This window comes from Burkholderia sp. MR1-5-21 (assembly GCF_053427715.1).
This window is the reverse complement of the sequence record NZ_JBSAXD010000035.1, coordinates 1-57671: the sequence shown is the minus strand read 5'-3', so window position 1 is coordinate 57671 and position 57671 is coordinate 1. Positions and strand designations below refer to the sequence as shown.

Below are 57671 nucleotides of genomic sequence, written 5' to 3'. Positions count from 1 at the left end.
AAAGAGGCCGTGGAGAGCGAAAACCAGGCGTTCATGGTGCACGTGAGCTCGGCGGACGCCAAGGAAGCACTCTCTGCCTTCCTTGAGAAGCGTCCGCCCAACTTTGCGAAGAGCTCGACGCACGAGGAGGCCGAATAGTCCGTACTCGACCTGCACACGTCCCAGACAGGCAAGGAATCCGACGGCGTCATTGTTGATGTTGGACGTGACGCCTGTCGAATCGACCACACGTCCGAACGAGATTCATATGTTGACCGACATTCAACGCGACATCATCAAGACCACTGTTCCGCTGCTGGAAACTGGTGGCGAAGCACTGACCAGACACTTCTACAAGCTGATGCTCGACGGGTATCCGCAGGTGCGCCCGCTATTCAACCAGACTCACCAGGCCAGTGGCTCCCAGCAACGCGCGCTTGCCAACGCCGTGCTCACGTACGCGCGCAACATCGACCACCTCGAGGCGCTCGGTCCGCTTGCCACACGGATCGTGAGCAAGCACGTTGCACTGCAGATCCAGCCCGAGCACTACCCGATCGTGGGTGCCTGTCTGCTGCGTGCGATCCGTGAGGTGCTGGGCCCGGACGTCGCGACCGACGCAGTCATCGAGGCATGGGGTGTGGCCTACCAGCAGCTTGCCGATATGCTGATGAGCGCCGAGCGTCAAGCTTACGACGCGCTGGCCAGCGCGCCGGGAGGATGGCGAGGTGAACGAGCGTTCCGCGTGGTCCGCAAAGTCCCCGAGAGCGCCGAAATCTCCTCGTTTTACCTGGAGCCAGTCGATGGCGGTCCGATACTCGACTTCATCCCTGGCCAGTACATCGGGCTTCGCCTGAACGTGAACGGCTCGGAAATCCGCCGAAACTATTCGCTGTCGGCCGCGCCCAACGGACGTAGCTACCGGATCAGCGTCAAGCGCGAGCCCGAAGGCGTCGCGTCCAACTTCCTTCACGACGAGGTGGCGATTGGAAGCACGCTGGCGCTCTTCCCACCTGCTGGCGAATTCACCCTCCGTGATAGTGACAAGCCCCTTGTACTCATCAGTGGTGGCGTGGGAATCACGCCAACGCTGGCCATGGCCGAAGCGGCTTTGCACCACAGCGAACGAGGTGTCATTTTCATCCACTACGCGCGCAATGCGCTGGTGCACGCTTTCGTCGATGTAGTCAACGCATGGCATGCTCGTTTTCCACGGTTTCAATCCTACGTCGTATATGAAGATACCCAAACACGGGAAGCGCGCATTCCGGACGCGGTAGGCCGGCCAACCCTGGAGCAGCTGCGGCACTGGCTTCCGGCCGACGGCGACTTCGACGCCTATTTCCTCGGGCCGAAGCCGTTCATGGCGTTCATCAAGCGGACGCTGCGCGAACTGGGCGTACCCGAGGACAGAAGCCGATACGAGTTCTTCGGCCCCGCCGAAGAACTGAACTGAGATGCGAATCGGCCTGCCCCAACAAGGGCGGCCAAGCCGCCATTGACAGCGGCAAGCCGTTGCCCGACGTAGAGCGGGTGATGCTCGCCATAACGCACGCAGGCTCTGCGCCGCTACGCGGTGACGCCGGAGCGCGCTTCAAGCGGGCGGCGCTCGATTCCGTATGCGCGGTTGGTTCATCGATCAATCGGGGCACGAAGGTCTGGTATTTGAGTCGAGCAGCCGCTTGAATGACCCTCTAAACGCAAAGATGAATGGCCGTAGATGGCCGAACGCCGACGGTCTGCCCCGCGTTCCCGGCTGAACCTCGATGAACCTTATTCTTGGACGCCATGCTCACGAGGACAAAGCACGTAGGCGCGGCGATGGCTTACGCTGAATCGCATAGGAACGGCAAAATCGCAGGTGTGAATCTCGCCAGATTGCCCACGACGTACCTTGCCTAGCGGTGTCGTTTCCGGACCCGGGAAATCGTCGTGGCGGAAGGCAGCAGGAGTCGAACCTACCCGGGAGTGTCTGACACCCCCAACCGGATTTGAAGTCCGGCCGCACCACCGGATGCGAATGCCTTCCTCGGGGAAAAAACGAGCGCCTACACCGTGACATCGAGCCAACCGCTATCGGGGCGCAGGAGGTGGAGATCGCGGTGGAAGCGAGTATACCCAACGCGATCGAAGAACTCGAGAATCTGGATCGCGCGCTTGCGGCCGAGCCCCGTCGCATCGCGAAACGTCGCCGCATCGACGCCGCCCGCACGCGCGTGCGCGAGTTGCGCGACGAGTCCCGCCAGTTCCCGCACCACGTCCGCGTGATAGAACAGGTCGCGCACGACCTGATGCACGTCGCCGCGCCGTGCCAGCTTGCGCAACAGCGCGCGGACGGCATCTTCGGCCGCACCGGTCGTGCCGGCGAGATCGCGCACCCACGGCGGATCGAAACGTCCGGCGCTGACGAGCGGCAGCAGTCTTTGCGCGAGCGCTTCCTCGCGCGCATCGAGACGCACCGCATGCGACGGCAGATGCAGCCACGGACCGCTTCGCACGATATCGCCGCCGTCGACCAGCGCATCGACGAGCGCGCGCCACAGCACGTTGTCGACGAGCGGCGCAGCCATCCGCCGCAAACGCGCAGCATCGAGCCCCTGCTCGTCCGGCATCCGCTCGTGGTGTGCGCACAGCGTCTCGATCGCCTTTTCCTGCAGCGCCCGCCAGTGCGTCCGCGCGATCACCCAGCCGTCGTTCGACGCGGCACCGTGCCGGCCGATCGCCAGTGCGTCGCCGGGTAGCGTCAGCGCATCCGGCGCGAAACCGGTCAGGTGCGTGAGCGTCGCACGCGGGATGCCGAGCGGCGCCTCGCCGAGCAGCGCATCGAGCCGCCGCTCGTCGACCCATGTCGCGAGCGCGTCGAGCCATGCACGGCGCGCCGGCGTGCGGCGCTTGCGCGCGGGCCCGAACGGATCGAGCACGCGACCGCCGCCGACCGTGTGCGTCGCCTGCGGATTGCGCACGATGAAGCGGTCGCCCGGCAGCGCGAACACCGGCTCGTCGAACACCAGTTGCACGCGCATCCGTTGCCCCGCCGCCATCGCGTCGCCGTCGAGCAGCGCGATGTGTGCGACGCGATGCAGCGTGCCGAGGTGAACGTGCAGCGGCGCCCAGTGCGTGAGCGTGAGCGCTGCGTCCGCGAGCAGCGTCAGCTCGACGTCGAGCCGCGGTGACGTCGCGACGAGCCGCGCATCCGCCACCGTGTCGCCGCGCGCGACGTCGGCCTTGTCGACACCGGCCAGGTTCAGCGCGCAGCGCTCGCCCGCGCGACCGGCGTCGACCGCGCGATTCTGCGCATGAATGCTGCGCACGCGCGCCGCGTCGCCGGTGCGCACGACCGCAAGCGTGTCGCCGGTCTTCACCTGGCCCGCAAACGCGGTGCCGGTCACGACCGTGCCCTGCCCCGCCAGCGTGAACACGCGATCGACCGCAAGCCGGAACAGCCCGTCGTCGCGGCGCGCGCGCCAGTGACACGCCGCGTCGAACAGGTGGCGCTTGAGCGCCGCGACACCCGAATCGTCCGCGACGGTCGCGCACGTGTCGAAGATCGGCGCGTCGGCCAACGTGGAATCGTGCAGCCATGCGGCGATCTCGTCGCGCACCTGCGCGCGGCGCGCGGCGTCGACGCGATCGCATTTCGTCAGCGCGACCGCGCCGTGCGTGACGCCGAGCAGCTGCAGGATCGCGAGATGCTCGCGCGTCTGCGGCATCACGCCGTCGTCGACGGCGATCACGAGCAGCGCGAAGTCGATTCCGCACGCGCCGGCCGCCATCGTATGAATCAGCTTCTCGTGCCCGGGCACGTCGATCAGGCCGAGCACGTCGCCATTGTCGAGCGGCGCATACGCATAGCCGAGCTCGATCGAGATGCCGCGCGCCTTCTCTTCCTTCAGGCGGTCGGTATCGACGCCCGTCAGTGCGCGCACCAGCGTCGTCTTGCCGTGGTCGATGTGTCCCGCAGTGCCGACGATCATGCAGCCGGCTCCGCGACGCGCGTGCATTGCGCGACGAATGCCGCTTCGTCGGCGGCCTCGAGGCAACGCAGGTCGAGCCGCAGCGCGCCGTCCGCGACGCGCCCGAGCACCGGCCGCGGCCACGCGCGCAGCCGCTTCTCGAGCTGCGCGAGCGCGCGGCCGCCGCGCTTGCCGTCCGGCGTGCGCACGACGAGCCCGGCGCTCGGCAATTGATCGACCGGCAGCGCGCCGCTGCCGATCTGGCTGAACATCGGCTCGACGCTGACCATGTAGCCGCTGCCGACCGCGGCCTGCAGCGCCGGGGCCACGCGCGCGGCAGCGTCGGCGATGTCCTGCCGCGGCCGCGTCAGCAGGCGCAGCGTCGTCAGCCGCTCGCGCAGGAACTCCGGCGCCTGGTACAGGCGCAGCACGGGTTCGAGCGCGGCGAGCGTCAGCTTGCCGACGCGCAGCGCGCGTTTCAGCGGATGCCGGTTGATTTTCGCGATCAGCGCGCGGTCGCCGACGATCAGGCCGGCCTGCGGCCCGCCGAGCAGCTTGTCGCCGCTGAACGTGACAACGTTTGCGCCGCCGGCCACAGTTTCGCGCACGGTGGTCTCGTGCGGCAGGCCCCATTGCGTGAGGTCGGCGAGCACGCCGCTGCCGAGATCGACGGCAACCGGAAGCCCGTGCTCGCGCGCGAGCGGCGCAAGCTCCGGCAGCGTCACTTCCTTCGTGAAGCCGCTGATCGCGTAGTTGCTGCAGTGCACCTTCATCAGCAGCGCGGTACGCGGGCCGATCGCGTCCGCGTAGTCGTGCAGGTGCGTGCGGTTGGTCGTGCCGACTTCGCGCAGCCGCGCGCCTGCGCGGCTCATGATGTCGGGAATCCGGAACGCGCCGCCGATCTCGACGAGCTCGCCGCGCGACACGATCACCTCGTGCCGCGCCGCGAGCGCCGACAGCGTCAGCAGCACCGCGGCCGCGTTGTTGTTGACGACGGTCGCGGCCTCGGCGCCCGTCAGTTCGCACAACAGCGCGTCGACGAGGCTGTCGCGGTCGCCGCGGCGGCCCGTCGCCAGGTCGAATTCGAGACTCACCGGCTGCGTGAGCGCCACGACCACCGCGCGCACGGCGTCGTCGGGCAGCAGCGCGCGCCCGAGGTTGGTGTGCAGCACCGTGCCCGTCAGGTTGAACACCGCACGCATCGCGCTCGCGCTTTGCGCGGCGAGCGTGCGGGCGACGGCGGCGGCAATGCGCGCTTCGTCGAGCGGCTCGGCCGCCGACGGATCATGCTGTGCGGCGGTTCGCCAGCGTTCCAGTTCCGCGCGCACCGCGTTCAGCACGCGCGTGCGGCCGTATTCGTCGAGCACCGGCTGAAGTGGCGCAGACGACAGCACGCGCTCGACGGACGGCACGCGCGCGAGTACGGCATTCAATTCGTTCAGGCCTGGTTCGGTCACTGGTTTTGGTCTCCCGTCCCCCGCAAAGGCATCATTCTTCCCGCGACACGTCCGGCCACAGCAGCGGGTTCGGCGAACTGCGCTGGTAGCCGGCCTCGTTCATCAGCAGGTCGAGCGTGAGGCTCGCGAGATCGTCCGCGAGCGGCTCGAAATCGTAGTCCTTTTCCTGGTAGCCGATCTTGCGGTATGTCTTGCATTCGTCGCACGATTCGGCCTTGACGGCTTCGCTGCCGCCCTCGATGCCGTGATACGCGATGCCCTTCGTCGAATCGCAGTGCGAACACTTGGTGCGCACCATGTGCCATTCGGTCGCACACAGCCCGCACTGCAGGAAGCGGTAGCCCTCGAACGGGCCGCCGATGCGCACGACGCTCGCGACCGGGTGCGTGCCGCACACCGGGCACAGCCCCGGCTGGTCGAGGAACGGCACGTCGGCCGGCAGGGTGCGGCTCGCGAGGTCGGTCCAGACGATCTGCAGCGCCGCCGTCAGGAACGGCGCGGTGGCCGGGTCGACCTCCGCGAAGCGCAGCGCGAGGATCGCATCGGCCTGCGCATCGAGTTCGGCGGGCGCCATCAGGCGCATCCGGTCCAGCAGCTTCGCGAGCGACGGATTCACGAGCCCCGCGCGCTCGACGCGGTCGACCAGGTCGTGCAGCACGTCGCGCCATTGCGGGTCGCGTTCGCCGGACAGCGCCGGTACGAGCGGCATCGAATGCTGCTGCGCACGCGCGATCGCCTCCGTCGACGGCATCTGCGTCGCGCATTCCTGCAGCAGCGCGTGCTGCGCGTCGGCGACGACGGCCATCAGCCGCAGGTAGCCGCCGATCGGGTTCAGATCGGCGAGCTGGCGCAGGCGCGCGGCGCGCGCCGAAAAAATCGTTGCGCGCTCCGGCAGGCGGAAGCGCGGGATCGCCGAACGATCGAGCGCCGCGATATCGTTCGGTTCGAGAATGCGTTGTGTCACGATTGTGTCTTCCAAAAAAACAAGCGCCGACATTTCGGCGCTTTCGGCGATTCCGACGACTGGACGGGGCGGCACGCCGCCCCGTTCTGGTGCGCTACTTCACGCTTTCACGGAACCATTTCGGGTGGTGCTTGCGCGCCCAGCCGAGGGTCACCGTGCCGCGCACCATCGCCCGGATCGAGCCCTTGATCCACAGCGCCGCATAGATATGCGTGACGATGCCGACAATCAGCACGAACGCCGCGACGGCATGGACCACTGCCGCGACCCGGATCACCCCGATCGGGAAGTAGAACGAGAAATACCGTCGCCAGATGACGATGCCCGACAGCAGCAACAGCGCGAGGCACGCCATCATCGCGAAGAATAGCAGTTTCTGTCCGGCGTTATAGCGTCCGACCTCCGGCAGCCTGTCCTCGCGGTTCGCGAGCACGTCGCCGATCTGGCGCAGCCACTGGCGGTCGTCCTTGTCGAGCAGGTTGTGGTGCCAGTAGCGTACCGCCATCACCGCGAACGACACGAACATCACCAGGCCGACGAACGGATGCAGGATCCGGGTCCACTGGCCGCCGCCGAACAGCACGGACAGCCAGAACATCGACGGATGAAACATCGCGAGCCCGGACAGCGCGAGCAGCACGAACGAGATCGCGGTGATCCAGTGGTTCGTGCGCTCGTTCGCCGTGTAGCGGACGATCAGGTTGGGGTCGTCGTGCTTCATTTCGCGTCCTCCTTGATGCGTCGCGCTTCATCCCGGGCGGCGACTTCGTCCTCGTCGCTCACTTCGTTCGGGCCGACCCGTATGTAGTGGAAGAAGCCCGCGAGCGCCGTCAGCGCGATGCCCGCAACCGCGAGCGGCTTCGCGAAACCCTTCCACAGGCTCACCATCGGGCTGATCGTCGGGTTGTCCGGCAGCCCGTGGTACAGCGACGGCTTGTCCGCGTGGTGCAGCACGTACATCACGTGCGTGCCGCCGACGCCCTGCGGATCGTACAGCCCCGCATGCTCGAAGCCGCGCTCCTTCAGGTCCTCGATCCGCTCGGCCGCGTGCCGCTTCATGTCCTCCTTGGTGCCGAACACGATCGCGCCCGTCGGGCAGGTCTTCACGCAGGCCGGTTCCTGGCCGACCGCGACGCGGTCGGAACAGAGCGTGCATTTGTACGCGCGATGATCCTGCTTCGAGATCCGCGGAATGTTGAACGGGCAGCCGGTCACGCAGTAGCCGCAGCCGATGCAGTTCTCCTCGTGGAAATCGACGATCCCGTTGTTGTACTGCACGATCGCACCCGGCGCCGGGCACGCCTTCAGGCAGCCCGGATCCTCGCAGTGCATGCAGCCGTCCTTGCGGATCAGCCATTCGAGGTGGCCGTCCGGGTTCTCGTACTCGGCGAACCGCATCACCGTCCACGAATGCTCGGACAGATCGGCCGGGTTGTCGTACACGCCGACGTTCGTGCCGATCTCGTCGCGCAGGTCGTTCCACTCCATGCACGCGGTCTGGCACGCCTTGCAGCCGATGCACTTCGACACGTCGATCAGCTTCGCGACGCTGCCCGTCACCGGCTCGCGCGCGGTGGGCGGCGGCGTGGTGGCGGCCGAGACGCGCTTGATATCCAGCGATTGCAATGCCATCTCCGCCCCCTTACGCCTTTTCGACCTTCACCAGGAACGACTTGAATTCCGGCGTGTACGAGTTGCCGTCGCCCACGGACGGAGTCAGGGTGTTCGCGAGATAGCCGGGTTTCGTCAACCCCTTGAAGCCCCAATGCAACGGGATGCCGACCGTCTGCACCTTCTTGCCGTCGACCGTCAGCGGCTTGATCCGCTTCGTGACGAGCGCGACCGCGACGATGTGCCCGCGGTTCGACGACACCTTCACGCGCTCGCCGTGCGCGACGCCGACCTCCTTCGCGAGCTCCTCGCCGATCTCGACGAATTGCTGCGGCTGGATGATCGAGTTCAGCCGCGCGTGCTTCGTCCAGTAGTGGAAGTGCTCGGTCAGCCGGTAGGTCGTCGCGACGTGCGGGAACTGGTCGACCTTGCCGAACGCCGCCCGGTCGTCCGGGAACACGCGCGCGGCCGGGTTGTTCAGCGCCTGCGGATTGTTCGGATGGAACGGGTTCGCGGCGAGCGGCGTTTCAAACGGTTCGTAGTGCTCGGGGAACGGGCCTTCGTTCATCCCGGCGCGCGCGAAGAAGCGGGCGACGCCCTCCGGGTTCATGATGAACGGGCCCATCCCGTTCTCGGGCGGCTCGTCCACCTTGAAGTCCGGCACGTCGGGGCCAGTCCATGCGCTGCCGTTCCACCCGATCAGCTTGCGGGTCGGGTCGAACGGCTTGCCGGACGGATCGCACGATGCGCGGTTGTACAGGATCCGCCGGTTCGCGGGCCACGCCCACGCCCAGCCGAGCGTCTGGCCGATGCCGGTCGGATCCGCGTTGTCGCGCCGCCCCATCTGGTTGCCGGCCTGCGTCCACGCGCCGCAGAAGATCCAGCAGCCGCTCGAGGTCGATCCGTCGTCCTTCAGCTGCGCGAAGCCCGCGAGCTGCTCGCCGTTCTTCACGAGCGTCTTCGACGGATCCTTCGGATCGGGCAGATCGGCGAGCGCGCGGCCGTTGTACTCCATCGCGAGCTCTTCGGGGGTCGGGCTTGCCGGGTTCGCGTACGGCCAGGTCAGGTTGACGATCGGATCGGGATACTTGCCGCCGTCCTTCCGGTACGCGTCGCGCATCCGCAGGAACAGCCCCGACATGATCTCGAGGTCGCTCTTCGCCTCCCCCGGCGGCTCCGCGCCCTGCCAGTGCCACTGCAGCACGCGGCCGGAGTTCACGAGCGAGCCGCGCTCCTCCGCGAAGCACGACGTCGGCAGCCGGAACACCTCGGTCTGGATCTTCGACGCATCGACGTCGTTGAACTCGCCGTGGTTCTTCCAGAACTCGGAGGTCTCGGTCGCGAGCGGATCCATGATCACGAGCCACTTCAGCTTCGCGAGCGCCGCGGCCGTCTTCACCTTCGACGGCGCCGCCGCGAGCGGGTTGAAGCCCTGGCAGATGTAGCCGTTCATCTTGCCGGCGTACATCAGCTCGATCGTCTGCAGCAGGTCGTACTGCTTGTCGAGCTTCGGCAGGTAGTCATAGCCCCAGTTGTTCCCGGCGTTCGCCGCGTCGCCCCACCACGACTTCATGAAGCTGACGTGGAACGCCTTGTAGTTCCTCCAGTAGCTCAACTGGTTCGGCCGCAGCGGTTGCTGCGTGCGCGTCTTGATGTAGCCGTCGAAATCCTGCTCGGCCTGCGTCGGCAGCGTCATGTAGCCGGGCAGCAGGTTCGACATCAGCCCGAGGTCGGTGAGCCCCTGGATGTTCGAATGGCCGCGCAGCGCGTTCATCCCGCCGCCCGCGATGCCGATGTTGCCGAGCAGCAGCTGCACCATCGCGCCGGTGCGGATCATCTGCGCGCCGATCGAGTGGTGGGTCCAGCCGAGCGCGTACAGGATCGTGCCGGCGCGGCCGGGCACGGCCGTCGTCGCGAGCATCTCGCAGACCTTCAGGAACGTGTCCTTCGGCGTGCCGCACACCTGCTCGACCATCTCGGGCGTGTAGCGCGCGTAGTGCGTCTTCAACAGGTTGTACACGCAGCGCGGATGCGAGAGCGTCGGGTCGACCTTCACGAAGCCGTCGTCGCCGCGCGCGTAGTCCCAGCTCGACTTGTCGGGATACGCGTACTTGTCCGCGTCGTAGCCGGAATAGATGCCGTCGTCGAACGCGAAATCGTCGCGCACGATGAACGTGAAGTCCGTGTAGTTCTTCACGTACTCATGCTGGATCTTGTCGTTCGTCAGCAGGTAGTTGATCACGCCGCCGAGGAACGCGATGTCCGTGCCGGTGCGAATCGGCGCATAGTAGTCCGCCACGGAGGCGGTGCGCGTGAAGCGCGGATCGACGACGATAAGCCGCGCCTTGCGGTGCGCCTTCGCTTCGGTCACCCACTTGAAGCCGCACGGATGGGCCTCGGCTGCATTGCCGCCCATCACGAGAATCACGTCCGCGTTCTTGATGTCGACCCAGTGGTTCGTCATCGCTCCACGGCCAAACGTCGGGGCAAGACCTGCCACCGTCGGGCCATGTCAGACACGCGCCTGGTTGTCGAATGCGAGCATCCCCATGCTGCGGACGGTCTTGTGGGTCAGGTAGCCGACCTCGTTGCTGCCCGCCGACGCGGCCAGCATGCCGGTCGTGAGCCAGCGGTTGACCTTCGAACCGTCCTCGGCCGTCTCGACGAAGTTCGCGTCGCGGTCGGCCTTCATCAGCTTCGCGATCCGGTCGAGCGCGTCGCTCCACGAGATGCGCGCCCACTTGTCCGAACCCGGCGCACGGTATTCCGGATGCGTCAGGCGGCTCGGGCTGTGGATGAAGTCGATCAGGCTCGCGCCCTTCGGGCACAGCGTGCCGCGGTTGACCGGGTGGTCGGGATCGCCTTCGATATGGATGATGCTCGCTTGCGCGTTCTTCGCGCCGTCGCCGAGGCTGTACATCAGGATGCCGCAGCCGACGGAGCAGTATGGACAGGTGTTGCGCGTTTCGACGGTGCGCGCCAGCTTGTATTGACGGACCTCGGCGAGCGCTTCGGTCGGCGAGAAGCCCATCAGGGCCAGACTCGATCCGGCGAGCGACGTGGCCGTCACTTTCAGGAACTGGCGCCGGGACATTTGTAGCATGATGGTCTCGGCTTTATCGTGGGGGGTAATTGAAAGGAATTATAGACAGTTCGCGCAACTATGATTAGTTCTTCACATCAATTCTGATTTGTCCGATTCGCAGCGATTGCCGGCATTCCGCGGCGTCGCGCCCCGACATTCGATGAAACCACCGATCCTCCCCGTTCAGGAAGCAACACGTGTTGCAAAACGACAGGCCAACTGGGCGCTGATCGCGTTCAGGCGCTTTTCATCCGACCGCTGCTCGGCGATGGCCGCGAGCATCGCGTTCTTTTCCGCGTTCTCGCTCGCGCCGATGCTCGTGATGGTGATCGCGGTGGCCGGCTGGTTCTATGGCGACGACGCCGCGCGCGGCCAGGTGTTCGAGCAGGCGCACCAGCTGATCGGCAACGATGCCGCGACGAGCGTGCAGACCATCGTACAGAACGCGCACCGCAGCGCCGGGCGCGGCGGCGTCGCCACGCTGATCTCGTTCGCCGCGCTGGCGATCGGCGCGTCTGCGACGTTCGCGTCGCTGAACACCGCGCTCAGCGTGATCTGGCCGGCGACCGAAAGCCGCTGGTCGAGCGTCCTCGGCCTCGTGCGGGTGCGCCTGGTCTCGTTCGGGCTCGTGCTCGGCGTCGCGTTCCTGCTGATCGTGTCGCTCGTGCTCGACACCGCGATCACGTTCGTCGGTACGTGGCTGTGGGGCGATTCGCCCTACATCGCGATCACCAACGTGCTGCAGTTCGTCGTCGGCATCGCCGTGCTCGCCGGCGCGTTCGCCGCGCTGATGAAGTTCCTGCCGGACGCGCGCGTCGCGTGGCGCGACGCCGCGATCGGTGGCAGCGTGTCCGCGGTCCTGTTCTCCGGCGGCAAGAAGTTGTTCGCGCTGTATCTCGCGCACGCGGGCACCGCGAGCGCGTTCGGCGCGGCCGGGTCGTTCGCAGTGCTGCTGATGTGGCTGTACTTCTCGGCCGCGGTGCTGCTGCTCGGCGCGGAATTCGCGGCGGCCCGCGGCGCCGTGCATGCGCGCACCGACGCGGCCGCCGGCGACCGGCCGCCCGGAACCTGATCCGCCTCAATCCGCCGGCTGACGCAGGGCACGGTTGCCGACTTACGCGAGCGGCGCGGTTTCCGCAATCCCGTTTTTCACGCCCTGAGCCGCAGGCTCGCGCACGCTTCCGTACGCGTTTACACCCACTGAGCCCGAGCACGCGATCGCAAACGTTTGCGCGCCCCCGATTCTTGCCGCGAAAGCACGAAATCCTGCTGCGTCGCGCGCGGCTCGCCAGCCGCCACAACAATCGCAACGCAACATTTGTCAACTATTCCAAAAAAAGCAATATTCGTTGATGTCCTTGATATATATGGATTTTTCTACGCTGTGATATTTTCGAGACACTTTATTTTTTGACCTTTCTTGCCCGGTTGGCACTGCGCTATTCTCCAATCCGCAACAAATAACGAAACATGAATCACTGCGTGGAGAAACTCAACGATGAAGAAACTCGCACTGTCTACCCTCTCGCTCGCCCTGCTGGGCGCCGCCGGCGCTGCTCACGCTCAATCCAGCGTGACGCTGTACGGCGTGATCGACACGTCGATCGCATGGGTTCATGGCAATGACGGCCAGGCCAACAACTCGTGGCAAATGCTGTCGGGCAACCTGCAGGGCAGCCGCTGGGGCCTGAAGGGCGCCGAAGATCTGGGCGGTGGCCTGAAGGCAATCTTCCAGTTGGAAAACGGCTTTGATCCGGGCACGGGCCACCTGAACCAGGGCGGCCGCATGTTCGGCCGTCAGGCATACGTCGGCCTGGAAAGCGCGCAGTACGGTACGCTGACGCTCGGCCGCCAGTACGACCCGGTCGTCGACCTGGTCCAGGCTGTCACGGCTGACAACTACTTCGGCAGCACGTTCGCAACGCCGGGCGACGTCGACAACAACGACAACAGCCTGCGCGTCAGCAACGCGATCAAGTACACGTCGCCGGTGTTCGCCGGCTTCCAGGCCGAAGCGATGTACGCCCTCGGCGGTGTTGCAGGCAAGACGGGTGCAGGCCAGACCTGGTCGGTCGCAGCCGCATACAACAACGGCCCGGTCGGCGTTGCTGCAGGCTACTTCTATGCGAACAACCCGTCGCCGACGACCGCTGGCCTCCGCACGGGCTGGGGTTCGACGACGTCCGACAATATCATCGACGGCCCGATCAACTCGGGTTACGTGACGGCGAAGTCGATCGCGATCGCTCAGGTTGCTGGCCAGTACGTGATCGGCCCGGTGACGGTCGGCCTCGGCTACAGCAACGCGCAGTACAAGCCGGACGCGTCCTCGGGCTTCGGCTCGACCGAGAAGTACAACACGGGCCGCGCGTTCGCGACGTACCAGGTCACGCCGCCGCTGCTGCTGGGCCTCGGCTACTCGTACACGAAGTCGAGCGGCGACACGGACGCCAAGTACCACCAAGTGTCGCTCGGCGCGGACTACTCGCTGTCGAAGCGCACGGACGTGTACCTGGTCGGCGCATACCAGCACGCGAGCGGCACGCAGCTCGTCAACGGCGTGCAGCAAAGCGCGCAAGCGTCGATCGGCTCGTACGGCTTCGCCGGCAAGAGCTCGGCCGAACTGGTCGCGCTGGGCATGCGCCACAAGTTCTAAAAACGACGTACCCGGCGTGCATGGCGTCTCGCGACGCCATCGCGCCGACCTGGAAAGCCAGTCATCGGTTTCGGCCGTGGCTGGCTTTTTTTTTGGTTCATCGCGGGATCCCGGGGAACGTGGCGCGGACCGTCGGCGATCGGTCCGAAGCGGTCTGCCGAAGCCCGGTCCGACATTGCCGACGATCATTACCTTGGGAATTCTTCCAGTCCGGCGATTTCCGCGCGCGGCCGCGTATTGCCGATCGGCAAGGCGTGACACAATCGGGCCACCGCCAATCCCGACCGCTCTCCATGTTCCGTCACGCGCTGCGGCTCGCCGCCCTGCTTTTGTCCTGGATGACCGCCACCACGGCGCTGGCCGACCCTCAGTACTTCCACAAGATCTTCGCCGGCCGCATCGGCGATCGCTATGCGTTCACGATGGATCTCAAGAATGTCGACGGCAGGCTGACGGGAAGCTATCGCTACGCCGGCAAGCGCAACGACATCTATCTGAGCGGCAAGATCGACCCATCAGGCAGCTTTACGATGGACGAGATCGGAGACGCGGGCAAACACACCGGCACCTTCACCGGCAAGGTGGCCGGCGACACGCTCGGCGGCACCTGGGCATCGGCCCGTGGCGACCGGCAATTGCCCGTTGACGCGCATCAGACCTCGGAAATCATCATCGGCTCGAAGCGCGAGATTCTCACGCAGGCGATCGGCACTTATGTGCTCGATGGCGTCAGCGGCTCGGGGGGTGCCAACGGCATGTGGGATTCATGGCGGGACAAAGGCCGATGGAAATCGAACGTATCGTCCATCGAGATGGCGCGCCGCGAGTTCTCGGACGTGAGCCTGACGAACGAGGACCTGCACCGGCTCGACAGCATGACGGTCACCGTGGACGCCTCGCTCGCCGCGCGCCTGAGCGTCGACGGCAAGGTGCTGCTGTCGATCCCGTATCGCGACTCGGGCATGCAGTACGAGATCAGCCAGCCCCACAACAGCGTAGTCGAGGATGACCTGAAGACGCTGTCGCCCGCCACCACCGTCCATGACGAGCATCTCTACCTGCTCGCCCGCGACGCGATCGATTTCGTGCCGGCGATGTCGGGCAACTACCTGCCCGACGACGGCGTGGACGTCGTGACGGTCAGCTATGCCGTCGTCGACAAGACCTTCGACGTCTACCTGCGAGACGGCAACTGCTGCGGCGGCACCGTGTTCACCTTCAGGCGCAAGGGCCGATGACGGCACCGCATCATGCGCCTCCAGTCGAGGCCAGGGGCAGCGGCGGCGTCAGAGCTCACCTGAATGGCCGCTGATGAGAAATGTTTACGACCGTTGAGTGGCGGTAAGCGACATCCACGGAATTCCACGAAGTGCATTTTTTGGATGGTGCCGGCGTGGTGGCTCGGAGCCCTCTCCCCCGAATCGCCCGCATTCCGGCGAGACCACCGCCCGCCACGTGAACCGCGGCACGACGCGCTGCATCGGTCCGACAGCCCCCGCCACGCAACGACCGCACACGCCCTGCGTCCCGGACACGACAGGACGCACATCAAGCGAAGTTTCTGCCGCCGTCGATTTCTACTATACTGGACATAAATTTCATTATGATGGAGCAGACAGTGTCCACGGATAACGATGCCGACACCGACGTCAACGAGCGCATCGCACGCCGCGTGCGCGAATTGCGGGCCATGCGCGGCCATACGCTCGACGCGCTGGCCGCGCGCTGCGGCGTCAGCCGGTCGATGATCTCGCTGATCGAGCGCGGCGCCGCGAGCCCGACGGCGGTCGTGCTGGACAAGCTCGCCGTCGGCCTTGGCGTATCGCTTGCCAGCCTGTTCGACGGCGAACCCGAAGGCGTGCCGGCCCAGCCGCTCGCGCGGCGCGCGCAGCAATCGCACTGGCGCGATCCGGCGTCCGGCTACGTGCGGCGCAATCTGTCGCCGCCCGGCTGGCCCTCGCCGATCCAGCTCGTCGAGGTGAATTTCCCGCCTGGCGCGCGCGTCGCGTACGAGACGGGCGGGCGCGACGCCACCGTGCACCAGCAGGTCTGGGTACTCGACGGGCGCATCGACGTCACGCTCGGCGATCAGTGCCACGAGCTTCGCGAAGGCGACTGCCTGGCGATGCGGCTCGATCAGCCGATCGTCTTCAGCAACCCCGCGTCCCGTTCGGCGCGCTACGTCGTGGTTCTTTGCGACGGGCTTGCTGCGGCCGGCGCGAAGGGCGCCTGACGGACGCGCATGCGACCGGCGTGAGCGAACGCACGATCGGGCTTGCCGCGACGAACCCGCCACCGCTCATCCGGCATTTCCTCCAGCCAACAGGAGCTTCAATGAACCCCACCAAAACGCACGACGACGTGCGCCTGATCGATTGCAGCGAGGCCGAGCATGCGGCGGCCATCCTCGAGATCCTGAACGACGCCATCGTCAATTCGACGGCCCTTTACGACTACGTGCCCCGCCCGCCGGAGGCAATGGCCGCGTGGTTCGCGGCGAAGCGCGCGGGCGGCTTTCCGGTCGTCGGCGCGGTCGACGCGTCGGGTACATTGCTGGGCTTCGCGAGCTGGGGAACCTTCCGCGCGTTTCCCGCCTACAAGTACACGGTGGAGCACAGCGTGTACGTGCATCACGCACAGCGCGGCCGCGGGCTCGGCGAGCGCCTGCTGCGCGAGCTGATTCGCCGTGCGCGCGACGCGCAGGTGCACGTGCTGGTCGGCTGCATCGATGCGACCAATGCCGGCAGCATCGCGTTGCACACGCGGCTCGGGTTCACGCATGCCGGCACGCTCACGCAGGTCGGTTTCAAATTCGGCCGCTGGCTCGATGCGGCGTTCTACCAGCTCAACCTCGAGACGCCCGCGCAACCGCACGACGGTTGACGCGATTGCATCGCAGCAATTCGGATCACCAACAATGGCGGCGCAAAGAAAAAATCCCCATGCGCTTTCGCGCACGGGGATCGTCGGACACCGCCACAGCCGCCGGCGTATGACTGGCATACGGCCGGCGCCTGTCGCGCCGCACTTGCTTAGGCAGCCGCGTCCTTCAGCTTCTTCAGCGCACGTGCCTTCACGCGCACGCTCGCCGGCTTCGCCGGGAACCAGCGCTCTTCGCCCGTGAACGGATCCTTGCCGAAGCGCTTCTTCTTCGCCGGCACAGCTTGTGCCGTGATCTTCAGCAGACCCGGCAGCGTGAATTCGCCTGCGCCCTTCTTGTGGACCGAGCCCAGCACGACGTTCTCGAGTGCGGCGAGCACTGCCTTGACCGCCTTCACCTCGACAGCTGCGCGCTCAGCGATGTGCACTGCGAGCGATGCCTTGGTGAACTTGTCCTTCAGCGGCGTCGGAGCGGCAGGCGCCTTAGCGACGGCCTTCTTGGCCACTACTTTCTTCGCGGGCGCGGCTTTTTTTGCAGCCACTTTCTTGGCCGGTGCGGCAGCCTTCTTGGCCACCTTTTTTGCGGAAGTCGCCATGTTTCTCCTACCAGGTGTGGTCGTTGGATACATGAAACGCGCAACACGCGCGCTTCAACGCCGGATTCTACAAGCGCCGTGACGCTTCGTGCAGTACTTTTATGCGTTTTCCCGGGGTTTTCCGCAGGTTTTGTTGCGCTTCGCAGACTGCGACGCGGCCCGGCATGCAAAAAACGCCTTCACGTATGCGTCGACTCGCGAATTACGTTCGATATTTGCGCGCCTATACTGGCCTCGCTCAATGCCCGGACGCCCCCATGCGCGAAGCCAGATACGTCAAAGGACTCGACGGCCTGCGAGCCATCGCGGTCATCCTCGTCTTCCTGTCCCACAAAGGCCACGTCCTCGCGATCGACGTGGGCAAGCTCGGCGTGTGGACGTTTTTCTTCATCAGCGGATTCCTGATCGTCGGCGAGCTGCACCGCAACCGGCAGGCGATCGAACACGGAACGCTGACGCGCCGCCATGCGCTCTGTCTGTTTCTCGTCAAGCGCGCGCTGCGGATCTTCCCCGTGTATTACCTGCTGCTCGCGGCGCTCGCGATCGCGCATGCGCTGTTCTACCAGCGCGGCGTGAACCTCGGCCTCGCATGGCATGCAATCTTCCTGTCGAATCTGTGGATCGGCGTCGTCAAGGACGGCTGGCCCGGCTCCACGTCGCACTTCTGGAGCCTCGCCGTCGAGCAGCAGTTCTACCTGGTCGCGCCGCTCACGCTGCTCGCGATGCCCGCGTCACGGCACGTCGCGCTCGGCATTGCAGCAGTCGCGCTCTGCGCGGTCGCGCATCTCGGGCTCTATCTCGCCGATGCGTCGCCGGTGCTGATCTACGCGTTCTCGCCGTGGAATTTCGCGCTGATCGCGCTGGGCGGCATCGGCGCGATGGCCCTCGCCGACCACGGACCGCACGTATTGCGCCGCATTCCGCCGGGCTGGCTCGGCGCCGTGGGCGTCGTGTTCTTCCTCGTGCTGCCCGCGTGCGTCACATTGCCGGATGCGGTCGAGGGGCTCGCCGATCTCGGCCTGTCCGCGTCGCTCGGCTCGCTGCTGCTGTGGATCGTCACCGAGCCCGACCACCCTGCCGTCGCGATGCTCGACTGGGCGCCGCTCATGTATCTCGGCACGATCAGCTACGGCTTCTACCTGTTCCACAACCTGATCCCCGCACACTTCGGCGTGATGCCCGGGCTCTACGATCGTGCGCGGCTGCCGCCGTTCGTGCGGGACGTGCTGCCCGAAATGCTGCAGTTCGCGCTCGCGGTGCTGCTCGCGCATCTGTCCTGGCGTTATCTCGAAAAACGGCTGCTCGACTACAAGAAGCCGGCCGCCGCGCTGCTCGACCGGCATTTCGCGGCACCGCAGCGTTCGTCGGCGCGCTGACGACGGCCGGCCGCGCGCAGGCGCGAATGGACGTGATGCCGTTCGAGTCGTTGACGATGATCGACGAGGCATTCGTCACCGGCCATGAAAGCGGCTGGCGCGTGATCCTGCCGCACGGCTCCGGCGGCAGTGGCGGCTACGTAATCGACCGGGAACGCGAATTCGTCGCGCTGGGCGTGCATTCAATCCGCCGGTGATGCTGTCGAAAGCGCGGCGCGCGCGACTGCCGGATCATCGAGAACGCATACGGACAGCCTATCAATGCCGACGCGAAGCAGCCGTTCTCGTACGCGGACGCGTGCGTCGAACGCGGCGGGACCCTCGGCTACGACGAAAAGGCCGCGGCCGGCGCGCGGAATGCGGTCACGGCGTTCGCCACTGACACGCTCAAGCCGGCCGGCGGCACGCCGGAAACAATCCGCCACGCGCTACCCCGAACCACCCCGAGCGCAGTCCTGCGCCGCCGTCGCCCGCACATGCAAAAATGCCCCGGCGCACGAAGCGGACCGGGGCCAACGGAACAACCACCACCTGAAACGTGACGCGAAGAAACCTTATGCGACGGCAGCCAGCGCGGGCAGACAGGTGCGCAGATACGCCTCGAATTCGCGGCTGACTTCCGGGTGCTGCAGTGCAAGCTCGACGGTCGCCTTGAGGTAGCCGATCTTGCTGCCGCAATCGAAACGCGTGCCGAAGTAGCGGTACGCGAGCACCTGCTCGTGCGCGAGCAGCGACTGGACCGCGTCGGTCAGCTGCAGTTCGCCGCCCGCGCCCGGCTTGATCTTGCGCAGGTGATCGAACAGCGTCGGCATGAACACGTAGCGGCCGACCACGCCGAGATTCGACGGCGCATCCTCGGGCGCGGGCTTCTCGATGATGCCCGACAGCTTGATGATGTCCTCTTCCCACTCGCGGCCTTCGATGACGCCGTACGAACGGCTGTCATCGCGCGCGATCGTTTCGACGCCGATCACCGAGCTGTGATAGTGGTTGAACACGTCGACGAGTTGCTTGAGCACCGGCTGTTCGCCATGCAGCAGGTCGTCGGCGAGAATCACCGCGAACGGCTCGCCGTGCACGAGCTTTTCCGCGCACAGCACCGCATGGCCGAGGCCGAGTGCTTCCGGCTGGCGCACGTAGAAGCAGTTGACGTGGCTCGGCTTGATGCCGCGCACCAGCTCGAGCAGCTTTTCCTTGCCGCGTGCTTCAAGTTCGGCCTCGATCTCGTACGACTTGTCGAAGTGATCCTCGATCGCGCGCTTGCTGCGGCCGGTCACGAAGATCATCTCGGTAATGCCGGCGTCGATCGCTTCCTCGACCGCATACTGGATCAGCGGCTTGTCGACGACGGGCAGCATTTCCTTCGGGCTCGCTTTCGTCGCCGGGAGGAACCGTGTGCCGAGACCGGCAACGGGGAACACGGCCTTGGTAACTTTCAACATGATCGCTTCCTGATTGCGTTGAGTGCGCCGCGCCGATTCACGACGCGGCACGATAATTTTCCGGACAGCGCCGGGTCATCCGGTGACGTGCCGAAAATGCGCTCGACGCCGCTTGCCGATATGACCCCATCGCCTGTCATTCCGGATTTACCGATAATTGCGCCAGCCGGTCGATATTGCCGGTGCGATTCACCGACCAGCGACAATTTACCGAGTTTCCGGATACAAATTCTTACGATTCGAACTCCTCGATATAGGGCACGCCGCCCCGTTCGAAGCCCGGTCGAATCGGTTCGTTCTTCAACGCGTCGCGGTACGCCGACAGTACGGCCATTACCAGCAATACCGCTGCGCTCGCGATCCAGTGCATGTCCATCTTGCCGCTCCTTGCTTCAATCAACTGGAGCTTCAAACTATCAGAAAAAAATCGACAAATAATTGGCCGCACCGTGAAACCGATATCTCGCCGGAATAAAACCATCACGTGAAATACCGGTATTTCGCTGCGGGACTTTTTTTATTCATTGACCGAATTCTTGCGGATTACGATTGGATCATCCGTCCATACGTCGCAAGGAACCGAATCGCATGCAAGCTTTCAGCGGATCGACTTTGAATGCGCCGCCCGCCGCCGATCACAAGGAGCATGTGATCGACGCGATGCGCGGCTTCGCGGCGCTGCTCGTCGCCTACTTCCACTGCCGGCAGGTGGTCTGGGTCGGGATGCAGGGCTTTCATCGCGCCTACGGCCATGCGCTCGACCCGAGCGTGCTCGTCGGCTACCTGACCTTTCCGTTCGGCTGGGGTTCGGCCGGCGTGCCGATCTTCTTCGTGATCAGCGGTTACTGCATCCACCGCAACACGGCGCTCAAGCTCGCCGCCGATCCCGCATACCGGCTCAACACGCCGAACTTCTGGGCGCGCCGTTTCGCGCGCATCTATCCGGTGCTGCTCGCCGCGCTGCTGTTCACGCTCGCGCTCGACTCGATCAGCCTGCAGATCGAGCCCGTCAGCCACAAGATCCGCGATATCGGCCTGGCGTCGTTTCTCGTGAACCTGTTCTCGCTGCAGGGTGTCGCCGGCTATACGTACGGATCGAACGGCGCGCTGTGGACGCTGTCGCTCGAAGTGCAGTTCTACGCGATCTATCCGCTGCTGTTCGCCGTGCGCCGGCGCATCGGCATGCCGGCCGTGCTGGCGATCGTTGCGCTCGTCAACGTCGCGTCGGCATGGCTGCTCGAGCGGCACGACCTGCAGTTCTTCACGTCGTACTGGCTGTCGTGGACGATCGGCGCGTGGATCGCGGACGTGCGCGCGCAGCAGGCGCGCACGACGCAGGCGGCCGCCGCGCCGTCGCGCGCGTGGTACGCCGCGGCCGCCGTGCTGCTCGCCGCCGGCTGCGGCGCGTTCCATTTCGGCCAGTACGGCGCGTTCCAGCTTTGGGCGGCCGGCTTCGCCTGCTTCCTGTACCGCGCGCTCGCCCGTCCGCCGCGCCCGACGCCGCCGCTGCGCGTGCTCGGCTGGTTCGGCGACTTCAGCTACTCGCTGTACCTGATCCACCTGCCGCTGTTCGTCTGCCTCGGCTCGGTGCTGTTCCACTCCGAGCTGCAACTGTCGATCTGGCCGTCGCTCGCGTTCATCGCGCTTGCGATTCCGGTCGCCTACCTGTTCTACCGGCTGATCGAGCGACCCGCGATGCTGTGGTCGGCAAGCCTCAAGCCGTCGCGCGGCGCGCGGGTCGTCGCGCCGGCGCCTGAACGGGCGATCTGACCGTCTCGTCCGAAATCGGGCCCCCGCGCGGTGGTTGCTGCGCGGGGGTTTTTGTTTGCCCGGCCGCCGTCGCGCTCCGGGGCGCCGCAAACATGAGAAAAGCCCCCGCGCCGCAGATCGCCGCACGGGGGCCTTCATCATGCCGCTCGCGGCCGGGGCAGTCCCTCCGCCCCGTGCATGCGACGCGCTAGCGCTTCTTCGCCGCGCGCGCGGTATCCGCGAGAATCTTCTCGACCTGCTCCACGTAGGTCTTCGTGCCGAACCGCCGCAGCGCGGTCACGTGGCCGCTCGCCACCAGCCGCTCGCGCAGCACACGATCCGTCTGCAGCGCGGTCAGCGCGTCGCCGAGCGCATGCGCGTCGCCCGGTTCGCACAGCAGCCCGTTGTCGTCGTGCTCGATGATCTCGACGACGCCGCCCGCGCGCGCCGCCACGACCGGCCGCCGCGCGAGCATCCCTTCGACGATCACGCGCCCGAACGGCTCGGGCGTGATCGACGTATGCGCGACGACGTCGACGGCCTTCATGCACGCGGCCACGTCGCGCTGGAACCCGAGGAAGTGCACGCGATCGTCCATCCCGTGCCGCGCGACGTATTCGTGCAGCTGCGCCGCATATTCATCCTCGCCGAACAGCGGCGCGCCGACCAGCACGACGTGCATGTCGGGGCGGGACGCCGCCGCCTCCAGCAGCACGTGCTGGCCCTTCCAGCGCGCGAGCCGGCTGAACGAGCCGACGAGCCACGCCTGCTCGGGCAGGCCGAAGCGCGCGCGCAGCGCGGCCTGGCTGACGCCGGCCAGCGCGTCGAACGGCTCGGCCGAGATGCCGTTGAACACGACATCGACATGCTGCGGCGTGAACCCGGTCAGCGCACGGAACGCTTGCGCGGACGCGTCGGAGTTCGCGATCACCCGCGTCACGCCGAGCCGCGCGCAATACTTGATCGCAAGCAGCTGCTTGCGGCCGAAGTGCGCTTCGCTGACGATGTCGCGCAGATGCCAGACCACCGGCTTGCGCGCAAGACGCCCGGCCAGCGCGGCCACCACCATCGCGCGCTGCGTGTTCGCGTAGATCACCTCGGCGCGGCGCGCGCGGCGCGCGACGTCGCGCACGAGCCGGATCAGCTCTTTCAGCGCACCCGCCGACACGCCGCCCTGCTTGCGCACGCCCGCGAGCGCACCCTGGTCGACGACGTCGACGCGCGCGCCGATCTCGTCGAGCGCCGCGCGAAACGGCCCGTCGTCGAACAGCAGCACGTCGGCATTCGCGCGCATGTGCTTCATGATCTCGAGCAGCGACAGTTCGGCGCCGCCCAGCACGCCGCTCTGGTCGAGCACGAGCGTCGCGGGGCCGCGCGGCACGGGCATCGCCGCGGCACCGGCACCGGCGCCCTGCCGTGCGGTCGCGCCGGGCAGCGCGGCCTCGACGCAGTCGAGAAAGCGCCGCCGGAACTTGTCCGCCGAGAACCGCTCCGCATTCTGGCGGCACGCTTGCGGCGTGAAGCGCTGCGGCGCGCGCTCGAAATCGTCGACGGCCGACACGATCGCGTGCGCGGTCTGCTCGTCGAAGAACAGCCCGGTCGGCTGCGCGGCCGATTGCGGATCGAGCACGGTCTCGAGCGCCCCCCCCTTGCCGTACGCGATGACCGGCGTGCCGCACGCCTGCGCCTCGACGACCGAGATGCCGAAATCCTCTTCGGCCGCGAACACGAACGCCTTCGCGCGGCGCATCCGGTCGTGCAGCACCGCGAACGGCTGGTAGCCCATGATCTCGACGTTCGGGCCGGCCTTCGCGCGGACCTTCTGCATTTCCGGGCCGTCGCCGATCACGACCAGCTTGCGCTCGGGCGTCCGCGAGAAGGCCTCGACGATCAGGTCGATCTTCTTGTACGGCACCATCCGCGACGCGGTCAGGTAGAAATCCTCCTTGACCGTGTTCAGCGAGAACCCGTCGACGTCGACCGGCGGGAAGATCACCGCGGCGTCGCGCTGGTAGACCTTCTTGATGCGCCGCGCGATGAACGCGGAGTTCGCGACGAAGCCGTCGACCGCGTTCGCGGTGCGCGTGTCCCAGTTGCGGATGTAATGCAGGATCATCCGCGCGAGCAGCGACTTCGGCCCGTGCATGAGGTTCGACTGCTCGAGATACTGGTGCTGCAGGTCCCACGCGTAGCGGATCGGCGAGTGCACGTAGCTGATGTGCACCTGGTCGGGCCCGGTCAGCACGCCCTTCGCGACCGCATGGCTGCTCGAGATCACCAGGTCGTAGTCCGACACGTCGAGCTGCTCGATCGCGAGCGGCATCAGCGGCAGGTAGCTGCGGTACTTGGTGCGCGCGAACGGCAGCTTCTGGATGAACGATGTCGTCACCGGCTTGCCGCGCACGAACGCGCGGTCGTCGAGGAAGTCGACGAGGCTGAACAGGTCCGCGTCCGGGAAGCACGCGACGATCTGCTCGAGCACCCGCTCGGCGCCCGCATACGTGACGAGCCAGTCGTGGATGATCGCCACGCGCAGCGGGCGGGACGCAAGGCGCGCGGGCGCCGGTTCGGCCGGCGCGACGCGGCGCAGCGCCGCGGCGTCACGGGACTCGGCAACGGCGGCGGCATCGGCCGCGGCCACATTCAAAACGGCGTGTTCCGCCAGATCGCGATTCATGCGGTTCTCCTCGCATTGAGACGGACAAACAGGTCGCGCACGAGCGCGCGCAGCCCCGGCGTCATCGTGAGCGACCACGCGACGTTCAGCACCAGCACGACCGCGCACATGCCGATCGACTCGACGAGCCCCGGCCATGCCTGCGCGAGCAACAGGCTCGCGAGCAGGAACACGAGGTGCGCGGCCATGTCGAGCACGATCGCGCGCATCCGGATCGCCGACAGGTACAGCAGCACGCCGTAGTCCACGAGCGCGCGCACCGCGACGACGACCGCCGCGCCGATCAGCCCGAAATGATGGATGCCGAACCACAGGCCGCCGACGAAGAACGGCATCTCGACGAGCCCGGCGAATGCCGCGCGGGCCGGATTGACCTGCGACTGGATCAGGATCCGCGTGACGCTCGCCTGCCCGACGAGCCATACGCTGATCACGAGCACGCGGCCGACCGGCGCCGAATGCGCGGCGAGATCGGGGCCGACCCACAGCGTCAGGAACGGCGCGAGCGCAAAGATTGCAACGATGCCGACCGGCGTGAACACGCCGTTCAGGAATTCGAGCGACTGGCGCGCGAGCGTATCGGCATGGTCGCGGCCGACCGCCGACAGGCGCGGGAACAGCGTGCGCACGAGCGCGTTCGGCAGCATGTTGAGCCGCGTGACGAGGTTCTGCGGCACCGTGTAGTAGGTGACGAACTTCGCGCCCATGCCGGCGCCGAGCATCACGCGGTCGAGCGTGTCGGCGATCATGCTCGACATGCTTGCGATCAGCATCCAGCCGCCGAAGTTGAACAGCCCCTTCGCGGTGCCCCACTGCGGCGGATCGATGCGGCGGATGTCGAGCACCTTGATGCTCGCGTGGCCGAGCATCACCGCAGCGATCAGGCGCGCGACGACCGCCGCGGCGAGCACCGTCTGCAGGTTCGGCGCGATCCACCATGCGGCGCCGAGCGGCAGCAGCTGGAACAGGAACGTGCCGATCGTCTGGTTCGTGTTGAACACGCCGAACCGCTCGGCGCCGTTGATCGCGCCGGCGAACACCCACGACACGTTCGCAAGCGGAATCGCGATCGCGAGCCACGGCAGCGCGAGATACACCTCGTGCTGCATCGCGGCCGACACCTTCGTGAAATACGCGGTGTAGACGAACGCGCCGAAGTAGATCAGCAGCCCGCCCGCGATGCCGGTGCCGAGGTTCAGCCAGAATGCGCTCCAGAATACGCGCGCGCTTTCGGCCGCATCGCCGCTCGCGAGCGCCTTCGAGATGTGGTTCTGCGCGGCCATGCTCATCCCGAGATCGAGAATCCCGAAATAGCCGATCAGCGTCCACACGAGACTGACAACACCATAGCGCTCGACGCCGAGCGCGTGAATGTACGCGGGCACCGTCACCAGCGACACGAAGGTCGGCAGGATCAGCCCGATGAAATTGATCGAAACGTTCTTGAGTATGCCTTTGTCCATGCTTCCGCCTTGTGCCGGGTGACTGCGGTGCGCGCCGCCCGTCACGGTTTCCAGCGATACATCATCACCTTGCCGCGCGCGTCTTCCTCGACGAACACGAGGTACTCGCCGTTCTCGCGCCGGAACGCGCTGATGCCGAACGGCACGTCGACCCAGCCCGACGCCTTGCCGACCTCCGGCCCCGGGCTCATCACGCCGACTTCCTTGCCGGTTTCCTTGTCGTACACGTGGATCTTGCCGACCGGCTCCACCGTGAAGATGTAGCGGCCCTCGACCGTGATCCCGATCAGGTCCAGGATCGGCTTCGCGTCGAGCTGCCACGGCAGCGCGACCGTGTAGCGCACGACCGGCGAGCCCGTCGACCACTTGTCGAAGCGCACCAGCACGCGGCCGACCTCCTTGTTGATGCCCGGCTGCGGCGGCGCGTCGGCCGTGTAGCCCGTCACGTACAGCGTGTCGGTCTGCGGCTCGTAGATCGCGCGGCGCAACTGCGTGAACGGCTGCGGCATTGGATAGGTCGTGACCTTGTCGTACGAGTAGATCGGGTTGCCGGCCTTGTCGACGCCGCCGTACTGGAAGCGGTGGATCCCGCGCACGTCGCTCGTGCGCCAGATGTCGCCCTTCGTGTCGACCCACCAGCCCCAGCCGCCGGCCTTCGCCTTGCCGGTCGTGTTGATCTCGAACTCGTCGGCGTCGAGGCGGCCGTTGCCGTTCGCGTCACGCCAGATCCAGTCGCCGCCCGGCGGCTTGTTCGGCACCGTGTCCACCGGCCGCGCACGGCCCGCGAGCAGGCCCGACGGGATCGCGACCTCGCCGTCGCGCTTCGCGTCGAAGCGGTAGATCTTCAGGTGGTCCGCGTACATGTCCGTCAGGTACAGGAACGTGCGGCCGTCGAGGCGGCGCGCCATCGGCATGCCCGGCCACTGGTCGGTGTGGAACACCGGGTCGTCCGGATACTTGAAGCGGTTCGACAGGAACCCGGCGTACTTCCACTCCTGGCCCGCCGGCTTCGACAGGTCGAGCTCGAAGCGCTTGTTGCCCGTGTAGACGCTGTTCGGCCGCGCGGGGTCCATCCACGCGCCGTCGACGAACAGCAGGCCCTGCACCTGCCAGCGCAGCTTGCCGTCCGGCGTGTAGCTCTCGAGCACCGCGCCGAGGCCCGCGCCGATCGTGTCGTGACGCGGCCCGATGCCGTTCGTCGCCACATAGATGTTGCCGGCGCGATCGACGCCGACGCCGGTCAGCCCGTTGAAGCGCTGCGGGCCCGGCCGGCCGGGCACCGGGCCGGCGAAAATGCCGCCGCGCTCGCCGAGCGTGCTGGCGAGCGTATAGCCGTTGCCGCCGCCTTTTGCGAAGATCAGGATCTGCTGGCGCGGCCCGTTGTCGGCGACGAGCACGCGGCCCTTCGCATCGACCGCCACGTCGACCGCCTCGGTGTTCTCCGGCAGCGCGGGCGCGTCGTCGATCTTGCGGCCGTCCGCGCGCATGTGCACGAGATGCGCGGGCCCGTTGAGCGTATCCGTCAGCAGCCATACCGTGCCGTCGGCGGCGAGCGCGATGCGGCCCGGCTCGTGCGCGCTCCACGTGCCCTTCTTCTGCATCGTCTCGGCGTCGTAGACGTCGACTTCGTCATGCGTCGGATTGGTCGCGAACAGCGTCCTGTCGTCGGCCGCGAGGCCGCCCACTTCCGCCTTCACCGCGCCCACTTCCGACCTTGCGCTGGCCGGCACCTCGTTGACCATCATGAAGCTCGCGGCCATCCGCGCGCGGCCGGCATCGGCCCGCCCGCCGGGCGCGACCTGCGGCGCGGCGCGAAACGGCGCCGGCTGCTTCATGTCGCCGATCGTGCGCCGCGAGATGCCGAACCATTGCTTGCCCTTGTCCGGCCAGATGCCGGGCGACACGAGGTGGCCGCGCTCGTTGCCGACGCCGATCGCGACATACGCGTACTTGCTGTTCACCGCGACCGCATTGCCGCCGAGGTTGCCCCAGCCGTGCGTGCCGCCGGCGAAGCCGAGCATCTTGCCGTCCTGGTAGACGCTCGCTTCCGCACCGCTCTCGTCCCACGGCGCATTCGTATACACCTTGCCGTCAGGCGTCACGGCGATCGCGCGGATATCGATCTGCGTCCAGGCACCGTCGCCATAGCCGAACGTGTTGCCGATCCACGACGTCGTCGCGGGCAACACCGTTTCAGCCGTCGCGGCGCCCGTCAGGAGCGCCGCGCACACCGTCATCCCAGCCAGTATCAGACGTCGCAATGCGCTTCTCCACATTCGATGCTTCAGCGGCCCGGCGCAGCGAAAAAAATCCGCATCGCACCGTGCCGCTAAATGGGTTTCAAACGACGCGATGCAGGTTACAAGCAAAAATAATCACAAGAAATTTGGAAATATTTGGGGATGTTTCCGCCAGAAATATCGAACCGGAACCCGTATCGAATAGCGCCGACAGGCGGCAATATCGACCGCCCGGCGGGGTCGGAGCTGTAGAAAATGCCGGATCGCGCGTGCCGATCGGGCACCACTGCCGGAAAAAATTCACCGGCTCGGCTAAACGAATGGATATCGAATGTTTTTCGTCAGTGAAATGACGCGCGTTTTTTTGCCGATTTCTTTTCCCTAGAATCGATTTCGACTCGATATTTCATTTAAAGGCATGCATTACGTTCACGCATCGAATGCGCTTTGCACGTCGAACAGCGCGGCACACTGCGCAGCCCGTCATGAAGGAGCCGCGCGATGACGATCTCGCGACCCGCCGACACCCCCGTGCAGCAACACGGCCGCATCGTGCAGCTCGACGGGCTGCGCGCGATCGCCGTGGGCGCCGTGTTCCTGCAGCACGCGCTGAAGGCGCCGCTGTGGATGGGTGTCGACCTGTTCTTCGTACTGAGCGGCCTTCTGATCACCGGCATCCTGCTCGACCGCAAGGCGCGCGGGCAGTCGTACTTCGGTCACTTCTACGCGCGCCGCGTGCGCCGCATCCTGCCGCCGTACGTGCTGCTGCTCGTCGTGTCGACGCTGCTGTTCGGCGCGAGCTGGCTGCCGCACTGGCCGTGGTTCGCGTTCTTCTCGACCAACATCGGGCTGTCGCTCGGCAGCATCGGTCACGACAGCCTCAACGTGCTGTGGTCGCTCGCGGTCGAGGAGCAGTTCTACATCTTCTGGCCGTTCGTCGTGCTGTGGTGCTCGGAGCGCGCATTGCTGTGGATCGCAGCCGCGCTGATCGTCGTAGCGCCAGTGCTGCGCGCGATCGCGACGCCGTGGTTCGACTCGTTCTGGCCGATCTACTACCTGACGCCGTTCCGCATGGACCTGCTCGCGGCCGGCGCGCTGCTCGCGATCCTGCTGCGCCGCGACCGGCGCGCGCTCGAGCCGTTCTATCCGCTGGCGGTCGTCGGCGCGCTCGTCGCGCTCGCGATCCTCGGCTGGCTGCACCTGTCGTTCCCGCGCTTCCGCGCGGCGAACACGCCGCTGTCGAACGCCGCGCTGTACAGCATCTCGCTGCTGCTGTGCACGTCGATCGTCGTGATCGCGCTGCGCGGCCGCGGCATCGTGCAGCGCGTGCTGACGAACCCCGTGCTCGTCTACGTGGGCACCGTCAGCTACACCGTGTACCTGATCCACCTGAGCGTGCTGTATGCGCTCTGGCCGCTGCACCTGAACCGCTACCTGACCGCAGTGCTCGCGCTCGCGATCACGCTCGCGTACGCGACCGCGACCTGGTACGGCTTCGAGCGGCGCCTGACGCGCGGACCCGCGCGCGGCGCGCTGTCGGTGGCCGCCCGCACAACCGCCTGACTTTCTCTATTGCTTCGACTAGGACAACGCCATGAGCCAAACTCGCAAGAAGGCCATCATCACTGGGATTTCCGGGCAAGACGGCGCCTACCTGACCAAGCTGCTGCTCGACAAGGGCTACGAGGTCACGGGCACCTACCGCCGCACCAGCTCGGTGAATTTCTGGCGCATCGCCGAGCTCGGCGTCGACACGCATCCGAACCTCACGCTCGTCGAGCACGACCTGACGGACGCCGGCTCGAGCCTGCGCCTGCTCGATCGCACGCAGCCCGACGAGCTGTACAACCTGGCCGCGCAGAGCTTCGTCGGCGTGTCGTTCGACCAGCCGTCGACGACTGCCGAAGTGACGGGTATCGGCCCGCTGAACCTGCTCGAGGCGATCCGCGTCGTGAGCCCGAAGACGCGTTTCTACCAGGCGTCGACATCCGAGATGTTCGGCAAGGTGCAGGCGATCCCGCAGACCGAAACGACCACGTTCTATCCGCGCAGCCCGTATGGCGTCGCGAAGCTGTACGCGCACTGGATGACCGTGAACTACCGCGAGTCGTACGGCCTGTTTGGCGCCAGCGGCATCCTGTTCAACCACGAATCGCCGCTGCGCGGCCGTGAATTCGTCACGCGCAAGATCACCGACACCGTCGCGAAGATCAAGCTCGGCAAGGCGACCCGCCTCGAGCTCGGCAATCTCGACGCGAAACGCGACTGGGGCTTCGCGCTCGAATATGTCGAAGGGATGTGGCGGATGCTGCAGGTGGACGAGCCCGACACCTACGTGCTCGCGACGAACCGCACCGAGACCGTGCGCGATTTCGTGCGGATGGCGTTCGCGGCCGCGGGCTACCAGATCGAGTGGACCGGCAAGGGCGAACAGGAGCGCGGCCTCGATGCGGCGACGGGCGACGTGCTCGTCGAGGTGAATCCGAAGTTCTACCGCCCGGCCGAGGTCGACCTGCTGATCGGCTGCGCGGACAAGGCGAAAAGCAAGCTCGGCTGGGCGCCGCAGACGACGCTCGAACAACTTTGCCAGATGATGGTCGAAGCCGACTTGACGCGGAATCGCCACCATGACACGTATTGAACGCCCGTCGCGCCGTGCATTCGTCACGGGCCTGACTGGCTTCACCGGCCGCTACATGGCGCAATGCCTCGAAGCGGCCGGCTACGAGGTGTGGGGCACGGTCGCGCCTGGCGCGGCGAGCCCCGACGATCCGGCGCTCGCGCACTGCACGCTGCTGCCGGTCGACCTGCTCGATGCGCAGGCGCTGCGCGCGGCGGCCGCCGATGCGCGGCCCGATGCGGTCGTGCATCTCGCGGCTCGCGCGCATGTCGCGCAGGACGAGCCCGCGCCGACCTACGAGATCAACATCGTCGGCACGCGCAACCTGCTCGCCGCGCTCGCGGGCCTCGACCGCCGCCCGTCCGCGGTACTGCTCGCGAGCAGCGCGAACATCTACGGCAATTCGACGCCCGGCGTGCTCGACGAGACCGTCGCGCCGGCGCCGGCGAACGACTACGCGGTCAGCAAGCTCGCGATGGAATATGCGGCGAAGCTCTGGTTCGACCGGCTGCCGATCGTGATCGCGCGCCCGTTCAACTACACGGGCGTCGGCCAGAGCGAAGCGTACCTGCTGCCGAAGCTCGCCGCGCACTACGCGCACAACGAACCGCGGATCTCGCTCGGCAATCTCGACGTGAGCCGCGATTTCTCCGACGTGCGCGATGTCACGACCGCCTATCTGCGGCTGCTCGAAGCCGCGCCCGCCGGCGAGACGTTCAACATCTGCTCGGAGCGTGCGTATTCGCTGAAGGAAGTGCTGGCGATGCTGTCGCGCATCGCGGGCTACGTGATCGACGTGACGGTCGATCCGCGCTTCGTGCGGCACAACGAGGTGAAGAGCCTGAGCGGCTCGCGCGACAAGCTGCGTCGCGCTGTGGGCGAGCTGCCCGTCACGCCGCTCGACGAGACGCTGCGCTGGATGGTGGACGCGATGCGCGGCACACCTGCCGCGCACGGCTGAGCGCTTCTGCTGCAACCGGCCGGGCACGCCCGGCCGGTTCGATTGCGACGATCAGACGTGCGCCTGAGTGTCCGCCTGAGTGGTTCTCCTGAGCCCGCCAGGCACGCCATTCACCTGACCGCTCTGCCCCGCTCCCAATCAGTCGGCCGGCGTGGCGAGCGAGGCCGGGTGCACTGCGCACACCCGCCACGCCACGCCGCGACCGGCGCGTGCTCAGCCTTCGAGGCCGCGTGCGAGATCGTTGCGCAAGTCCGTCGCGTTCTCGAGGCCGACCGCGAGACGGATCAACCCTTCGGTAATGCCCGCCGCCGCGCGCGCTTCCGGCGTGATGCGCGCGTGCGTGGTGGTCGCCGGATGGGTGATCGTCGTGCGCGTGTCGCCGAGGTTGCCGGTGATCGAGATCAGCTTCGTGCTGTCGATCACGCGCCACGCGTTCGCGCGCTGCTGCTCCGGCGTATCACCCTTCAGCTCGAACGACACGATCGCGCCGCCCGCCTTCTGCTGACGCTTCGCGAGTTCATGCTGCGGATGCGATTCGAGCCCCGGGTAGAACACGCGCGCGACGGCCGGATGCGAATCGAGCCAGCGCGCGATCTCCAGCGCGTTCGCCGACTGCTTCTCGACGCGCAGCGACAGCGTCTCCATCCCCTTCAGCAGCACCCACGCATTGAACGCGGACAGCGTCGGGCCCGCGCTGCGCACGAACGGGAATACCTTGCCCATGATGAATTCCTTCGAGCCGACCAGCGCGCCGCCGAGCACGCGGCCCTGGCCGTCGAGGAATTTCGTCGCCGAGTGCATTACGACGTCCGCACCGAGCTTCAGCGGCTGCTGCAGCACGGGGCTGCAGAAACAGTTGTCGACGACGAACAGCGCGTTCGCGGCCTTCGCGATCCTGCCGATCGCCTCGATGTCGGCGAGCTCCGTCAGCGGGTTCGACGGCGTCTCGAGGAAGAACATCTTCGTGTTCGGACGCACGGCTTCCTGCCATGCGTTCAGGTCGGTCGGATCGACGAACGTCGTTTCGATGCCGAACTTGCTGAAGATCTGCGAGAACATGCCGAGCGTCGAGCCGAACAGGCTGCGCGAGCTGACGAGGTGGTCGCCGGCCTGCAGCGCGGCCATCACGACCGACATGATCGCCGGCATCCCCGACGCGGTCGCGATGCACGCCTCGCCGCCCTCGAGCGCCGCGAGACGCTCCTGGAACATCGTCACGGTCGGGTTCGTGAAGCGCGAATACGTGAAATAGTCTTCCGAATTCGCGAAGCGCTCGGCCGCTTCGGCCGCACTCTTGAAGCAGAAGCTCGACGTGAGGAACAGCGCCTCCGAGTGCTCGTTGAAGTCGCTGCGCAGCGTGCCAGCGCGCACGGCCAGCGTGTCGAAGTTAAGGGAGTCGTCCATGTTCCGTTTTCCGTGTTCGATGTCCGTGCTGCGCCTCACGGACCAGACCAAACAAAAAAGCCCGCTATGCATCTGCATCAGCGGGCTTCGTGCGGTACGACAGCGGTCGACTCGGGCCGGCTGCCGCCGGCCTTCGCTTTAGCTGTTTCGGGAAGTGGCCCCGCGTCCGCAAGCTGAAATCAAATCGACGCAAGGCCACATCCTATCACGCCGGTACGACAGCGTGTGCCGGTATCACTCGACCGACAGTTGCAGGTTCATCTGCGAACGCGCGGCATCGCCGCTCGCGTCGCGATCGGCCTGCGACGCCGGCGCGAGACGCGCGCGCTCGATCGAATCGAGGTATTCGGGCGTCACGTTGCCGGTGATGTAGTCGCCGTCGAAGCACGACGCCTCGAAGCGCTCGAGCTTCGGGTTGATGTCGCGCACCGCGCGGCGCAGGTCGTCGACGTCCTGGTAGATCAGGTAGTCGGCGCCGATGATCTTCGCCACTTCGTCGTCGCTGCGGCCGTGCGCGACGAGTTCGCCGCGCGTCGGCATGTCGATGCCGTACACGTTCGGGAACTTCACGGGCGGCGCCGCCGACGCGAAGATCACCGACTTCGCGCCCGCATCGCGCGCCATCTGCACGATTTCGTGCGACGTCGTGCCGCGCACGATCGAATCGTCGACGATCAGCACGTGCTTGTCCTTGAACTCGATGCTCATCGCGTTCAGCTTCTGGCGCACCGACTTCTTGCGCACCGCCTGGCCCGGCATGATGAACGTGCGGCCGACATAGCGGTTCTTGAAGAAGCCCTCGCGGTACTCGACGCCGAGCTTCGCGGCGACCTGCATCGCGGCCGGCCGCGACGAATCGGGAATCGGCATCACGACGTCGATCGGCACGTTCGGCAGCTCGCGCTTGATCTTCTCCGCGAGATAGTCGCCCATACGCAGACGGACGTTGTAGACGGGCACGCCATCGAGGCACGAGTCCGGACGCGCGAGGTACACGTACTCGAACATGCACGGATTCAGGCTCGGGCTTTCCGCGCACTGCTGGCTGTGGAAATTGCCCGCGTTGTCGATGAAGACCGCTTCGCCCGGCTTCACGTCGCGCACGAATTCGAAGCCGATGCCTTCGACGGCGACCGACTCCGATGCGACCATCCACTCGGTGCCGTGCTCGGTCTCGAGCTTGCCGATGCAGAGCGGGCGGATGCCGAACGGATCGCGGAACGCGAGCAGGCCGCAGCCGGCGATCAGCGACACGATCGCGTACGAGCCCTGCACGCGGCGATGGACGCCGGCGACGGCCTTGAACAGCGCGGCCGGGTCGAGCTCGAAGCCCGTCGTCGACAGCTGCAGCTCGTGCGCGAGCACGTTGAGCAGCACCTCGCTGTCGGAATTGGTGTTGATGTGCCGGCGGTCGATCCGGAACATCTCGTCCTTCAGCTGCTTCCAGTTCGTCAGGTTGCCGTTGTGCGACAGGACGATCCCAAACGGCGCGTTCACGTAGAACGGCTGCGCTTCGGCCTCGCTCGACGCCGAACCGGCCGTCGGGTAACGCACCTGGCCGATCCCGGCCGTACCCGGCAAGCTGCGCATGTTGCGCGTGCGGAACACGTCGCGCACCATGCCGTTCGCCTTGTACATGTGGAAATTGCTGCCGTCCGCCGTCGCGATGCCCGCCGCGTCCTGACCGCGATGCTGCAGCAGCAGCAGGCTGTCATAGATCAGCTGGTTGACCGGGGATTGGGAGATAACGCCTACGATGCCGCACATGGCATGTCCTTCATGAATACAAAAACGGTTCCGTCCTGCCCTGCCGTGTCGTCATACGCGCACGTACTGGGCCATGCCGTCGGGCAGGAGCGATTTCAGCTCATGCACGCCCTGTTCGGCAAGCGGACGCAAAAGCGCATCGCGCCAGAATTCCTGTTTGGGCAGCTCGGTCAGCCCGGCCGCCGCGACCAGCAGCACCACCAGCACGGCGCCGCGCACGAGCCCGAACATCATGCCGAGCGAGCGATCGATGCCGCCGAGGCCCGTCACCTGCGCGATCCGCGACAGCAGTGCGTTCGCGACACCGGCAACGAACACGACGCCGATCACGAGCAGCGCGAACGCGAGCACCCACTGCGTCAGCGCGCCGCCCGGCCAGTTCGCCGGCATGTACGGCACCACGAGCCCGACGTAGCGGCTCGCGATCACGATCGCCGCAATCCAGCCGATCAGCCCGAAAATCTCTGAAACGAAGCCGCGCCACGCACCGCGCAGCGCCGACAACGCGATCACCGCCAATACAGCGTAGTCGAAAGCCGTCAGCATCGCGCGTTACTGGGTCAGCCCGGCTTCGCGCACTTTCGCGATCGCGGCGGACGCCGCCGCGCGATCCGCGAACGGACCCGCACGCAACAGTGTAGCCGCGCTGCCGTCCGCCTGCTTGCGGTGCTCGACATATGCGGGCACGCCCGCCGATTTCAACTTCGTGGCCCACGAACGGGCCGTCGCGTCATCCTTGAACGAACCGAGCTGCACCGCGAACCGCGCGCCGGCCGGCGACGACGGCGTCGCCGCATCGCCGCTGTCCGACGCGGTGTTCGCGACAGGCGCCGGTGCCGGTGCGGGCTTCGTCGCAGCCTGCTTGGGCGCGGGCTTCGGCGCGGCCGGCTCGGGCGCGACGCTCGCGGTCGTCGTGGTATCGGGGGTTGCCGCCGGCCTGGCAGCCGTCTTGCCGGTGTCCTTCGCGACCGGTGCGGGCGCAGCCACGGGCGCCGCAGCCACGGCCGTGTCGGATGCGGGCGGCTCGTCGTGCGCGACGCCCGCCTGCACGTCCGACGCGTCCTCGTCGCGCGGCGCAGCCGCCTGATGCGACGGCCGGTTCGGGATGTCGATCGAGATGTCGTCGGTCACCGGCTTCGGATGCGAGTCGAGCACCATCGGCAGCACGATGACGGCGGCCACCACCAGCGCGATCGCGCCGACGAGGCGCCGACGCGCGCGCTGCTTTTCTGGAAGGGTCGGATCGAGGAGCAGCGCGTCCGATTCCGGACGCTCGGTGCGGCGCGAGCGTCGCTCGACGCGCTCGGTACGCTCGGTGCGTACATTCCGGGAGGCCCCGGTGCGACCACCGCGCCGGGTGGGCGCGTCGTCGTCTTTTTTGCCGAACGAGAAAATTCCCATGAATGGCTGAGTCCGAAACTGCCCGTCAGTCAGTGTTGCTGCGATTTACGATAGGCCATCACGCCGGCTACCGTATGGAAACTGCCGAAAACCACGATTCTATCATTCTCCGATGCTCTTTTTAGTGCATCGCGAAACGCTTCGGCCGGCGACGCATATCGCGTGACGCTGGAATCCGGGCCGTCCTCGACGCCCGCGTGGCGCAGCGCGGCTTCGAGCTGCTCGGCGCTGGCCGCGCGCGGCAGCGGCAGGTCCGTCACGCACCAGTGGTCGATCTCGCCCTTCAGGTGGCGCAGCACGCCCTCGATGTCCTTGTCGTGCATCGCGCCGAACACCGCGTACGTGTACGGGAAGAAGCCCATGTTGCCGAGATTCTGCGCGAGCACGGCCGACGCGTGCGGATTGTGCGCGACGTCGAGCACGATCGCGGGCTTGCCCGGCAGCACCTGGAAGCGCCCCGGCAGCTCGACGTTCGCGAGCCCGAGGCGGATGTCCTGCGCCGACACCGGCAATACCGCGCGCAGCGATTCGAGCGCGGCGAGCGCGGCCGACGCATTGATCAGCTGGTTCGCACCGCGCAGCGCCGGGTAAGCGAGCGACGGATAGCGCTTGTCGCGGCCGAGGTAGCTCCACTGCTGGCGTTCCGCGCCGGGCTGCGCCTCGTAGCGGAAATCGCGGCCGACGAGCCACAGGTCCGCGCCGATTGCCTCGGCGTGGTCGATCAGCGTCTGCGGCGCGGCCGGATCGCCGCAGATCGCGGGCTTGCCGGGCCGGAAGATCCCCGCCTTCTCGAAGGCGATCTTCTCGCGCGTGTCGCCGAGGTATTCGGTATGGTCGATGTCGATGCTCGTGACGATCGCGCAGTCGGTGTCGACGATGTTGACCGCGTCGAGCCGGCCGCCGAGGCCGACTTCGAGGATCACCGCGTCGAGCCCGCGCGACGCGAACAGGTGCAGGATCGCGAGCGTCGTGAATTCGAAGTACGTGAGCGACACGGGCTCCGGCAACGACATGCGCGCGGCTTCGACGGCCTCGAAGTGCGGCAGCAGCTCGTCGTCGGCCACCGTCTGGCCGTTCACTCTCGCCCGCTCGTTGAATTCGAGCAGGTGCGGCGACGTGTGGCAGCCGACCTTGTAGCCGGCGCGCACGAGGATCGTCTCGATGAATGCGCAGGTCGAGCCCTTGCCGTTGGTGCCGCCGACCGTGATCACGGGGCATGCGAATTCGAGCTGCAGCGCCGCCTTGACCTGGCCGATGCGGGTCAGGCCCATGTCGATGCCGACCGGGTGCGCGCGCTCAAGATGCGAAAGCCACGCGTCGAGAGTAGGAAAAGTGCTCATCGGGTCAAACCGTCAATCGAGTCCGTTACGCCAAAAAACGAAGCGCGCCGCCCGGCCGCTGAGCCGGGCGACGCGCGTTCGGCATGCATGCCGTGCGCCGGGTCAGGCCAGCGCGTCGGCCGGCTGACGCTGCAGCAATGCGAGCAGCTGCGCGATCTCGTCGCGCATCTTGCGGCGGTCGACGATCATGTCGATCGCGCCCGTCTTCAGCAGGAATTCCGCGCGCTGGAAGCCTTCCGGCAGCTTCTCGCGCACCGTCTGCTCGATCACGCGCGGGCCCGCGAAGCCGATCAGCGCCTTCGGCTCGGCGATCACGACGTCGCCGAGGAACGCGAAGCTCGCCGACACGCCGCCCATCGTCGGGTCGGTCAGCACCGAAATGAACGGCAGCTTCGCTTCCGACAGCTTGGTCAGCATCGCGGTGGTCTTCGCCATCTGCATCAGCGACAGCAGGCTTTCCTGCATCCGCGCGCCGCCCGAAGCGGTGACGCAGATGAACGGCACGTGCTGCTCGAGCGCGTTCTGCGCGCCGCGCGCGAAGCGCTCGCCGACAACCGAGCCCATCGAGCCGCCCATGAACGAGAATTCGAAGCACGCGGCGACGACCGGCAGCGTGTGGATCGCACCGCCCATCACGACCATCGCGTCGGTCTCGCCCGTCTCGTCCATCGCTTCCTTCAGACGATCGGGGTACTTGCGGCTGTCCTTGAACTTCAGCGTGTCGACCGGCACGATCTCCTGGCCGATCTCGTAGCGGCCTTCCGGATCGAGCAGCCCGTCGAGGCGCTCGCGCGCGCCGACGCGCATGTGGTGATCGCACTTCGGGCAGACGTGCAGGTTCGCCTCCACGTCGTTGCGATACAGCACGGCCTCGCAGGACGGGCACTTGATCCACAGGCCTTCCGGAATGCCCTTGCGGCTTTTCGGGTCGGTCTGCTTGATCTTCGGCGGCAGCAGTTTGTCGAGCCAGCTCATCGTATGGTTTCCTGTTCCGTGGCGGGCCGGGCGACATGCGCCCGGGCCCGCTTTCATCTGTTGTTTATGCGCTTATGCGGCCGTCTTGCCCGCGCCGTCCAGCGCGGCGCGCAGCTCGGCGATGAACGCCTTCAGCGCGGCGACGGCGCCTTCCGGCGCGGCGCTCTCGAGGAGCTGCACCAGACGGCTGCCGATCACGACGGCGTCCGACACTTCGGCCACAGCGCGCGCCGTTTCGGCGTCGCGGATGCCGAAGCCGACGCCCACCGGAACCGGCACACGCGACTTGATGGCCGGGATTTTACCCGCAATGCTCGAAACATCCAGATTTCCGGCGCCGGTCACGCCCTTCAGCGACACGTAATACACGTAGCCGCTCGCGATCTTGCCAACGTCCGCGATGCGTTCGTCGGTCGACGTCGGCGCGAGCAGGAAGATCGGATCGATCTGCGCGGCGCGCATTTTTTCCGCGAACACGCCCGCCTCTTCCGGCGGGTAATCGACGACCAGCACACCGTCGACGCCGGCCGCTTGCGCGTGCTCGGCGAACGCGTCAACGCCCATCCGTTCGATCGGATTCGCGTAGCCCATCAGCACGACGGGCGTCTTCTGGTCGCGCTCGCGGAAGCGCTTCACGTCGGCGAGCACGCTCGTCAGCGTGACGCCGCGCGCGAGCGCGCGCTCCGACGAACGCTGGATCACGGGGCCATCGGCCATCGGGTCCGAGAACGGCACGCCGAGTTCGATCACGTCCGCGCCGCCGTCGGCGAGCGCGTGCATGAAGTCGACGGTCCTGGCGGGGTCGGGGTCGCCCGCGGTGATGAACGGGATCAGGCCCTTGCGGCCTTGTTCGGCGAGCGCGGCGAAGGTCTGCTGGATACGGGACATGGCAATTTTCCTGGATTCGTTCGGCGACACGGTGGCGGCGCGACTCACGCGCACGCCTGCGCTGCGAGCGCGGCAATGCGCTCGTGCGCGATCGCACAATAACTTTCGTTGATCTCGTAGCCGACGAAGTCGCGCCCCTGCCGTGCGCAGGCCACCGCGGTCGTGCCGCTGCCCATGAACGGATCGAGCACGCGGCCGCCCGGCGGGCAGCTCGCGAGCACCATCCGCTCGATGATCTCCAGCGGCTTCTGGGTCGGATGATCGACGCGCTCCGCGTGCTGCCGGTGCAGGCGCGAGACCGACCAGACGTCCTTCGGGTTGTAGCCCATCTCCAGCCACTTGCTGCCTTCGAACAGCTTGCGCGAGCGGGCCTTCTTCGTGTCGGCGTCGTACGGGATGCGGACCGGATCGAGATCGAAGTAATACGCCTTGGACACCGCGAAAAAGCCGATGTTGTCGTGCACCGACGTGAAGCGGCGCGTCGTGCCGCCCATGCTCGGCACGCGCCGGTCCCAGATGATCTCGTTGACCATCGTGAGCTTCGTCTTCAGGAAGCTGAAGATCTCCGGCGCGTACTGCCACGTACAGAACACGTACATCGACCCGGTCGGCTTGAGCTTCGGAATCGCCAGCTCCAGCCATGCGCGCGTCCACGCGAGGTGGTCGTCGCCCGAGCGCTTGTCCGAGTCGTTGCCGTAGTCCTTGCCGAGCCCGTACGGCGGATCCGCGACGATCAGGTCGATCGACGCATCCGGCAGGCGCGCGGCTTCGGTCATGAAATCGCGGTTGTGCAATTCGATGCCGGCGTGCAGCGCGCGCGGCGCGGCGACGGCGGCTTGCACCGCCTCCGCCTCGCTCGCGGCGCCGCCCGCCGGCTGTTCGATCAGGTCACGCATCGGTCGGGGTCAGAGCGCGATGCCCGATCGCTCGGCGACCGTGTGCATGTCCTTGTCGCCACGGCCCGACAGGTTGACGAGCAGGATCTTGTCCTTCGGCAGCGTCGGCGCGAGCTTCACGCCATACGCGATCGCGTGGCTCGATTCGAGCGCCGGGATGATCCCCTCGATCCGGCAGCAGTCGTGGAACGCCTTCAGCGCCTCCTCGTCGGTGATGCCGACGTACTGCGCGCGGCCGGTGTCCTTCAGCCATGCGTGCTCGGGGCCGACGCCCGGATAGTCGAGGCCCGCCGACACCGAATGCGTCTCGATGATCTGGCCGTTGTCATCCTGCAGCAGGTACGTGCGGTTGCCGTGCAGCACGCCCGGGCTGCCGGCGATCAGCGATGCCGCGTGATGACCCGTGTCGAGCCCGTCGCCGGCCGCTTCGACGCCGATCAGTTGCACCGACGCATCGTCGATGTACGGATAGAAGATGCCCATCGCGTTCGAGCCGCCGCCGACGCATGCAATCACCGCGTCCGGCTGCCGGCCCGCGAGCTCCGGCATCTGCACCTTGCACTCGTCGCCGATCACGCGCTGGAAGTCGCGCACCATCATCGGATACGGGTGCGGGCCCGCGACCGTGCCGATGATGTAGAACGTGTTCTCGATGTTCGTGACCCAGTCGCGCATCGCTTCGTTGAGCGCGTCCTTCAGCGTGCGCGAGCCCGATTCGACCGGCACGACCGTCGCGCCGAGCAGCTTCATCCGGTAGACGTTCGCGGCCTGGCGGCGCACGTCCTCGGAGCCCATGTAGACGACGCACTCCATGCCGAAGCGCGCGCAGATGGTTGCGGTCGCGACGCCGTGCTGGCCCGCGCCCGTCTCGGCGATCACGCGCTTCTTGCCCATCCGCTTCGCGAGCAGCGCCTGGCCGATCACGTTGTTGATCTTGTGCGCGCCGGTGTGGTTCAGGTCCTCGCGCTTCAGGTAGATCTGCGCGCCGCCGAGCGTGTCGCTCCAGCGCTGCGCGTGATAGATCGGCGACGGACGGCCGACGAAGTGCTTCAGCTCACGCTCGAATTCGGCGACGAAGCCGGGATCGTTCTGGAATTTCGCATACGCTGCGCGCAGTTCGTCCAGCGCGTGAATCAGCGTCTCGGCGACGAACGTGCCGCCATACGGGCCGAAGTGGCCGCGATCATCAGGAAGGTTGTACATGGTGTCACTCTCGATCGGACGGTACGCGGCCCGCTTTTCGGGCGCCGCGCACCGGCATGCATCACCCGGCGTCCGCTTCGCGCACTGCGCGTACGAACGCCGCCATCCGGGCGTGATCCTTCACGCCCTTTGCGCCCTCCACTTCGATGCCGCTCGAGACATCGACAGCGAACGGACGCAGCTGACGGATCGCGTCACCGACGTTTTGCGCGTTCAACCCACCACTCAAAACGGCCCGACGCGCGAGCTCTGCAGGAATAAGTGACCAATCGAAGACCTTGCCGCTGCCGCCGTAGTCCGGCACGAGGGTGTCGAACAGGAGGCCGCGCGCTTTCGAATAATGAAGTGCCGATTCTACCAAATCGGCCGATTGCGTCGAGGGGCCGACACGCACCGCGCGCAGCCACGGCAGCCGTGCCGCGCGGCCCAGCGCGTCGCATTGCTCGGGCGTCTCGTCGCCGTGGAATTGCAGCAGCGTGAGCGGCACGTCGCGCACGACCGCCTCGATCTCGTCGGCGGTCGCGTTCACGAACAGGCCGACGACCGACACGAACGGCGGCGCGAGGCGCGCGAGCTCGGCCGCCTGCGCGATCGTCACCGCGCGCGGGCTCTTCGGGTAGAACACGAGGCCGATCGCGTCCGCGCCGAGCGCCGCCGCGTGCAGCACGTCGTCGGGGCGCGACAGCCCGCACAGCTTGATGCGCGTGCGCGGCGGCAGGTCAGCCGGCGCGGATGCGGGAGAAAGCGCGTTGTCCGTCATGGTTGTGGATCCAGATCAGCCCAGACCCCGCTCCACGGCACGCTGCCGAGTTGTGCGGGCGGGACGGCGAATTCCGCCGGGTAGCCGACATGTGCAAGATACAGCCCATCGGCCATGAACGTGGGCGCCGCGCGGTTGCGGTCGCGCCCGGCCAGCACGTCCGCTATCCACTCGACCGGATAGCGGCCGCGGCCGACCGCGACGAGGCAGCCCATCAGGTTGCGCACCATGTGATGCAGGAACGCGTTCGCGCGGAACCTGAAGTGGAGGAAGTGGCCGGAGCGCCGGATATCGATCTGATACAGGTGCTTGACCGGCGTCTTCGACTGGCATTCGGACGACCGGAACGCCGAGAAGTCGTGCTCGCCGATCAGGTGCGCCGCTGCTTCGCGCATCGCGTCGTCGTCGAGCGGCGTGTGGATCCAGCCGGCCCGCCCGTCGAGCATCGGCGAACGCACCGGATGCACGTACAACGCGTAGTAATAGGTCCGCTCGAATGCCGAGAAACGCGCATGGAACGCATCCGGCATCGGTTTCGCCCATTGCACGGCAACCGTCGGCGGCAGGAACGCGTTGGTACCGCGAACCCACGAAAAATCCGCGCGGTCCAGTTCGGTCTCGAAATGCACGACCTGCCCGAGCCCGTGCACGCCGGTGTCGGTCCGCCCCGCCACCGTCGTGTGCAGCGGCGTCAGCGCGAATTCGGCCAGCGCGCGCTCGAGCACGTCCTGCACGGTCTTGCCATGCGGCTGCGACTGCCAGCCGCAAAACGCCGCACCGTCGTATTGGATCCCCAGCGCGATCCGCATCACGCTTCGTCCGCCAGTTTCGCCAGCAGCGCGTGCGCGTCGCCGCGCGTCGCGGCATCGTTCGCGTCGACGACTTCCTGCAACAGCGTCCGCGCGCCCGACAGGTCGCCCAGTTCGACGTACTCTTGCGCGAGGTCGAGCTTGTTGCGCGCGATGCGCGCGAGCTCGTCCGGCGTCAGCGCCGGCAGCACCGCGCCGGGCGCGGCCGGCAGGTCAAGGTCGAAATCGAGCTTCAGCGCGCCGAATTGCGCGCTGCCGAGCGGCGGCAGCGTCGGCGCAGCTGCCGGCGATGCGCCGTCATGACCGGACAGCGGGACATCCGCGTCCCATTCGAGGTCGTCCTCGTGGTCGGCCGAATGTTCCGGGGTCGGATGCATTACACCAATTGGCGGGCGGGGCGCGGATTGACCGTTAGTTGCGAATGGTGCGCCAACAGAAAGGTCTTGTGCCGGGGCGTCATCGGTCAGCGTCGACGTCACGTCTGTCGTGCGCGGCGGCAGCGGCATGTCGAGGCTGTTGAGCGCCGTGATCGCGTTGAGCAGAATCGCCTGCTGCGAGTCGGCGGGCTGCGGCGCGGACGGCGTGGACGGCGTGGACGGCGTGGACGGCGTGGACGACGCGGATGGCGCGGATGGTGTGGACAACTCGGGCAACTCGGGCAACTCAGGCAACTCAGACTGCGACGACGGCGCAGACGAAGCAGACGAAGCAGACGAAGCAGACGAAGCAGATTGCTCTGACGGCGTCGCCGTAGCGTCGGCGGATTGGCCTTCGACCGCACCCTCCGGGCCCGGCACGTCGTGCGTCGCACGATCCGCATGCGTCGGCTCGTCAGCCGGCACCGCATGCTCCGCTTCATGCGTGTCGTGCGTGTCGACCGTCTCCGCGGCAACCGCAGTCGCAGCGGCCAGATGCACGTCCGCTTCCGCATCGCGCGACAGCGGGGTTTCCGGCTGGATCGGCAATTCCGGCACCACAGACGGCGTCACGTGATCAGTGCCGGCAACACCCGATACAACTCCCGTTGCATCCCCCGTTGCTGCAACGTCGTCGCGCCGGGCTTTCCGGCGCTTGCGCCACATGAAGCCTGCGATCAACACCACGGCCGCCGCACCGCCCGCCGAAACCGCACGCCAGTCGATCTGCGCGCCAGCGCCCGTCGTCGACGGCGCCGCAACGGGTACGGCCGGACGCGCGGGCGCCGTCTCCGGCTGCGCCGCGCTCGCGGTCGCGCCGGTTGCGGCAGCCTCGCTCGCGGCGAGCGACGCATCGGATGCACCATTCGCGTTCGCAGCCGGGCTCGGCATGGCCGGCGCCTGCGCGCGGCCCGCGTCGGCCGCTGCGCGGTCGGTCGCGGCCGGCTTGCCGATCCCGTGTTTCTGCAGTTCCATCAGCACGCGGTTCTTCAGCGCGAGCAATTGCTGCAGGCTGGACGGTCGCGGCTGCGACGCGCCCGCGACCGGCGCCGCGGCCGTGGAAGCATTCGCGCCCGCCGGTCCGCCCTGCAGCGACGTCGTCGCCGCTTCGCTCGCCGACGAAGGCGCGGCCTGGATCGCACCGCTCCATACGTGCGGCCCGCTCGCGCCGGCCGGCGCTTCCGCCGACTGGGCGCCGGCGTCGGACGCGCCGTGCGCAGCGGACACGCCGACGGCAGACGACGCACCAGCCACCGCTGCAGCCGAAGCGTGTGCTTCGCCTGCCTGCACCGCATGCGCAGCGGATGCCGAAGGCGCGGCCGGTATGGCGGTCGCCGGATGCGGCGCCGACGCGGCATAGGCGGCGGACGCCACCGGGCCGGAAGCGGCAGCGGATGCGGCAGCCGCCCCCGCCGCGGCAACCGCCGTGCCCGTTGCATCGAGCGCCGGCACCGTCAGCGTCGCACCGACCTTCAGGCGGCTCGGATCGCGCTTCATGAACGCTTGCGGATTCGCGTCGAACAGCGCGCGCCCTGCCCGGGCGAGTACGCCGGGGTCGTGCGACTGCGTGACCGCGATCGCGAGATCGTTGAGGGACTGGCCGGGCCGGACCGTGACGGTGAGCGGCGCCGCGGAACCGGCATCGGCCGCCGCGGCGTCGCTGGCGCCGAACGCCCACGCGGATGCGGCGGTTCCGAGCGCAAGGATCGCCAGTGCGCTGCGCACCGCGCGCGCCAGCCGGGATTGACGCGGAAACAAGGAAATTCGGAACATCGTTGGCTCTATCGCCACGCTGGCGCGCGGCTCGGATTCTCGTTGAGAAGCGTCAAAAAAGTCACCGCAGAAATACAAAAGCGCCGCGCAGAACGCGACGCTTTCGGCTTGTCTGCGCGTCGTAACCGCGTAGTTTACTTCACGCGATCGGCTTCGGGCCGAATTCGTCCGCGGCGGCCCGTCGTCGCGACCCCGTTGCACGCGGCGCAGTCGGCTGCATTCCGGGCAGCCGGCAGGCTCGAGCGTCCAACCGCCGGCCGGAAAACGGCGCTTCGCCTGCCCGATGACGCGACCCGGGGCACCGCACCTGCGTTTTATAAATAAAACATCATCAATTGATGCAAATCCCTACATTGATCGACCGTGGGGAAAGAATGACGTGGCTTATACTTCGCGTCGCATCCTCTCCTCGTGCCAAAGGAATCGATGCAAGAAGGCCCCGGCCGCGCAAGCGGTCCGGGGCCTTCGCGTTTCGGGCGCGGGATCGCTGCGTGGCCGCCGCACCCCGCCGGACCGTCGCCGCGCGCGCAATGACATCTGGCCGGAAGCGGGGAATTCGGCCGCCGGAACGAAAAACGCCTGCCGCCCCGTCAAGGGCGTGCAGGCGTGTCGTGAATGCGCGGCAAGCCGCGCGACATCACTTGTCGAGCAGGATGCGCAGCATGCGGCGCAGCGGCTCTGCCGCGCCCCACAGCAGCTGGTCGCCAACGGTGAACGCCGACAGGTATTCGCCGCCCATCGCGAGCTTGCGCAGGCGGCCGACCGGCACTGTCAGCGTGCCCGTCACGTTCGCCGGCGACAGGTCGCGCATCGATGCTTCGCGCTCGTTCGGCACGACCTTCACCCAGTCGTTCGCCGACGCGAGGATGCCGTTGATCTCGTCGAGCGGCACGTCCTTGTTCAGCTTGATCGTCAGTGCCTGCGAGTGGCAGCGCATCGCGCCGATCCGCACGCACAGGCCGTCGACCGGGATCGAGCCCGGCTCGCCCATCGCCGGCTTGCCGAGGATCTTGTTGGTTTCCGCGCCGCCCTTCCACTCTTCCTTCGACATCCCGTTGCCGAGATCCTTGTCGATCCACGGAATCAGCGAGCCGGCGAGCGGCACGCCGAAGTTGCTGGTCGGCATCGCATCGCTGTTCATCGCGGCCAGCACGCGGCGGTCGATGTCGAGGATCGCCGACGCCGGATCGGCGAGCTGTTCCTTCACCGCGCCGTTCAGCGTGCCCATCTGCGACAGCAGCTCGCGCATGTTCTGCGCGCCCGCGCCCGATGCGGCCTGGTAGGTCATCGCCGTCATCCAGTCGACGAGGTTCTCGCGGAACAGGCCGCCGAGCGCCATCAGCATCAGGCTGACCGTGCAGTTGCCGCCGATGAAGTTCTTCGTGCCCTTGACGAGCGCGTCCTTGATCACGTCGAGGTTGACCGGATCGAGGATGATGACCGCGTCATCCTTCATCCGCAGCGACGACGCCGCATCGATCCAGTAGCCGTTCCAGCCGGCCGCGCGCAGCTTCGGGAACACGTCGTTCGTGTAGTCGCCGCCCTGGCAGGTGATGATGACGTCGCACTTCTTCAGCTCGTCGACGTTCGTCGCGTCCTTGAGCGTAGTCTCGTTTTTCGCGAACGACGGCGCCTTGCCGCCCGTGTTGCTGGTGCTGAAAAACACCGGTTCGATCAGGTCGAAATCGCCCTCTTCCTGCATGCGCTGCATCAGGACGCTGCCGACCATGCCGCGCCAACCTACGAGACCTACGTTCATGACTAACCCTTTGATGGAGCTTCCCCGCCATTTCCGTCCCCGCTGTGACCGCGCGGGGAAAAAGGCGGGCACGACGGACGATCAGCGTTTAATGATCGTTTTCGTGGTAATGGTTTTCGTGATGACGATGGCGCGCGTAACCGCACGGGCAGTGTTGCCGTGGGTTTTCAGGACCGGGGAGATCAGGGAAATCAGCGCCATCGCACGAGTCTACACAAAGCCGGTTGGCCGCACAACGGCCTACCGCGGGCGAACGGGCCGATTTTTGCCGGCCCCGTTCGCGCCCTATCTACATGATTGCCGTACCGCGACGCTTACAGCGCCGCGACCACCGCGTCACCCATCGCAGCCGTGCCGACCTGCTGGCAGCCCGGCGTCGCGATATCGCCGGTGCGGTAGCCCTGCTCCAGCACGCGTTTCACCGCACGCTCGATGCGATCGGCCTGCTCCGCGCGATTCAGCGAGTAGCGCAGCAGCATCGCGGCCGACAGGATCGTCGCGAGCGGATTCGCGATGCCCTTGCCCGCGATGTCCGGCGCCGAACCGTGCGACGGCTCGTACAAGCCCTTGTTGTTCTTGTCGAGCGACGCGGACGGCAGCATGCCGATCGAACCCGTCAGCATCGACGCCTCGTCGGACAGGATGTCGCCGAACATGTTGCCGGTCACGATCACGTCGAACTGCTTCGGCGCCTTCGCGAGCTGCATTGCCGCGTTGTCGACGTACATGTGCGACAGCTCGACGTCCGCGTATTCCTTCGACACGTCGATCATGATGTCGCGCCAGAACTGCGACGTCTCGAGCACGTTCGACTTGTCGACCGACAGCAGCTTCTTCGCGCGCTTTTGCGCCGCCTGGAACGCGACGTGCGCGATGCGGCGCACTTCCGGCTCCGAATAGCGCATCGTGTCGAAGCCCTCGCGCGCACCGGCGAACGGGCCGTCCGGCGCCGCACGCACGCCGCGCGGCTGGCCGAAGTAGATGTCGCCGTTCAGTTCGCGCACGATCAGGATGTCGAGGCCGGCGACCAGTTCGGCTTTGAGCGGCGACGCATCGACGAGCTGCGGATAGCAGATCGCCGGGCGGAAGTTCGCGAACAGCTCGAGATGCTTGCGCAGCCCGAGGATCGCCTGCTCGGGACGCAGCGGGCGCTCGAGCGAATCGTATTTCCAGTCGCCGACCGCGCCGAACAGGATCGCGTCCGCGTCCTTCGCGAGCTTCAGCGTCGCGTCCGGCAGCGGGTGGCCGCTCGCCTCGTAGCCCGCGCCGCCGACCGGCGCTTCTTCCAGTTCGAACGTCTCGTCGAGTGCGTTCAGCACCTTCACCGCTTCCTTGACGATTTCCGGACCGATGCCGTCGCCGGGCAGCACTGCAATCTTCATGCGTTATTCCTGACTGGGTAGGTTGTGTATGCGAAGCGGCGGACGCACGGCGTCCGCCCGAAGGACGACGTCAGCCGACCAGCTTGTTGTTCAGCCACGGCTGCTTCGCGAGGCGCTCGGCCTCGAACTGGCGGATCTTGTCCGCATGGCGCAGCGTGAGGCCGATGTCGTCGAAGCCGTTCAGCAGGCAGTACTTGCGGAACGCGGTGATCTCGAACGGATACTCGCGGCCGTCCGGCGCGCGCACGACCTGCGCGTCGAGATCGACCGTCAGCTGGTAGCCGTTGAACGCGTACGTGTCGTTGAACAGGTGATCGACCTGCTGCTCGGTCAGCACGATCGGCAACAGGCCGTTCTTGTAGCAGTTGTTGAAGAAGATGTCCGCGAAGCTCGACGCGATGATCGCGCGGAAGCCGTACTGCTGCAGCGCCCACGGCGCATGCTCGCGCGAGCTGCCGCAGCCGAAGTTCTTGCGCGCGAGCAGGACCGACGCGCCCTGGTAACGCGGCTGGTTCAGCACGAAGTCAGGGTTCAGCGGACGCTTCGAGTTGTCCTGGCCCGGCTCGCCGTGATCGAGGTAGCGCCATTCGTCGAACGCGTTCGGCCCGAAGCCCGTGCGCTTGATCGACTTCAGGAACTGCTTCGGGATGATCGCGTCCGTGTCGACGTTCTCGCGATCGAGCGGCGCCACGACGCCGGTATGCACAATGAATTTTTCCATGATCCGACTCGTTACCCCAGCTTGCGAATGTCGACGAAATGGCCTTCGATCGCCGCCGCTGCCGCCATCGCCGGGCTGACGAGGTGCGTGCGGCCGCCCGCGCCTTGCCGGCCTTCGAAGTTGCGGTTCGACGTCGATGCGCAGCGCTCGCCCGGCTCGAGACGATCGGCGTTCATCGCGAGGCACATCGAGCAGCCCGGCTCGCGCCATTCGAAGCCCGCTTCCGTGAACACCTTGTCGAGCCCTTCGTGCTCGGCCTGCGCCTTCACGAGACCGGAGCCCGGCACGACCATCGCGAGGCGCACGTTCGACGCGACGCGGCGGCCGAGCTTCTTCACGACGTACGCTGCGGCGCGGATGTCCTCGATGCGCGCGTTCGTGCACGAGCCGATGAAGATCTTGTCGACCTTGATCGCCTCGATCGGCGTGTTCGGCTCGAGCGCCATGTAGGCCAGCGCGCGTTCCATCGCGTCGCGCTTGACCGGATCCTTCTCGCGCTCGGGATCGGGCACGCGGCCGTCGATCGACGTGACCATCTCCGGCGACGTGCCCCACGTGACCTGCGGCACGATCTCGGCCGCGTTCAGCTCGACGACGCGGTCGAACTGCGCGCCGTCGTCCGACTTGAACGTGCGCCAGTATTCGACGGCCTGATCCCACTCCGCGCCGGTCGGCACGAACGGACGGCCCTTCAGGTAGTCGATCGTCGTATCGTCGACGGCGACCATGCCGGCGCGCGCGCCCGCTTCGATCGCCATGTTGCAGACCGTCATCCGGCCTTCCATCGTCAGCGCGCGGATCGTCGAGCCGCCGAATTCGATCGCATAGCCCGTGCCGCCCGCGGTGCCGATCTTGCCGATGATCGCAAGCACGATGTCCTTCGCGGTGCAGCCGCGCGGCAGCTGGCCCTCGACCTTCACGAGCATGTTCTTGCTCTTTTTCTGCAGCAGCGTCTGCGTCGCGAGCACGTGCTCGACTTCCGACGTGCCGATGCCGTGCGCGAGCGCGCCGAACGCGCCGTGCGTCGACGTGTGCGAATCGCCGCACACGATCGTCATGCCGGGCAGCGTCGCACCCTGCTCCGGGCCGATGATGTGCACGATGCCCTGGCGCACGTCGTTCATCTTGAACTGGGTGATGCCGAAGCTGTCGCAGTTCGCGTCGAGCGTGTCGACCTGCAGCTTCGAGACCGGATCGGCGATGCCGTGGCTGCGGTCCGTCGTCGGCACGTTGTGATCCGACACGGCCAGGTTCGCACTGATGCGCCACACCGGACGGTGCGCGATCTTCAGCCCTTCGAACGCCTGCGGGCTCGTGACTTCATGCAGCAGCTGACGGTCGATGTAGAGCAATGTCGTACCGTCGTCCTCGGTGTGGACCACGTGGGAATTCCACAGTTTGTCGTAGAGAGTCTGTGCCATGGGTATGCGGGGTCGTTATGACTTCAAGCCTTGCGGATGCGGTCGATTATGCCACGCGGATCCCGCTCCGGCACGAGTCGAATGCGAAAAAACCCATTAAAAACATGAGCTTGGCTGGTAGTGTCAATACCTGTATGAGCATTACCCGGCAAATGCGCTGCGCGCTTGACGGTGCGTCGCAAACGAATTTCGAGCCGGGGATCTTTGTCTGCACTCCTCCACGAGACCTCTGCGTCTCCGACTCACGCGATCGCGTCGAACAGCCGGCTGCCAATTCGACACCTTGCCGGCCCGACAGCACGCCGCGCAGCCTGGTCCGCCGCCGGACCGATGTCGCCGCCTTTCCGGACCGAATTTCACCTGCCGGTAGACAGAATTGCAGCGAGCCGATCGGGGAGCACCAACCGTGGTAACGTCTGAACATACCAAAGCGAATGTTTGTGATATATTGAATACCGAATATTGACGCTTGCGGCGATGCAGCATATGATTCCGTCGCATCACCATTCAGTCATTCGGGGCTACAAATGGAATATCTCTCTCTGGCGCTGCTCGCCATCGCTGTCGTGGGGCTGGGTTCCGCCGCTACAATTCTGCTGGCGCAGTCGATTCCGACATCCGTTGCAAGGCTGGCAGCGAAGCACGGCCGCTTTGCCAACCTGGGCTCGTCGAATGACGAGAGTGGACCGGCCTCGCCGACGGTACCCCGTAACGTACGTGTTCAACCAAAGTCGATCAATGTCGTCGGAACTTCAAACTGAAGCGGTGGCAGCGCCCCTTACGCTGGCGCTGCAGCCCATCAATCCAAGTGCCAGCCTGCGCGATCAGGCCTACGCGATGCTGCGCCAGGCCATTGCCGACGCAGACATCTACCGGTCGCGCGAAGAGATTCGCCTCGACGAGCGCGTGCTGAGCGAGACGCTCGGCGTGAGTCGCACGCCCGTGCGCGAAGCGATGACGCTGCTCGAGCAGGAAGGTTTCCTGCGCATGGTGCCGCGCCGCGGCATCTACATTGTGCGCAAGACCAAGCGTGAAATCGTCGAAATGATCCAGATGTGGGCGGCACTCGAAAGCATGGCGGCACGCCTCGCCACGCTCCACGCGACCGACGAGGAAATCGCGAAGCTGCGCCGCATGTTCGACACTTTCCGCGATGCGACGCCGGCCGAGCACATCGCCGAATACTCGGAAGCGAACATCGCTTTCCATCAGGCAATCGTCGAGTTGTCGAAGTCGCAGATCATTCTCGACACGATCAAGAACATATTCATCCACGTGCGCGCCATCCGGCGCATGACGATTTCCCAGAGCGATCGCGCATCGCGCTCGATCGTCGACCATCTGCGCATCATCGAAGCGCTCGAGCAACGCGACACCGAACTGGCCGAGAAACTCGTGCGCCAGCACTCGCTCGATCTCGCGGCGTTCGTCGAGGCGAATTGCGATTTTCTCGACTGACCTGACGGCCTGACCTGCCGCCAGGAGCCGATCCGCCGCGCCACCCCGCTCGGCGATTTCCGCTCGTTCCGACATCTCCGCGTCACGGCCTCCCTCGCCTCACCGCGGCGCCCCCCTCCGCCTGCCAGCATCGACTTTGCCTGCTGTCCACGACACCGTCCGCTTCCCGGATCGCCATACGGCACCTTGCGCCGGGACAAACGTTGCGACTCCCTCATATTGCATCTAGTATGTGATATATCAAATCCGTTGCAGGGGCGCGGGACCGCGAATGCCGCAGATGTCAAAAAATACCGCACGGGCAAGGATCGGTTTTCTTCTGACCGTCGTCGCCGCGCGCTTGCGCGCGTTTGCGGCCGTACACCGCCGACAGCGACGCGCGCGCTGCGGTTCGGTGCGGCGACGCAGCTGGGTCGTGCGAATCGAATTGCGCGACGATCTCTCGCACCCGTTGCTCGGCGGGGACTTCGTGCAACCTCTGGCGCTACGGGACCCCCGTCGCGACACCGTGCGCACGGGCGCCTATCGCAGCGGCGGCGGCTGGCGCTTTCGCGGTCGGATTCGGGACCATCGGAGATACCGCGCGATGCCGCGCTGACTATTGCTTGTGCGTGCTCAGTTCCTTCACGTGCGTGATCTCCTCGATGAGCCGCGCACCCTCTTCCAGCAGGAAGTGCTTGAAGGCCAGCGCAACCGGCGGCAGGCGCTTGTTCTTGCGATGCACGATGTACCAGTTGAACATGACCGGAAAGCCCTCGACATCGAGCACGACGAGGTTGCCCACCTGCAGTTCGAGGCTGATCGTATGCGCGGAGAGGAATGCGATGCCCATCCCGGCGATGACGGCCTGCTTGATCGTCTCGGTGCTCTTGATCTCCATTGCTATCTTGAGATTGGCGAGCCGTCCGGCGAATCCTTCCTCCATCGAATTCCAGGTGTCGGAGCCGCGTTCCCGCACGACGAACGCCTCGTTTTCCAACTCGCTCATCCCGATGTTCCGTTTGCTGGCAAGCGGATGGCCCGGTGCCGCGACGATCACGTAGGGGTGCGGGGCAAACGGCTCGCAGACCGCATCCGTGTCGTGCGGCGGACGAACCATCACCGCGAGATCGGTCTGGTTGGTCGCAAGTTGATGCAGCAATTCCTCACGGTTGTGCACAGACAAATTGAGCACGACACCCGAATATCGGTGAGCGAATTCGGCGAGCAGGCGCGGGAAGAAATAGTCGCCTGCGCTGATGACGGCGACATTCAGCTTGCCGCCTGCCACGCCCTTCAGCTGGCTCATCGCCTCGTCCACTTCGTGGAACTGCTGGATGATCGCGCGGCTGTAGTGAAGCATTTCAGTGCCGGCGGCCGTCAGGTAGATCTTCTTGCCGAGCTGCTCGAACAGCGGCAGGCCCGCGTGCTCCTCGAGCTGCCGGACTTGGGTGGAAACGGCGGGCTGGGTCAGATGAAGCTCTTCCGCAGCGCGCGAGAAGCTCAGGTGACGGGCCACAGTCTCGAACACCTTCAGCTGGCGGAGTGTGGCGTTCCTCATCGTCATGACCGATGTATAAGCGAATATGAATCCATATGGTAACAAACTTTAATTATCCGTTGTTCGGCATTGACCCTAGCATGGCTCTGCATAGGGAACGCCATTGCAGCAGTGCAAACATCGGGTTAACGCCTAGTCGCCAAGCCATGTCCGGCGGGGCTCTGCGAGAAATATCCCGGCGGCATTTGCATTAACGCATTAGCGGCTTCTTTACGACAAACACGCCGACTCTTATTTGGTCGACGCAGAGATCCGTATATTGATTATTACCGGAGGCAGTTTAATCCGCGCATAAATCCCGGGCGGAATAAATGCAGGCCCTATATCGATCCGCCCACTTCAAATAGATAGTGGAGACAACACACATGAAAGAAATCACGCAGCGCACACCGGCGCTCCCCTTTTGGGCAAATCGATGGGGTCAACTCGTCATCGGCATGCTATGCATGGCGTTGGTGGCAAATCTGCAGTACGCGTGGACGCTTTTCGTAGCGCCGATGAATGCGCGCCACCATTGGGACCAGGCATCGATTCAGCTCGCGTTCTCCATTTTCATCCTGACCGAAACCTGGCTCGTCCCGGTCGAGGGATGGCTGGTCGACAGATTCGGCCCGCGCCCTGTGGTCGCCGGCGGCGCGGTCTGCGCGGGTCTCGCATGGGTCATCAATTCGTATGCGACGTCGTTGCCGCAGCTCTATATCGCGGCGGTCATCGCGGGGATCGGCGCAGGCGGGGTGTACGGCACCTGCGTCGGCAATGCGCTGAAGTGGTTTCCGGACCGGCGCGGTCTTGCGGCCGGCTTGACGGCCGCGGGGTTCGGCGCAGGCGCCGCCGTCACCGTGATCCCGATCGCCAACATGATTTCAAGCGCCGGATACGAGCGAGCCTTTCTGTTTTTCGGCATCCTTCAGGGCACCTGCATTTTCGCGCTTTCACTGCTGCTGAAAAAACCCGTTGTACGCAAAGTGGCTGCAGTCAAGAAGAAATTCGCCGTGACAAAGGCGGACTACACGCCCGGGCAAATGATCAAGGCACCGGTCTTCTGGGTGATTTACGTTTCGTTTGTGGCTGTCGCTGCCGGCGGCCTGATGGCCACCGCGCAGATCGGTCCGATCGCAAAAGACTGGGGGCTTGCAAAAATGCCGATCGCGCTGTTCGGCATGACCTTGCCGTTGCTGACGGCCACGCTCTCGATCGACAACATCTGCAATGGCTTTACGCGTCCGCTGTGCGGATTCCTGTCGGACAAGATCGGCCGTGAAAACACGATGTTCCTGGTCTTCATCGGCGAAGGGCTCGCATTGCTCGGGCTCATGCGATACGGCACCAACCCCTACGCGTTCATGACGTTCGCGGCCATGATTTTCCTGTTCTGGGGCGAGATCTTTTCGATTTTCCCCGCGATCTGTGCGGACACGTTCGGCAGCAAGTACGCGGCTGCGAATGCTGGCACGCTGTACACCGCCAAAGGCACCGCTGCGCTGCTCGTCCCGCTCGCGTCCGTGTTGTCCGCAACGGGCGGCTGGAACGCCGTGTTCGTGACGGCGGCGGCGATCACGATCGCGGCCGGCATCTCGGCCAAGCTGGTCCTCGCGCCGATGCGCGCCCGCTGGATCGAAACCAGCAACGACGCACGGCACGAGCACGACATCAACGATATCAACGCTTCGCCCATGAGTTCGCTGGCCCGTGCCGATGACTGAACAGTCTCCATCTCGCCGCATCATGAATGTCACGTTGCAGCAACTGAGGGTTTTCGTCGCCGTCGCGCGTCGTCGGAACTTTACGCGCGCCGGATGCGAATTCGATTTGACCCAGTCAGCCGTGAGCCGTTGCGTGCGCGAGCTTGAAGATGCACTCGACCTCAAACTCTTCGACCGCACGACCCGCCATGTCGCACTGACAGCGGCGGGCACGAGCCTCGAGCGGCGAATCGGCCGACTGCTCGATGAAATCGAACTGACGTTGCACGAGGAGCGTGCCGCGCATGACGGTCAAACTGGCGTCGTGGCAATTGCGAGCAACCCGGCGCTCTCGTCGAGCTGGTTACCCGGGCATCTTGCGCGCTGCGCCGCGATGTTTCCGAACTTGATCGTCACGGTGCAGGACCTGCCTCAACCCGCAATCCTGACAAACGTCGAACGCGGCGAGGTCGATTTTGGCATCGTGTCGGACGCCGATGCGTTGCGAAGGGATACGCTGTACGCGGAAGTGCTTTTCTCGACGCCGCTCTGCGCAGTACTGCCCGATTCCCATCGGCTTGCGCAATGCACCACGCTCATGTGGAACGCGCTCAGCGACGCGCCGCTCGTCACGCTCGGCCCGGATGCGGGCATCATGCTGGCGGTCGAGCGGGCATTGAGCGCGCATCGCATGAAGGGCCGCCCAATGCAGGCACTGGGTCATGTTGCAGCCGTGCTGCGGATGATCGAACTGGGAATCGGCATCGGCGTGCTGCCCGTCGACGTGCATTGGCCGGCGCTGACAGCGCATCTCGTCGCGCGCCCGCTTCTCCCCGAAGTGACGGTGGCGACAATGCTCGTGCGGCGCCGGAACCGTTCGCTGCGGCCGAATGCGGAAGCGGTCTGGGCTCAATTCGCCGACAGAGGCGCGCACGCCTGCCACGCGGTGAACGCGTCCTAGGGGCTGTATACCTATCCTGGGAATACGCGAACGAAGGGCTGCCCGTTCATCGGCAATCGCCGCATTCCTCCACGGCTTCGTCAACCCATGTGCTGGAACCTGGTCCGCCACGCCGGACCAGGTTCCCGTTGCACTCAGGAAACGCTGAAAACTTCCTTCCGCAAACCGGAAACCGGCAGCGGCACCGGCTGCGCGATCCGTTCGCGGAGCTTGATCAGCGCCAGCACCGTATCGATCGTCGGCGTCGCCTGCCCGACGAGCCGCCCCATTTCCTGCACGACGGTAAGAAGCGGGTCGATCTCCATCGGACGGTTGGCTTCAAGATCCTGCAACATGGACGTCTTGTGCGCGCCGACCGCCCCCGCACCGTCGATTCGCCGTTCGACATCGACACGGAAATGCACGCCGAAGCGATCGGCGATCGCCTTGGCTTCAAGCATCATGGTTCTGGACACGGCGCGCGTCGCCGGATTGCTCGTAATGACGTCGAGCGTCGCATGGGTCAATGCGCTGATCGGGTTGAAGCACAGGTTGCCCCAAAGCTTCAGCCAGATCTCGTCACGGATGTTGTCGCGGACAGGCGCATCCAGATCCGCCGCAGTCATGATCTCATGCAGTCTCCGGATCCGATCGGTGCGCTCGCCGCTGGGTTCGCCGATTGGAAATTTCTTGCCGTACACGTGGCGAATCACGCCCGGCGCAACGATTTCGGCCGCCGGGTACACCACGCAACCGATCGCACGCTCCGGTCCGAGCCGTGCCCACTGCTTGCCGCCCGGGTCGACGCTGTCGAGCGTGGTGCCTGCGAATTCGCCGCCATGCTTGTAGAAGTACCAGTAGGGAATGCCGTTGACTGCCGTGACTATCGCCGTGTCGGGCCCCAGCAAAGGACGCATCAGGTCAACCACGCCCGGCACCGAATGCGCTTTCAGCGCAATGATCACGTAGTCCTGCGGACCGAGCTCGCGCGGATCCGACGTACAACGCACGTTGACGACGACGCGTTCGCTGCCGTCGACCTGCAAACGTACGCCGCGTGCCTGCATCGCGGCGAGGTGGGGGCCGCGAGCCACGAAACTCACGTCGGCGCCAGCGGACGCGAGCTGCGCACCAAGGTATGCACCGATGGCACCGGCGCCATAAACACAGATCTTCATCTGTCTCTCCTTGTTTGAAAGTCAGGAATGCTGTCTAACTGAAATGCATATTCACTTCAGATTGCGCGTTGCAAAGGTGTTCAGCATCATGCGCCGGTCGCGCGTGATGCTGCGATCGTGCTTCGCGCCGCGTGTCTTTTTCTCGGCTACGTCCCGGCGGGCATCAACTCGGTGCGGTGCCCCGCCAGCGCCTGTCGCACGAGCGGGCACATGGCATCGCTGTTTGCGGTATCGAACGCCGCCAGCAGT

The 57671-nt window shown here is 66.1% G+C and carries 49 protein-coding genes and 1 tRNA gene (1 of these 50 running past the window's edge); 18 read left to right on the top strand and 32 right to left on the bottom strand.

Annotation, left to right across the window (positions count from 1 at the left end):
• A protein-coding gene (locus tag ACV229_RS33695) for an enoyl-CoA hydratase (protein WP_448087409.1) crosses the window boundary here: on the top strand, positions 1–138 show its 3' end. Its footprint begins 648 nt before the window's first position; the window shows 138 of its 786 coding nt (coding positions 649–786); its start codon lies beyond the left edge, outside the window; it ends in the stop codon at positions 136–138.
• Positions 139–247: 109 nt separating this feature from the next.
• Entirely contained in the window at positions 248–1435 is a 1188-nt protein-coding gene (gene hmpA / locus ACV229_RS33690) for an NO-inducible flavohemoprotein (RefSeq protein ID WP_448087408.1), read from the top strand.
• Positions 1436–1912: 477 nt separating this feature from the next.
• Here the strand turns inward: hmpA and ACV229_RS33685 are convergent.
• The 7 genes from ACV229_RS33685 to fdnG all read right to left on the bottom strand — a co-directional run bounded on the left by ACV229_RS33685 (position 1913) and on the right by fdnG (position 11067).
• Positions 1913–2008 (bottom strand) — tRNA-Sec (locus ACV229_RS33685).
• Between the two features lie 19 nt (positions 2009–2027).
• Positions 2028–3953: a selenocysteine-specific translation elongation factor gene (gene selB, locus ACV229_RS33680; RefSeq protein ID WP_448087407.1), complete on the bottom strand. Its 1926-nt coding sequence runs from the start codon at positions 3951–3953 to the stop codon at positions 2028–2030.
• On the bottom strand, positions 3950–5389 hold the full coding sequence (gene selA, locus ACV229_RS33675) for an L-seryl-tRNA(Sec) selenium transferase (RefSeq protein ID WP_448087406.1): 1440 nt from the start codon (positions 5387–5389) through the stop codon (positions 3950–3952). Before selA ends, selB begins: the two co-directional genes overlap by 4 nt.
• Positions 5390–5420: 31 nt before the next feature.
• Complete coding sequence (gene fdhE / locus ACV229_RS33670) at positions 5421–6353, bottom strand: formate dehydrogenase accessory protein FdhE (protein ID WP_448087405.1); 933 nt, start codon at positions 6351–6353, stop codon at positions 5421–5423.
• A 94-nt stretch (positions 6354–6447) separates the two neighbouring features.
• The gene (locus ACV229_RS33665; protein ID WP_448087404.1) at positions 6448–7074 is read right to left on the bottom strand and encodes a formate dehydrogenase subunit gamma; all 627 of its coding nucleotides are present in this window, start codon (positions 7072–7074) and stop codon (positions 6448–6450) included.
• Positions 7071–7985 (bottom strand): formate dehydrogenase subunit beta, encoded by a 915-nt coding sequence (gene fdxH, locus ACV229_RS33660; protein WP_448087403.1) that lies wholly within the window; start codon positions 7983–7985, stop codon positions 7071–7073. Before fdxH ends, ACV229_RS33665 begins: the two co-directional genes overlap by 4 nt.
• Before the next feature lie 10 nt (positions 7986–7995).
• Entirely contained in the window at positions 7996–11067 is a 3072-nt protein-coding gene (gene fdnG / locus ACV229_RS33655; protein WP_448087402.1) for a formate dehydrogenase-N subunit alpha, read from the bottom strand.
• 142 nt (positions 11068–11209) lie between these two features.
• Between fdnG and ACV229_RS33650 the strand changes: the two genes are divergently transcribed.
• The 5 genes from ACV229_RS33650 (at position 11210) to ACV229_RS33630 (ending at position 16588) form a co-directional block, all read left to right on the top strand.
• Positions 11210–12121 carry a YihY/virulence factor BrkB family protein gene (locus ACV229_RS33650; protein ID WP_448087401.1) on the top strand — a complete coding sequence of 304 codons (912 nt, stop codon included), beginning with the start codon at positions 11210–11212 and terminating at the stop codon, positions 12119–12121.
• Between the two features lie 426 nt (positions 12122–12547).
• A complete protein-coding gene (locus ACV229_RS33645) occupies positions 12548–13705 on the top strand; it encodes a porin (protein WP_448087400.1) in 1158 nt (385 codons plus the stop codon).
• A gap of 20 nt (positions 13706–13725) precedes the next feature.
• Positions 13726–14943: a hypothetical protein gene (locus ACV229_RS33640; RefSeq protein WP_448087399.1), complete on the top strand. Its 1218-nt coding sequence runs from the start codon at positions 13726–13728 to the stop codon at positions 14941–14943.
• Between the two features lie 368 nt (positions 14944–15311).
• Positions 15312–15938, top strand: coding sequence for a helix-turn-helix domain-containing protein (locus tag ACV229_RS33635; protein WP_448087443.1), 627 nt, complete (start codon positions 15312–15314; stop codon positions 15936–15938).
• Between the two features lie 101 nt (positions 15939–16039).
• The gene (locus ACV229_RS33630) at positions 16040–16588 is read left to right on the top strand and encodes an N-acetyltransferase family protein (RefSeq protein ID WP_448087398.1); all 549 of its coding nucleotides are present in this window, start codon (positions 16040–16042) and stop codon (positions 16586–16588) included.
• Between the two features lie 149 nt (positions 16589–16737).
• On the opposite strand, the gene ACV229_RS33625 is transcribed toward ACV229_RS33630, so the two are convergent.
• Complete coding sequence (locus ACV229_RS33625; protein ID WP_042587451.1) at positions 16738–17181, bottom strand: HU family DNA-binding protein; 444 nt, start codon at positions 17179–17181, stop codon at positions 16738–16740.
• 257 nt (positions 17182–17438) lie between these two features.
• On the opposite strand from ACV229_RS33625, the gene ACV229_RS33620 reads away from it, so the two are divergent.
• Entirely contained in the window at positions 17439–18557 is a 1119-nt protein-coding gene (locus tag ACV229_RS33620; protein WP_448087397.1) for an acyltransferase family protein, read from the top strand.
• A 56-nt stretch (positions 18558–18613) separates the two neighbouring features.
• Positions 18614–18754, top strand: coding sequence for a hypothetical protein (locus ACV229_RS33615; protein WP_448087396.1), 141 nt, complete (start codon positions 18614–18616; stop codon positions 18752–18754).
• A 357-nt stretch (positions 18755–19111) separates the two neighbouring features.
• On the opposite strand, the gene galU is transcribed toward ACV229_RS33615, so the two are convergent.
• Positions 19112–19999, bottom strand: coding sequence for a UTP--glucose-1-phosphate uridylyltransferase GalU (gene galU / locus ACV229_RS33610; RefSeq protein ID WP_448087395.1), 888 nt, complete (start codon positions 19997–19999; stop codon positions 19112–19114).
• Between the two features lie 232 nt (positions 20000–20231).
• Positions 20232–20375 (bottom strand): hypothetical protein, encoded by a 144-nt coding sequence (locus tag ACV229_RS33605; RefSeq protein ID WP_185732181.1) that lies wholly within the window; start codon positions 20373–20375, stop codon positions 20232–20234.
• Positions 20376–20587: 212 nt separating this feature from the next.
• Here ACV229_RS33605 and ACV229_RS33600 point away from each other — a divergent pair, with 212 nt between their 5' ends.
• The gene (locus ACV229_RS33600) at positions 20588–21769 is read left to right on the top strand and encodes an acyltransferase family protein (protein ID WP_448087394.1); all 1182 of its coding nucleotides are present in this window, start codon (positions 20588–20590) and stop codon (positions 21767–21769) included.
• Positions 21770–21956: 187 nt separating this feature from the next.
• Here the strand turns inward: ACV229_RS33600 and ACV229_RS33595 are convergent, their stop codons facing one another.
• Genes ACV229_RS33595 through ACV229_RS33585 form a run of 3 tightly spaced genes read right to left on the bottom strand, consistent with a single transcriptional unit; the run spans position 21957 to position 28125 of the window.
• Positions 21957–24425 carry a glycosyltransferase family 4 protein gene (locus ACV229_RS33595; RefSeq protein WP_448087393.1) on the bottom strand — a complete coding sequence of 823 codons (2469 nt, stop codon included), beginning with the start codon at positions 24423–24425 and terminating at the stop codon, positions 21957–21959.
• Positions 24422–25888 (bottom strand): flippase, encoded by a 1467-nt coding sequence (locus ACV229_RS33590; RefSeq protein ID WP_448087392.1) that lies wholly within the window; start codon positions 25886–25888, stop codon positions 24422–24424. Before ACV229_RS33590 ends, ACV229_RS33595 begins: the two co-directional genes overlap by 4 nt.
• A 41-nt stretch (positions 25889–25929) precedes the next feature.
• A complete protein-coding gene (locus tag ACV229_RS33585; RefSeq protein WP_448087442.1) occupies positions 25930–28125 on the bottom strand; it encodes a hypothetical protein in 2196 nt (731 codons plus the stop codon).
• A gap of 23 nt (positions 28126–28148) precedes the next feature.
• Between ACV229_RS33585 and ACV229_RS33580 the strand changes: the two genes are divergently transcribed.
• The 4 genes from ACV229_RS33580 (at position 28149) to ACV229_RS33565 (ending at position 31709) form a co-directional block, all read left to right on the top strand.
• Positions 28149–28481, top strand: a complete 333-nt coding sequence (locus ACV229_RS33580) for a hypothetical protein (RefSeq protein WP_448087391.1) — start codon at positions 28149–28151, stop codon at positions 28479–28481.
• A gap of 148 nt (positions 28482–28629) precedes the next feature.
• Entirely contained in the window at positions 28630–29691 is a 1062-nt protein-coding gene (locus ACV229_RS33575; protein WP_448087390.1) for an acyltransferase family protein, read from the top strand.
• A gap of 31 nt (positions 29692–29722) precedes the next feature.
• Complete coding sequence (gmd, locus tag ACV229_RS33570; protein ID WP_448087389.1) at positions 29723–30769, top strand: GDP-mannose 4,6-dehydratase; 1047 nt, start codon at positions 29723–29725, stop codon at positions 30767–30769.
• Complete coding sequence (locus ACV229_RS33565) at positions 30756–31709, top strand: NAD-dependent epimerase/dehydratase family protein (RefSeq protein WP_448087388.1); 954 nt, start codon at positions 30756–30758, stop codon at positions 31707–31709. The genes gmd and ACV229_RS33565 overlap by 14 nt, the downstream gene beginning before the upstream one ends.
• Before the next feature lie 213 nt (positions 31710–31922).
• Here ACV229_RS33565 and ACV229_RS33560 read toward each other — a convergent pair whose 3' ends face one another.
• The 17 genes from ACV229_RS33560 to leuC all read right to left on the bottom strand — a co-directional run bounded on the left by ACV229_RS33560 (position 31923) and on the right by leuC (position 50624).
• Positions 31923–33113 carry an O-succinylhomoserine sulfhydrylase gene (locus ACV229_RS33560; RefSeq protein ID WP_448087387.1) on the bottom strand — a complete coding sequence of 397 codons (1191 nt, stop codon included), beginning with the start codon at positions 33111–33113 and terminating at the stop codon, positions 31923–31925.
• Between the two features lie 234 nt (positions 33114–33347).
• On the bottom strand, positions 33348–34880 hold the full coding sequence (gene purF, locus ACV229_RS33555; protein WP_448087386.1) for an amidophosphoribosyltransferase: 1533 nt from the start codon (positions 34878–34880) through the stop codon (positions 33348–33350).
• Positions 34881–34931: 51 nt separating this feature from the next.
• Positions 34932–35426: a CvpA family protein gene (locus ACV229_RS33550; RefSeq protein ID WP_448087385.1), complete on the bottom strand. Its 495-nt coding sequence runs from the start codon at positions 35424–35426 to the stop codon at positions 34932–34934.
• 6 nt (positions 35427–35432) lie between these two features.
• The gene (locus ACV229_RS33545; RefSeq protein WP_448087384.1) at positions 35433–36281 is read right to left on the bottom strand and encodes an SPOR domain-containing protein; all 849 of its coding nucleotides are present in this window, start codon (positions 36279–36281) and stop codon (positions 35433–35435) included.
• A gap of 29 nt (positions 36282–36310) precedes the next feature.
• The gene (gene folC, locus ACV229_RS33540; RefSeq protein ID WP_448087383.1) at positions 36311–37621 is read right to left on the bottom strand and encodes a bifunctional tetrahydrofolate synthase/dihydrofolate synthase; all 1311 of its coding nucleotides are present in this window, start codon (positions 37619–37621) and stop codon (positions 36311–36313) included.
• Between the two features lie 102 nt (positions 37622–37723).
• Positions 37724–38596, bottom strand: coding sequence for an acetyl-CoA carboxylase, carboxyltransferase subunit beta (gene accD / locus ACV229_RS33535; RefSeq protein ID WP_448087382.1), 873 nt, complete (start codon positions 38594–38596; stop codon positions 37724–37726).
• A gap of 72 nt (positions 38597–38668) precedes the next feature.
• Positions 38669–39484, bottom strand: a complete 816-nt coding sequence (trpA, locus tag ACV229_RS33530; protein ID WP_448087381.1) for a tryptophan synthase subunit alpha — start codon at positions 39482–39484, stop codon at positions 38669–38671.
• A 44-nt stretch (positions 39485–39528) separates the two neighbouring features.
• Entirely contained in the window at positions 39529–40380 is an 852-nt protein-coding gene (locus tag ACV229_RS33525; protein ID WP_448087380.1) for a DNA-methyltransferase, read from the bottom strand.
• 9 nt (positions 40381–40389) lie between these two features.
• On the bottom strand, positions 40390–41583 hold the full coding sequence (gene trpB, locus ACV229_RS33520; RefSeq protein ID WP_448087379.1) for a tryptophan synthase subunit beta: 1194 nt from the start codon (positions 41581–41583) through the stop codon (positions 40390–40392).
• Positions 41584–41644: 61 nt separating this feature from the next.
• On the bottom strand, positions 41645–42343 hold the full coding sequence (locus ACV229_RS33515; protein WP_448087378.1) for a phosphoribosylanthranilate isomerase: 699 nt from the start codon (positions 42341–42343) through the stop codon (positions 41645–41647).
• The gene (gene truA / locus ACV229_RS33510) at positions 42340–43152 is read right to left on the bottom strand and encodes a tRNA pseudouridine(38-40) synthase TruA (protein WP_448087377.1); all 813 of its coding nucleotides are present in this window, start codon (positions 43150–43152) and stop codon (positions 42340–42342) included. Before truA ends, ACV229_RS33515 begins: the two co-directional genes overlap by 4 nt.
• On the bottom strand, positions 43152–45341 hold the full coding sequence (locus ACV229_RS33505) for a FimV/HubP family polar landmark protein (protein ID WP_448087376.1): 2190 nt from the start codon (positions 45339–45341) through the stop codon (positions 43152–43154). The genes truA and ACV229_RS33505 overlap by 1 nt, the downstream gene beginning before the upstream one ends.
• A 637-nt stretch (positions 45342–45978) precedes the next feature.
• Entirely contained in the window at positions 45979–47100 is a 1122-nt protein-coding gene (asd, locus tag ACV229_RS33500) for an aspartate-semialdehyde dehydrogenase (protein WP_027791140.1), read from the bottom strand.
• An 81-nt stretch (positions 47101–47181) separates the two neighbouring features.
• A complete protein-coding gene (locus ACV229_RS33495) occupies positions 47182–47301 on the bottom strand; it encodes a hypothetical protein (protein ID WP_017329997.1) in 120 nt (39 codons plus the stop codon).
• Between the two features lie 113 nt (positions 47302–47414).
• Positions 47415–48482 carry a 3-isopropylmalate dehydrogenase gene (leuB, locus tag ACV229_RS33490; protein ID WP_448087375.1) on the bottom strand — a complete coding sequence of 356 codons (1068 nt, stop codon included), beginning with the start codon at positions 48480–48482 and terminating at the stop codon, positions 47415–47417.
• Positions 48483–48552: 70 nt separating this feature from the next.
• The gene (gene leuD, locus ACV229_RS33485; RefSeq protein ID WP_448087374.1) at positions 48553–49203 is read right to left on the bottom strand and encodes a 3-isopropylmalate dehydratase small subunit; all 651 of its coding nucleotides are present in this window, start codon (positions 49201–49203) and stop codon (positions 48553–48555) included.
• Between the two features lie 11 nt (positions 49204–49214).
• Positions 49215–50624, bottom strand: coding sequence for a 3-isopropylmalate dehydratase large subunit (gene leuC, locus ACV229_RS33480; RefSeq protein ID WP_448087373.1), 1410 nt, complete (start codon positions 50622–50624; stop codon positions 49215–49217).
• A gap of 738 nt (positions 50625–51362) precedes the next feature.
• Here leuC and ACV229_RS33475 point away from each other — a divergent pair.
• Both ACV229_RS33475 and ACV229_RS33470 read left to right on the top strand, forming a co-directional pair.
• Positions 51363–52082 carry a GntR family transcriptional regulator gene (locus tag ACV229_RS33475; RefSeq protein WP_448087441.1) on the top strand — a complete coding sequence of 240 codons (720 nt, stop codon included), beginning with the start codon at positions 51363–51365 and terminating at the stop codon, positions 52080–52082.
• A 280-nt stretch (positions 52083–52362) separates the two neighbouring features.
• Positions 52363–52680, top strand: a complete 318-nt coding sequence (locus tag ACV229_RS33470) for a hypothetical protein (RefSeq protein ID WP_448087372.1) — start codon at positions 52363–52365, stop codon at positions 52678–52680.
• Here the strand turns inward: ACV229_RS33470 and ACV229_RS33465 are convergent, their stop codons facing one another.
• A complete protein-coding gene (locus ACV229_RS33465; protein ID WP_448087371.1) occupies positions 52681–53628 on the bottom strand; it encodes a LysR family transcriptional regulator in 948 nt (315 codons plus the stop codon). It lies immediately after the preceding gene.
• Between the two features lie 359 nt (positions 53629–53987).
• On the opposite strand from ACV229_RS33465, the gene oxlT reads away from it, so the two are divergent.
• Together oxlT and ACV229_RS33455 are read left to right on the top strand one after the other, a co-directional pair.
• Positions 53988–55325: an oxalate/formate MFS antiporter gene (oxlT, locus tag ACV229_RS33460; RefSeq protein WP_448087370.1), complete on the top strand. Its 1338-nt coding sequence runs from the start codon at positions 53988–53990 to the stop codon at positions 55323–55325.
• Positions 55326–55347: 22 nt separating this feature from the next.
• On the top strand, positions 55348–56265 hold the full coding sequence (locus ACV229_RS33455; protein WP_448087440.1) for a LysR family transcriptional regulator: 918 nt from the start codon (positions 55348–55350) through the stop codon (positions 56263–56265).
• Positions 56266–56399: 134 nt separating this feature from the next.
• Here ACV229_RS33455 and ACV229_RS33450 read toward each other — a convergent pair whose 3' ends face one another.
• Entirely contained in the window at positions 56400–57422 is a 1023-nt protein-coding gene (locus tag ACV229_RS33450; protein ID WP_448087369.1) for a 2-dehydropantoate 2-reductase, read from the bottom strand.
• Between the last annotated feature and the right edge of the window lie 249 nt (positions 57423–57671).

Excerpts from the sequence above, each read along its gene's own strand:
- hmpA (WP_448087408.1), top strand. The coding sequence starts at position 248 with ATGTTGACCGACATTCAACGCGACATCATCAAGACCACTGTTCCGCTG.
- selB (WP_448087407.1), bottom strand. The coding sequence starts at position 3,953 with ATGATCGTCGGCACTGCGGGACACATCGACCACGGCAAGACGACGCTG.
- ACV229_RS33665 (WP_448087404.1), bottom strand. The coding sequence starts at position 7,074 with ATGAAGCACGACGACCCCAACCTGATCGTCCGCTACACGGCGAACGAG.
- fdxH (WP_448087403.1), bottom strand. The coding sequence starts at position 7,985 with ATGGCATTGCAATCGCTGGATATCAAGCGCGTCTCGGCCGCCACCACG.
- ACV229_RS33650 (WP_448087401.1), top strand. The coding sequence starts at position 11,210 with ATGAAACCACCGATCCTCCCCGTTCAGGAAGCAACACGTGTTGCAAAA.
- ACV229_RS33645 (WP_448087400.1), top strand. The coding sequence starts at position 12,548 with ATGAAGAAACTCGCACTGTCTACCCTCTCGCTCGCCCTGCTGGGCGCC.
- ACV229_RS33640 (WP_448087399.1), top strand. The coding sequence starts at position 13,726 with ATGGCGTCTCGCGACGCCATCGCGCCGACCTGGAAAGCCAGTCATCGG.
- ACV229_RS33635 (WP_448087443.1), top strand. The coding sequence starts at position 15,312 with ATGGAGCAGACAGTGTCCACGGATAACGATGCCGACACCGACGTCAAC.
- ACV229_RS33630 (WP_448087398.1), top strand. The coding sequence starts at position 16,040 with ATGAACCCCACCAAAACGCACGACGACGTGCGCCTGATCGATTGCAGC.
- ACV229_RS33625 (WP_042587451.1), bottom strand. The coding sequence starts at position 17,181 with ATGGCGACTTCCGCAAAAAAGGTGGCCAAGAAGGCTGCCGCACCGGCC.
- ACV229_RS33620 (WP_448087397.1), top strand. The coding sequence starts at position 17,439 with ATGCGCGAAGCCAGATACGTCAAAGGACTCGACGGCCTGCGAGCCATC.
- ACV229_RS33615 (WP_448087396.1), top strand. The coding sequence starts at position 18,614 with ATGATCGACGAGGCATTCGTCACCGGCCATGAAAGCGGCTGGCGCGTG.
- galU (WP_448087395.1), bottom strand. The coding sequence starts at position 19,999 with ATGTTGAAAGTTACCAAGGCCGTGTTCCCCGTTGCCGGTCTCGGCACA.
- ACV229_RS33605 (WP_185732181.1), bottom strand. The coding sequence starts at position 20,375 with ATGGACATGCACTGGATCGCGAGCGCAGCGGTATTGCTGGTAATGGCC.
- ACV229_RS33600 (WP_448087394.1), top strand. The coding sequence starts at position 20,588 with ATGCAAGCTTTCAGCGGATCGACTTTGAATGCGCCGCCCGCCGCCGAT.
- ACV229_RS33595 (WP_448087393.1), bottom strand. The coding sequence starts at position 24,425 with ATGAATCGCGATCTGGCGGAACACGCCGTTTTGAATGTGGCCGCGGCC.
- ACV229_RS33590 (WP_448087392.1), bottom strand. The coding sequence starts at position 25,888 with ATGGACAAAGGCATACTCAAGAACGTTTCGATCAATTTCATCGGGCTG.
- ACV229_RS33585 (WP_448087442.1), bottom strand. The coding sequence starts at position 28,125 with ATGACGGTGTGCGCGGCGCTCCTGACGGGCGCCGCGACGGCTGAAACG.
- ACV229_RS33580 (WP_448087391.1), top strand. The coding sequence starts at position 28,149 with ATGCGCTTCTCCACATTCGATGCTTCAGCGGCCCGGCGCAGCGAAAAA.
- ACV229_RS33575 (WP_448087390.1), top strand. The coding sequence starts at position 28,630 with ATGACGATCTCGCGACCCGCCGACACCCCCGTGCAGCAACACGGCCGC.
- gmd (WP_448087389.1), top strand. The coding sequence starts at position 29,723 with ATGAGCCAAACTCGCAAGAAGGCCATCATCACTGGGATTTCCGGGCAA.
- ACV229_RS33565 (WP_448087388.1), top strand. The coding sequence starts at position 30,756 with ATGACACGTATTGAACGCCCGTCGCGCCGTGCATTCGTCACGGGCCTG.
- ACV229_RS33560 (WP_448087387.1), bottom strand. The coding sequence starts at position 33,113 with ATGGACGACTCCCTTAACTTCGACACGCTGGCCGTGCGCGCTGGCACG.
- purF (WP_448087386.1), bottom strand. The coding sequence starts at position 34,880 with ATGTGCGGCATCGTAGGCGTTATCTCCCAATCCCCGGTCAACCAGCTG.
- ACV229_RS33550 (WP_448087385.1), bottom strand. The coding sequence starts at position 35,426 with ATGCTGACGGCTTTCGACTACGCTGTATTGGCGGTGATCGCGTTGTCG.
- ACV229_RS33545 (WP_448087384.1), bottom strand. The coding sequence starts at position 36,281 with ATGGGAATTTTCTCGTTCGGCAAAAAAGACGACGACGCGCCCACCCGG.
- folC (WP_448087383.1), bottom strand. The coding sequence starts at position 37,621 with ATGAGCACTTTTCCTACTCTCGACGCGTGGCTTTCGCATCTTGAGCGC.
- accD (WP_448087382.1), bottom strand. The coding sequence starts at position 38,596 with ATGAGCTGGCTCGACAAACTGCTGCCGCCGAAGATCAAGCAGACCGAC.
- trpA (WP_448087381.1), bottom strand. The coding sequence starts at position 39,484 with ATGTCCCGTATCCAGCAGACCTTCGCCGCGCTCGCCGAACAAGGCCGC.
- ACV229_RS33525 (WP_448087380.1), bottom strand. The coding sequence starts at position 40,380 with ATGCGTGACCTGATCGAACAGCCGGCGGGCGGCGCCGCGAGCGAGGCG.
- trpB (WP_448087379.1), bottom strand. The coding sequence starts at position 41,583 with ATGTACAACCTTCCTGATGATCGCGGCCACTTCGGCCCGTATGGCGGC.
- ACV229_RS33515 (WP_448087378.1), bottom strand. The coding sequence starts at position 42,343 with ATGACGGACAACGCGCTTTCTCCCGCATCCGCGCCGGCTGACCTGCCG.
- truA (WP_448087377.1), bottom strand. The coding sequence starts at position 43,152 with ATGCGGATCGCGCTGGGGATCCAATACGACGGTGCGGCGTTTTGCGGC.
- ACV229_RS33505 (WP_448087376.1), bottom strand. The coding sequence starts at position 45,341 with ATGTTCCGAATTTCCTTGTTTCCGCGTCAATCCCGGCTGGCGCGCGCG.
- asd (WP_027791140.1), bottom strand. The coding sequence starts at position 47,100 with ATGAACGTAGGTCTCGTAGGTTGGCGCGGCATGGTCGGCAGCGTCCTG.
- ACV229_RS33495 (WP_017329997.1), bottom strand. The coding sequence starts at position 47,301 with ATGGCGCTGATTTCCCTGATCTCCCCGGTCCTGAAAACCCACGGCAAC.
- leuB (WP_448087375.1), bottom strand. The coding sequence starts at position 48,482 with ATGAAGATTGCAGTGCTGCCCGGCGACGGCATCGGTCCGGAAATCGTC.
- leuD (WP_448087374.1), bottom strand. The coding sequence starts at position 49,203 with ATGGAAAAATTCATTGTGCATACCGGCGTCGTGGCGCCGCTCGATCGC.
- leuC (WP_448087373.1), bottom strand. The coding sequence starts at position 50,624 with ATGGCACAGACTCTCTACGACAAACTGTGGAATTCCCACGTGGTCCAC.
- ACV229_RS33475 (WP_448087441.1), top strand. The coding sequence starts at position 51,363 with ATGTCGTCGGAACTTCAAACTGAAGCGGTGGCAGCGCCCCTTACGCTG.
- ACV229_RS33470 (WP_448087372.1), top strand. The coding sequence starts at position 52,363 with ATGTCAAAAAATACCGCACGGGCAAGGATCGGTTTTCTTCTGACCGTC.
- ACV229_RS33465 (WP_448087371.1), bottom strand. The coding sequence starts at position 53,628 with ATGACGATGAGGAACGCCACACTCCGCCAGCTGAAGGTGTTCGAGACT.
- oxlT (WP_448087370.1), top strand. The coding sequence starts at position 53,988 with ATGAAAGAAATCACGCAGCGCACACCGGCGCTCCCCTTTTGGGCAAAT.
- ACV229_RS33455 (WP_448087440.1), top strand. The coding sequence starts at position 55,348 with ATGAATGTCACGTTGCAGCAACTGAGGGTTTTCGTCGCCGTCGCGCGT.
- ACV229_RS33450 (WP_448087369.1), bottom strand. The coding sequence starts at position 57,422 with ATGAAGATCTGTGTTTATGGCGCCGGTGCCATCGGTGCATACCTTGGT.